This is a genomic window from Nitritalea sp. (assembly GCF_054166705.1).
The window spans coordinates 1-53,110 of the sequence record NZ_JBSZCV010000011.1; the positions used below are offsets into that span (position 1 = coordinate 1).

Annotated in this window: 42 protein-coding genes; 25 read left to right on the top strand and 17 right to left on the bottom strand. The window is 47.5% G+C overall.

Annotation, left to right across the window (positions count from 1 at the left end):
• The coding region (locus tag ACXIT9_RS08780; RefSeq protein WP_458055861.1) for a hypothetical protein at positions 1-2,268 on the top strand (2,268 nt) is incomplete at its 5' end.
• An 89-nt stretch (positions 2,269-2,357) separates the two neighbouring features.
• Here the strand turns inward: ACXIT9_RS08780 and ACXIT9_RS08785 are convergent.
• Positions 2,358-3,071, bottom strand: coding sequence for a hypothetical protein (locus tag ACXIT9_RS08785; RefSeq protein WP_458055862.1), 714 nt, complete (start codon positions 3,069-3,071; stop codon positions 2,358-2,360).
• Between the two features lie 220 nt (positions 3,072-3,291).
• Here ACXIT9_RS08785 and ACXIT9_RS08790 point away from each other — a divergent pair, with 220 nt between their 5' ends.
• Entirely contained in the window at positions 3,292-3,783 is a 492-nt protein-coding gene (locus ACXIT9_RS08790; RefSeq protein ID WP_458055863.1) for a hypothetical protein, read from the top strand.
• A 61-nt stretch (positions 3,784-3,844) separates the two neighbouring features.
• The gene (locus ACXIT9_RS08795) at positions 3,845-5,758 is read left to right on the top strand and encodes an OmpA family protein (RefSeq protein WP_458055899.1); all 1,914 of its coding nucleotides are present in this window, start codon (positions 3,845-3,847) and stop codon (positions 5,756-5,758) included.
• A 198-nt stretch (positions 5,759-5,956) separates the two neighbouring features.
• On the opposite strand, the gene mnmD is transcribed toward ACXIT9_RS08795, so the two are convergent.
• The 5 genes from mnmD to ACXIT9_RS08820 all read right to left on the bottom strand — a co-directional run bounded on the left by mnmD (position 5,957) and on the right by ACXIT9_RS08820 (position 11,047).
• Complete coding sequence (gene mnmD, locus ACXIT9_RS08800) at positions 5,957-6,679, bottom strand: tRNA (5-methylaminomethyl-2-thiouridine)(34)-methyltransferase MnmD (protein ID WP_458055864.1); 723 nt, start codon at positions 6,677-6,679, stop codon at positions 5,957-5,959.
• A 7-nt stretch (positions 6,680-6,686) separates the two neighbouring features.
• Positions 6,687-7,178 carry a 2-C-methyl-D-erythritol 2,4-cyclodiphosphate synthase gene (ispF, locus tag ACXIT9_RS08805; protein ID WP_458055865.1) on the bottom strand — a complete coding sequence of 164 codons (492 nt, stop codon included), beginning with the start codon at positions 7,176-7,178 and terminating at the stop codon, positions 6,687-6,689.
• Positions 7,179-7,184: 6 nt separating this feature from the next.
• Positions 7,185-8,426: a M16 family metallopeptidase gene (locus ACXIT9_RS08810; protein WP_458055866.1), complete on the bottom strand. Its 1,242-nt coding sequence runs from the start codon at positions 8,424-8,426 to the stop codon at positions 7,185-7,187.
• A 215-nt stretch (positions 8,427-8,641) separates the two neighbouring features.
• On the bottom strand, positions 8,642-8,851 hold the full coding sequence (locus ACXIT9_RS08815) for a heavy-metal-associated domain-containing protein (RefSeq protein ID WP_458055867.1): 210 nt from the start codon (positions 8,849-8,851) through the stop codon (positions 8,642-8,644).
• Between the two features lie 6 nt (positions 8,852-8,857).
• Positions 8,858-11,047 carry a heavy metal translocating P-type ATPase gene (locus tag ACXIT9_RS08820; RefSeq protein ID WP_458055868.1) on the bottom strand — a complete coding sequence of 730 codons (2,190 nt, stop codon included), beginning with the start codon at positions 11,045-11,047 and terminating at the stop codon, positions 8,858-8,860.
• A 171-nt stretch (positions 11,048-11,218) separates the two neighbouring features.
• On the opposite strand from ACXIT9_RS08820, the gene bshC reads away from it, so the two are divergent.
• The 11 genes from bshC to ACXIT9_RS08875 all read left to right on the top strand — a co-directional run bounded on the left by bshC (position 11,219) and on the right by ACXIT9_RS08875 (position 30,236).
• On the top strand, positions 11,219-12,799 hold the full coding sequence (gene bshC / locus ACXIT9_RS08825) for a bacillithiol biosynthesis cysteine-adding enzyme BshC (protein WP_458055869.1): 1,581 nt from the start codon (positions 11,219-11,221) through the stop codon (positions 12,797-12,799).
• Positions 12,789-13,379: a 5-formyltetrahydrofolate cyclo-ligase gene (locus ACXIT9_RS08830; protein WP_458055870.1), complete on the top strand. Its 591-nt coding sequence runs from the start codon at positions 12,789-12,791 to the stop codon at positions 13,377-13,379. Before bshC ends, ACXIT9_RS08830 begins: the two co-directional genes overlap by 11 nt.
• Before the next feature lie 51 nt (positions 13,380-13,430).
• Positions 13,431-13,910 carry a hypothetical protein gene (locus tag ACXIT9_RS08835; protein ID WP_458055871.1) on the top strand — a complete coding sequence of 160 codons (480 nt, stop codon included), beginning with the start codon at positions 13,431-13,433 and terminating at the stop codon, positions 13,908-13,910.
• 548 nt (positions 13,911-14,458) lie between these two features.
• Positions 14,459-17,692, top strand: a complete 3,234-nt coding sequence (locus ACXIT9_RS08840; RefSeq protein WP_458055872.1) for a SusC/RagA family TonB-linked outer membrane protein — start codon at positions 14,459-14,461, stop codon at positions 17,690-17,692.
• A gap of 16 nt (positions 17,693-17,708) precedes the next feature.
• The gene (locus ACXIT9_RS08845) at positions 17,709-19,355 is read left to right on the top strand and encodes a SusD/RagB family nutrient-binding outer membrane lipoprotein (RefSeq protein WP_458055873.1); all 1,647 of its coding nucleotides are present in this window, start codon (positions 17,709-17,711) and stop codon (positions 19,353-19,355) included.
• A gap of 18 nt (positions 19,356-19,373) precedes the next feature.
• Positions 19,374-20,321 (top strand): hypothetical protein, encoded by a 948-nt coding sequence (locus ACXIT9_RS08850; protein WP_458055874.1) that lies wholly within the window; start codon positions 19,374-19,376, stop codon positions 20,319-20,321.
• A gap of 437 nt (positions 20,322-20,758) precedes the next feature.
• Positions 20,759-23,563, top strand: a complete 2,805-nt coding sequence (locus ACXIT9_RS08855) for a 2-oxoglutarate dehydrogenase E1 component (protein WP_458055875.1) — start codon at positions 20,759-20,761, stop codon at positions 23,561-23,563.
• A gap of 113 nt (positions 23,564-23,676) precedes the next feature.
• Complete coding sequence (gene odhB / locus ACXIT9_RS08860) at positions 23,677-25,257, top strand: 2-oxoglutarate dehydrogenase complex dihydrolipoyllysine-residue succinyltransferase (protein ID WP_458055876.1); 1,581 nt, start codon at positions 23,677-23,679, stop codon at positions 25,255-25,257.
• Between the two features lie 141 nt (positions 25,258-25,398).
• On the top strand, positions 25,399-26,799 hold the full coding sequence (gene lpdA / locus ACXIT9_RS08865; RefSeq protein ID WP_458055877.1) for a dihydrolipoyl dehydrogenase: 1,401 nt from the start codon (positions 25,399-25,401) through the stop codon (positions 26,797-26,799).
• A 211-nt stretch (positions 26,800-27,010) separates the two neighbouring features.
• Positions 27,011-29,830, top strand: coding sequence for a carbamoyl-phosphate synthase large subunit (gene carB, locus ACXIT9_RS08870; RefSeq protein WP_458055878.1), 2,820 nt, complete (start codon positions 27,011-27,013; stop codon positions 29,828-29,830).
• Positions 29,831-29,876: 46 nt separating this feature from the next.
• The gene (locus tag ACXIT9_RS08875; protein WP_458055879.1) at positions 29,877-30,236 is read left to right on the top strand and encodes a DUF4834 family protein; all 360 of its coding nucleotides are present in this window, start codon (positions 29,877-29,879) and stop codon (positions 30,234-30,236) included.
• A gap of 184 nt (positions 30,237-30,420) precedes the next feature.
• Here ACXIT9_RS08875 and ACXIT9_RS08880 read toward each other — a convergent pair whose 3' ends face one another.
• Both ACXIT9_RS08880 and ACXIT9_RS08885 read right to left on the bottom strand, forming a co-directional pair.
• Complete coding sequence (locus ACXIT9_RS08880; protein ID WP_458055880.1) at positions 30,421-31,653, bottom strand: THUMP-like domain-containing protein; 1,233 nt, start codon at positions 31,651-31,653, stop codon at positions 30,421-30,423.
• Entirely contained in the window at positions 31,654-32,643 is a 990-nt protein-coding gene (locus ACXIT9_RS08885; RefSeq protein ID WP_458055881.1) for an aspartate-semialdehyde dehydrogenase, read from the bottom strand.
• 373 nt (positions 32,644-33,016) lie between these two features.
• Here ACXIT9_RS08885 and ACXIT9_RS08890 point away from each other — a divergent pair, with 373 nt between their 5' ends.
• The 4 genes from ACXIT9_RS08890 to scpB all read left to right on the top strand — a co-directional run bounded on the left by ACXIT9_RS08890 (position 33,017) and on the right by scpB (position 37,073).
• Positions 33,017-35,764, top strand: a complete 2,748-nt coding sequence (locus ACXIT9_RS08890) for a lamin tail domain-containing protein (RefSeq protein ID WP_458055882.1) — start codon at positions 33,017-33,019, stop codon at positions 35,762-35,764.
• A 64-nt stretch (positions 35,765-35,828) separates the two neighbouring features.
• Positions 35,829-35,981, top strand: a complete 153-nt coding sequence (locus tag ACXIT9_RS08895) for a hypothetical protein (RefSeq protein ID WP_169315092.1) — start codon at positions 35,829-35,831, stop codon at positions 35,979-35,981.
• A 135-nt stretch (positions 35,982-36,116) separates the two neighbouring features.
• Positions 36,117-36,500: a TraR/DksA family transcriptional regulator gene (locus ACXIT9_RS08900; protein WP_458055883.1), complete on the top strand. Its 384-nt coding sequence runs from the start codon at positions 36,117-36,119 to the stop codon at positions 36,498-36,500.
• A gap of 6 nt (positions 36,501-36,506) precedes the next feature.
• Positions 36,507-37,073 (top strand): SMC-Scp complex subunit ScpB, encoded by a 567-nt coding sequence (scpB, locus tag ACXIT9_RS08905; RefSeq protein WP_458055884.1) that lies wholly within the window; start codon positions 36,507-36,509, stop codon positions 37,071-37,073.
• Here the strand turns inward: scpB and ACXIT9_RS08910 are convergent.
• Positions 37,070-38,344 (bottom strand): hypothetical protein, encoded by a 1,275-nt coding sequence (locus tag ACXIT9_RS08910; protein WP_458055885.1) that lies wholly within the window; start codon positions 38,342-38,344, stop codon positions 37,070-37,072. The genes scpB and ACXIT9_RS08910 overlap by 4 nt on opposite strands.
• Positions 38,341-38,904, bottom strand: a complete 564-nt coding sequence (locus tag ACXIT9_RS08915) for an RNA polymerase sigma factor (protein ID WP_458055886.1) — start codon at positions 38,902-38,904, stop codon at positions 38,341-38,343. The genes ACXIT9_RS08910 and ACXIT9_RS08915 overlap by 4 nt, the downstream gene beginning before the upstream one ends.
• A gap of 135 nt (positions 38,905-39,039) precedes the next feature.
• Here ACXIT9_RS08915 and ACXIT9_RS08920 point away from each other — a divergent pair, with 135 nt between their 5' ends.
• Together ACXIT9_RS08920 and ACXIT9_RS08925 are read left to right on the top strand one after the other, a co-directional pair.
• Positions 39,040-39,660, top strand: coding sequence for a hypothetical protein (locus ACXIT9_RS08920; protein ID WP_458055887.1), 621 nt, complete (start codon positions 39,040-39,042; stop codon positions 39,658-39,660).
• A 57-nt stretch (positions 39,661-39,717) separates the two neighbouring features.
• Entirely contained in the window at positions 39,718-40,533 is an 816-nt protein-coding gene (locus ACXIT9_RS08925) for a hypothetical protein (protein ID WP_458055888.1), read from the top strand.
• 87 nt (positions 40,534-40,620) lie between these two features.
• Here ACXIT9_RS08925 and ACXIT9_RS08930 read toward each other — a convergent pair whose 3' ends face one another.
• The 5 genes from ACXIT9_RS08930 to ACXIT9_RS08950 form a co-directional block, all read right to left on the bottom strand.
• Positions 40,621-41,280, bottom strand: a complete 660-nt coding sequence (locus ACXIT9_RS08930; RefSeq protein WP_458055889.1) for an ImmA/IrrE family metallo-endopeptidase — start codon at positions 41,278-41,280, stop codon at positions 40,621-40,623.
• Positions 41,281-41,481: 201 nt separating this feature from the next.
• The gene (locus ACXIT9_RS08935; protein ID WP_009057164.1) at positions 41,482-41,679 is read right to left on the bottom strand and encodes a hypothetical protein; all 198 of its coding nucleotides are present in this window, start codon (positions 41,677-41,679) and stop codon (positions 41,482-41,484) included.
• 75 nt (positions 41,680-41,754) lie between these two features.
• On the bottom strand, positions 41,755-43,068 hold the full coding sequence (gene der, locus ACXIT9_RS08940; protein ID WP_458055890.1) for a ribosome biogenesis GTPase Der: 1,314 nt from the start codon (positions 43,066-43,068) through the stop codon (positions 41,755-41,757).
• Between the two features lie 12 nt (positions 43,069-43,080).
• On the bottom strand, positions 43,081-43,971 hold the full coding sequence (era, locus tag ACXIT9_RS08945) for a GTPase Era (protein ID WP_458055891.1): 891 nt from the start codon (positions 43,969-43,971) through the stop codon (positions 43,081-43,083).
• Positions 43,972-44,049: 78 nt separating this feature from the next.
• Positions 44,050-46,803, bottom strand: coding sequence for a TonB-dependent receptor plug domain-containing protein (locus ACXIT9_RS08950; RefSeq protein ID WP_458055892.1), 2,754 nt, complete (start codon positions 46,801-46,803; stop codon positions 44,050-44,052).
• A gap of 200 nt (positions 46,804-47,003) precedes the next feature.
• Here ACXIT9_RS08950 and ACXIT9_RS08955 point away from each other — a divergent pair, with 200 nt between their 5' ends.
• A complete protein-coding gene (locus tag ACXIT9_RS08955; RefSeq protein WP_458055893.1) occupies positions 47,004-47,723 on the top strand; it encodes a hypothetical protein in 720 nt (239 codons plus the stop codon).
• 130 nt (positions 47,724-47,853) lie between these two features.
• The gene (locus ACXIT9_RS08960; protein WP_458055894.1) at positions 47,854-50,082 is read left to right on the top strand and encodes a PAS domain-containing sensor histidine kinase; all 2,229 of its coding nucleotides are present in this window, start codon (positions 47,854-47,856) and stop codon (positions 50,080-50,082) included.
• Here the strand turns inward: ACXIT9_RS08960 and ACXIT9_RS08965 are convergent.
• A complete protein-coding gene (locus ACXIT9_RS08965; protein WP_458055900.1) occupies positions 50,061-50,324 on the bottom strand; it encodes a GIY-YIG nuclease family protein in 264 nt (87 codons plus the stop codon). The two genes, ACXIT9_RS08960 and ACXIT9_RS08965, sit on opposite strands and share 22 nt — an antisense overlap.
• Positions 50,325-50,642: 318 nt before the next feature.
• Here ACXIT9_RS08965 and ACXIT9_RS08970 point away from each other — a divergent pair, with 318 nt between their 5' ends.
• The 3 genes from ACXIT9_RS08970 to ACXIT9_RS08980 are packed head-to-tail and all read left to right on the top strand — an operon-like array spanning position 50,643 to position 52,483.
• The gene (locus ACXIT9_RS08970) at positions 50,643-50,891 is read left to right on the top strand and encodes a hypothetical protein (RefSeq protein ID WP_458055895.1); all 249 of its coding nucleotides are present in this window, start codon (positions 50,643-50,645) and stop codon (positions 50,889-50,891) included.
• Between the two features lie 22 nt (positions 50,892-50,913).
• Entirely contained in the window at positions 50,914-52,122 is a 1,209-nt protein-coding gene (locus tag ACXIT9_RS08975) for a 6-bladed beta-propeller (RefSeq protein WP_458055896.1), read from the top strand.
• A 16-nt stretch (positions 52,123-52,138) separates the two neighbouring features.
• A complete protein-coding gene (locus tag ACXIT9_RS08980; protein ID WP_458055897.1) occupies positions 52,139-52,483 on the top strand; it encodes a hypothetical protein in 345 nt (114 codons plus the stop codon).
• Between the two features lie 88 nt (positions 52,484-52,571).
• Here ACXIT9_RS08980 and ACXIT9_RS08985 read toward each other — a convergent pair whose 3' ends face one another.
• Positions 52,572-52,820: a GIY-YIG nuclease family protein gene (locus ACXIT9_RS08985; protein ID WP_458055898.1), complete on the bottom strand. Its 249-nt coding sequence runs from the start codon at positions 52,818-52,820 to the stop codon at positions 52,572-52,574.
• Between the last annotated feature and the right edge of the window lie 290 nt (positions 52,821-53,110).

A 53,110-nucleotide genomic window follows, 5' to 3' on the forward strand; every position in this document is an offset into this window, starting at 1 on the left:
CAAAATTTGGAGGATATTCTCAAGCGAATTCCTGGCTTTAAGGTGCAAGCAGGGGGGGAGTTGGAATACAATGGACGCATGATCCAAAAGGTGCTTATCAACGGACGGGAAACGTCGAATGCTGGAGCTGCCCTTATCACAAGAACGCTGAGTGCTGAACAAATAGCACAGGTAGAAATTCGAAAGCGGGAGCAATCCGATAAAATCAAGAATTCTCTATTGGATACGAGTGATTTTATGGTGCTCGATATTACACTAAAAGACGAATATACCAATAAAATTTTCGGTAAGCTTAGAGGGACACTTGGTGTACAAGACCAGCTGGAGCCTGGGTTTTTTAGTAATAATATGCTCGTAGGTGACCAAGTTTCTTTTCATGCCTTTCTGGAGCATGATCAATTCGGTAATGAGGAAATTTCGCTTATGAGTGTGAGGAATATAGGAAATGAAGCGCTAGCACAGCTGACGGTCCTCCCAGCCGATTTTCAAGACTTTAAATCAGGGAGTGGCTTTCAGCAGCAACTTTACGGATTCAAGGATTTTATTCGTAAAGAAAGGACTATTGGCGGAGTAACCTCTAAAATAGAGCTTTCTGATAAAAGTTCAGTTTTTATCGGCAGCTACAATGCAAGAGGCATAAATGAAAATGCGAGGGAACTTCAACAGGTTTTCTTTGACGAGCAGCCTACTTCTTCCTTACAACTGCGAAATCGCTCAGATTTCTTAACCAGCAAAAACAAAGTGGAATATCGGTATGATACGGAACGAATCAAATTTGTTTCAGATGTGAACGTTGTTTTTGAAGATGCAGTCAACCAAACAGCTGCTTTAGAGGCGATTACGGATCATGACTACAGTTTTAGCGCTGACACGCGTCAATCAGAATTTTATAGTACGAGTCGCTTGGAGTACTTTTTGGTACCTAAAAAATGGGCTTTATCTGCCAAAATGGGCGTTGCCTCCATTACGGGTGACCATTCGTTTCGATCCCAGCATAATGACCTGCTGCTTCGGCAAGCGCAGGGGTTTCAAACACCGACAGAACAAACAGATTTCGTGCAAGAAGTAGCACTGCGCGACAGGTTTTTTGTCGGCTCTCTCGGGCTTTACCGACGACTTAACTACGGGAATTTAACAGGAGGTATGGAGTTTAAGCGACAGGAGCTGCAGATGAGCAAACAGGCTTTCGATGGAGACCCGTCTAGTGGTGCCCAGCTACTTCCTAACTCCTTCTTTAACCTAGCACCTACTACCCTCAGTTATCAGGTTTTCCGCCCATACCTGCGCCACCAGTACCGCTTTAGTCGTTCGTTAAACTTTACAAATAAACTAGGGTATGCGTTTTATCAACTGCCCGATTCTTCCAATCTAGCTGGCGATAGCGGGGCATTTGAAGTATATACTATGCTAGATTTCACAGGCGACCTCCTTGATTTTAGCGTGAGTTACCAGCGAAGCTTTGAAATGTTTCCCTTGAAGAAAGTGATCGGGGGGCATGATCTTTTAGGGTTTCGTAGTGTGGGGATTCCTGCTCAGCGGGTGATGGAGCCCCAAATCCAAGAGGTCGCTGAGTTTGATGTATCCTTTCCAGTCCCGCTAATCGGTGCTCAGGCTATGTTGGCTGCTTTAGCTGGCAGAGCGTTTAATGGAAATTTCATTCGTCTAGATGCTACCCCGGTGGTACAAAAAGTTTACGATCAGCTAGCCTCTTCCTATTTCCTTACGGAGCTGCAGCTTGAACGCCCCCTGTTAAAGGACCGCATGCTGCTTACACATGTGAATAGTTTCTTCATCAACAGAGAGGAGAATGCCCTTTCTGTGGAGGACAACTTTTTCATCGATTTCAACTACTATGCCAGCGAGCTTAATGTTAAGTTTACGCCCGCCAAATCAAAAGTAGCTTTTGACTTCGACAATAAGTTTTCACGGCTGGATCTACGGTCGGAGCTCAGCCCGCAGACCACGGATCAAACCATGTTTTCTACCTTTGCCAACCTGAAATACGTGCCTTCTAAGGGCAGCTGGACCTTAGGGCCTTACCTGAGAAGAGTTTGGTTCCTTACAGGGGCTGAAGGTACTTTTACTGATATCGGCGGTCAGTTTTTTATCTCCACAACAGACAAAAAGTGGAGTTTTCGATTGATAGGATATAACCTACTTAACAATAGGGAATTTGTTAGACAGCAGGCCCTGCCCGTGTTTTTTGAAATAGAAAATGAACGGGTATTTAGCCGTTTCGTTAAGCTGGAAGTAGAATACCGATTTTAAAATATCGCTCTCGGGTCGTGGGTTAGGCTCGATGCAAAGCCATAAATGGGATAGAAGAAACGAAAATTGCTTCATTAGCATAAAAAAGGCTAGCGTTGCTTTTTAGTTGAAAAACGGTACAGCCCTTTGCCCTTGCTTTGCCGGTAGGCAGGAAAATCCTCCCAGGAAAAATGCTGTCGGACGCCAGGGCTCGCTGGACTGCGCACCACGGTTAGCGGAGCCGCACCCGAAAAGCGAAAACGGATCGGAGGCTGCTGGGCAAAAAGCAGTTCGGCGCGAATGGTCAGCTGTTCACTTTCTTCATTATAGCTTACTTCGACTTCCCCACCACTAGCCTCGATAAACTGCTCGAAATTTCCCGTCTCTTGGTCTAACACGAAACCGATCTCGGCAAATTCAAAGAAACGGTCGACCCCACTGCCTCCGACCTCGGAAATGGGGGTGAAGGTGTAGAGACCGTTTTCAAATCTTTCCGCACGCACTAGGAGCTCGATCAGCACGGCAGAAGCTCCGAAAGGTAAGGAAAAATCACCACCGATTTCGTCTTCGCCAGGAGCTGTAAGTGCTTGATCGCTCAGTACAAAGTCCATCGAATAAAAGTTGAAAAAAGGCCCATAATCAAAAGCGCGGGCATGCTGAATCCGAAAGTTGGTGCTATCGTTTAAAAAGACGATTTCTTCATCCCGCCCAGCGGCAGGACTTTCCTCATCCCGGTTACAGGAAGTGCCTAGGGCCAGCGCTAGCAGCAAGGCCGCTAGCACACATGTGCGCAGCCAAAAAGAAAATGAAGGAAGTAAGGCCATATCAAGCTATTTTCGGGCGATTCTGCGCCTGTCGCATATTCACTACACGATATAAACGATTTTTCCTCGCTTTTCGCTATCCTTTCTCGTATATTTCTCACGCTAAGGGAATAAAAAATATTTTTTCGCCCTTTCGGGAGCCAAAAGCGGCAGAAGAAAGTTATCCTTTTGGAAGGAAATAATCCTTCCCGTATATTCGTTTATTAAAGTCGTACATAACATGTTTATTCCATTTGATACCCTTTCTGATGAAGCCCGTATCTGGGTGTATGAAGCTTCGAGGCCTTTTGCTCCGGAGGAGCAAAGCGAAATCGAAGCACGCCTGCATGCTTTCTGCCAGAACTGGAATACCCATGGGACGCCCATGTCTACCAGCTTTCAGATCCGCTACGGGCAGGTGATTCTATTAGCTGCTGAAGAACAGGCTGGACAGGTGAGCGGCTGTTCCATCGATAGCTCGGTGGCGGTGCTGCGTGAAATCGAAGCGCGCTTCGGCCTGGACCTCCTAAACAAAGGAAAGGTCAGCTACGTTAAATCCGAGAAAGAAGTGGAGGTGCTGCCCTTAGCGGAAGTAAAAGAAGCAGTAGCTCAGGAGCGAATTCAGAGACATTCTTTTATCTTGAATCCGACAGTTACTCATAAAAGAGAGCTCGAGCAGTCTTGGTTGCAACCGGCAGCAGAGAGCTGGCTGAAGCGATATTTTCCTAATTAAACCTGTTAACAGCGTGTATTTAGAAGGGCATATGAAACCTTATACTGTGACTTTAGCGCGAATGGCGCTACTCCTACTCCTTATGGGTGGTTTTGCCTGTGGCTCGCTGCAGCAGAAGGCCGATAAATATTATGCTTCCGGGGAGTATCAGTATGCGATCGATGCGTACAGTAAGATCCTCGAAACTAATCCAGAAGATAAGGATGCGAACCTGAAAGTGGCGGAGGCCTACCGGCTGTCGAATCGAGTAGAAAAGGCAGTACCTTACTACGAAAAACTCATCGAGCAGGAAGAGACCTTCGAGAACTATTACCGCTATGCACAGGGCTTACAGGCGCTCGGACGTCGTGAGGAGGCCATCGAAGCCTTCGAAAAGGCGAAGTCCATGACCTTAAACGATAATAATATCAAGGCGGCCACGGAGCGCATCACCAACCTGAAAGCTGTAGCGGCGATCACCAATTACTGGGAATTCGTAGAAATTGAAAATTTTGAAGCGTTAAATACAGCGGGACCCGATTATGCCCCCTTGGTTAGTGAAGGACATTTTTACTTCACCAGCTCACGTCAGTCTTCCTCAATCTACCCTGCCGTAGGTCGGCCCTATACGAAATTATTTCGTGCTCGTGCCGAGGGGTTACGGGTGGATGTGAATAATATTCAGGCACTTCCGGAGTTCCGAAATGAGGAAGGCTTAGACCAAGCCAGTATTGCCATTAGTCCAGACGGGAATACGATTATCTATGCGCGTGCGAACAGCACTTCGTCGAAAGATCTGCCTGAAACGGCACTCTTCGCTTCGTATTTTAGAGGAGGGGGCTTTACGCAGCCTATTTGGATGCCCGTTAATGAGGACGAATTCTGGTGGAACAGTACGCCTGCTTTCAGCCCAGATGGAAATACGCTGTATTTTGCTTCGAATCGACCCGGTGGCTTCGGTGGCATCGACTTGTATAAAGCGACCCGCCTGGCGAATGGAGATTTTGGAAATGCGGTAAACTTAGGCCCAGAGATTAATACCAGTGGGAATGAGTTGTTTCCGCGCATAAGCCCCGATGGGAAAATTTACTTCTCCTCAGATGGCCATCCGGGCTTTGGGAAGCTAGACCTTTTTGTGGCGGAGCCAAAAGAAGAAGGAGGCTGGATGGTGAAGAACCTAGGGGACAACATGAACTCTTCCGCCGATGATTTTGCCCTTTTCTTTACGAAGTATCCGACGGAGGGTTTCTTTTCTTCGGATCGCGAAGGTGGAAAGGGCGATGATGATATTTACATCTTCCGAGATAACACCCCGACCCCTAAGGTGATTAATGTCCGCCTAAATGTGGCTACCAAGGAAAGACTTCCAGATGGTACCGAGCAGGTGTTACCAAACACGCGCGTGGTGCTATATGGCCCTGATAATAAAATGGAAGATGGGGACTTCAGCTCTGAGCGCGGCACGCTCCGCTTTACATTGACGCCGGGTGCAGACTTTACGCTGATGGCTTCTAAAGGTGGCTACTTCTCGAAAAGTGTGCCTTTCAGTACGGTAGGGAAAACGCCTGATCCAGAGACCCTCATCCAAGATGTGACGACAGTAACGCTGGATACGATGATTGTCCTAGAAAAATTAGAACTAGACCGAGCTATCGTTTTGGAAAATATTTACTATGACCTGGACCGAGCAGAAATTCGACCGGATGCTGCGGAAGAACTAGATAAATTAGTTCAGATACTGAAGGATAATCCTGCGATTCGCATCGAGCTGAGCTCACATACGGATGATCGTGCTTCTGATTCGTATAACGATGATCTCTCACAGCGACGGGCTGAATCAGCCGTGGCCTATATCGCCTCTCAAGGTATCGAGCGCGAGCGTCTCGTGGCGAAAGGTTATGGAAAACGCCAGTTGCTCATTCAAAATGCACGTACGGAGGAAGAGCATCAGGTCAACCGACGTACCGAGTTTAAGGTCATTGCGATCCAAGAGTAGGAGGGACCGTCAGGGGTCTATCCTGGATCCGAAATGGGCCTGAAGCCTTTTAATTTAAAATAAAATTCCCCGATAGCTCTTCTGCTTTCGGGGAGTTTTATGTAATGGACTGCCTGCTAGGATTTCATTTTTTTGAGTAAAAGGGGTCAGGACCCTACAGGTTAATTTTGATAGAGAGGCATCCCCTCGGCCTCAGGCCTAGCTAGACACGATCTGCTTCCAGGCGCGCGTCATCTCTTTTTTGCCCGGAGGGCCCTTCGGACTTTCTACCTGTAGATGTAAGGCAGACAAGCTTCGCTTAAAGGCTCCCTGGGCACAGTATGTCGTCAGCAGGGCGCCAAAGTTCATGCTGTCCACGACTTTCTCTAAGACGTCTAAGTCCCAAAGCTCTGGCTGCTTACTCGGCGCAAAGGCATCATAAAAGACTACATCTGCTGGGTAAAGCTGCACCTCTTGCAGGGTAGACTTTTCCTTTTTCATGTTAAAGAACTCGCTTACCACCACGCCTTCATTCCAGGGCGCCCGGTGGAGGGCCTCGAAGTAGGGTGCATAATGGCTGATGCTGGGGTCGATCTGTGCATAGTTCAAAGCCATAAAAACCGATTCCTCTAAGGGAAAGGGCTCGATCGTGTGGTACAAGATAGGGATTTTATGCTGCTCCGCCCAGACTAAGGTCAGCCAGGCGTTTAGCCCAGTACCAAATCCCAACTCAAAAATGCGGATGGGATAGGTCTGTGGATGGCGCATGGCCCATGTTTCGAGGCCATACAACATGTAGACGTGCACGGATTCCCGATAGGCCCCATGAAAAGAATGATAACTTTCCTTCAGCTCAGGCACATAAAGGGAGTGCGAACCGTCCTCGGTTTCGATAATTTTTACACGTTCCTGTGGGTTTTCCTCATGTTCCCGCTCTTCCATACCCGATTTAGTTGTTTTTATAAAGCAATACCGTGCAGTAGGCAGAGATGCCTTCCGATCTACCTACGAAGCCCAGGCGCTCCGTGGTCGTGGCCTTGATCGAAATTTGATCCTCCTCCACTGCCATCACCTCGGCTAAGCAGGCCTTCATCGCCGGAATATGTGGGTTCACCTTAAAGGCTTGCAAGCAGATGGTACTGTCTAAGTTGCCGAGCGCATAGCCCGCCCCTCGAATAAGCTCCATCACGCGTTTTAATAAAATTTTGCTGTCGATGCCCTTGTAGGCTGGGTCTTGATCTGAAAAGTGATAGCCGATATCGCGCATATTCGCCGCGCCTAAAAGTGCATCGCAAATGACATGGATCAGCACATCGGCATCCGAGTGACCTACCGCTCCTAGGGCATAATCTAACTTGATCCCACCGAGCCAAAACTCATATCCGGCCTGTAACTGATGCACATCGTAGCCAAAGCCTGTGCGAAACTGGGGTGCATTCATCTAGTATTAAGCGTTTTGTTTCTTATAATATATACTTACGGAACTGTCCTGGGCCAGAAGCTCCCGGCCATACTGCGCCACATCCTCTGCGGTTAGCTCCATTTTACGTGCGTACTCGTGCTGACTAAAGTCGGGATCACCCATAAAGGTATTCATCGCCAGTCGCATGGCTCTATTGATCAGCTGAATCTCTTCATAGGTCTGCATGGCTTCCGCCTGGTTTTTGATTTTTTGTAGGTATTCTGGAGCGATTGGCTGCGCCAAAAAGTCGGATAGACAGGCATCTAGCGCCTGCTCGCCTTCCTCCGCACTGACTCCGTCCTCCATCTTGCCGCTGAAAATCAAAAGCCCTGGGTCGATGCTCCCCGTGACATAGGCACTGATGGAGGCGAAATGCTTCCCCTTCTTGACCAGCTGCTGCTCTAAAAGGGAAGATTTGCCGAAGGCCAACATATCACTCAGCAAGTCCGCCTTTAAGTAGTCCGTGGACTTGCGCTCCGCGATTCGGTAGGCCTTATAGAGGGCATCGGTGGGGACATCTGCAAAAACGGTTTTGGTCTTTTTCCCAAACCAGCTGGCCTCGGGAAGGGGCACCTGCGGCATGAAAGGAGTCTCTGCCTTGCGGTCGAACCATTTTTCCGCCAGCCTACGCACCTCGTCCACGCTGACACCGCCGGCCACCACCAGAATGGCATTATCCGGCCGATAGTGCATGGCATAGAAGTGGGCCACATCCTCGCGTGTATAGCCTTCGATATCCGCTACCTGAGCGCCGATCGTCGGCCACTTATAAGCATGCTGCTGGTAGGCCTCGTCGCGAAGATGGTGCATGGCATCCCCATAGGGTTGGTTTAAGTAGCGCTGCTTGAACTCCTCGACCACAACTTTACGCTGGGTTTCGATACTTTTTTCGCCTAGGCGCAGAAAGTACATGCGGTCCGATTCCAACCAAAAAGCTGTTTCTAAATTGACTGCGGGCAGGGTGATGTAATAATTCGTCAGGTCTGGAGAGGTGAAGGCATTACAAGAGCCGCCTGCACGCTCCACTTCTGTATCGAAATAGGGGATATGTTGGCTGCCGCCAAACATCAGGTGCTCGAAATAATGCGCCAATCCGGTTTTTCCGAGGCGTTCGTTTCGTGAGCCTACCTTATAAAGCAGGTTGACCACGGCGATTTTGCTGCTGTGGTCTTCGTGGACGAGCACATCCAGCCCATTTTCTAAAGTAAAACGGTGGTAGTCGATCATGGGGGTAGTTTAAACAAAGCTACTAAATAATTTATAAATAGAGCCTGTATAGCAACAACAGCCGAGATAGAAAGTTTCGCACCTTGCTACTCGGCTGTTGGATTTAGCTGCTTTTTGACGCGTAAAGCCCGTCGGTAGCCGCCAGCCCCATAAGTGTAGTGCCACGCATAGCTGCAGACAGCCGCTCCAGCGGGCACTGGAAGCTGGCGTTAGGCTTAGCCCTGGTGGATCGACTCGGCTTGGTAGCCCACCTGCTTGAGCGCGTGCACGATGGTAGCTGCATCGGCTGTACCGGAGACGCTAAGGATACGATCGGGATGCTGCAAGTCTACCTCCCAGCGAACCGGAAGGCCATCTAAAGCGGGGCGAATGGCGGCCACGCAGGCACCACACTTGACATTGGTTTTGAATTTTAAGTTGTCCATATCTTTTTATTTTAAACGTAAACTATTCATTACTACAGAGACGGAGGAGAGGGCCATGGCAGCTCCTGCCAACATAGGGTTCAGCAGAAAGCCGAAGGCCGGGTATAAGATCCCCGCCGCGATGGGGATGCCGAGGCTGTTGTAAATGAAGGCCCAAAACAAGTTTTGACGAATGATGCGCACGCTTTTCTCCGTGAGGGCGAAGGTTTTTTCGATCAGGCTGAGATCTTGGCGCATGAATGTCACCTCGGCCACCTCCATGGCTATCGCTGTGCCCGAACCCATGGCGATGCTGAGGTCTGCATGGCTGAGGGCTTCACTGTCATTAATGCCATCTCCGATCATGGCCACCTGCGCACCTCCCTGCTGAAGGGCTTGGATGTAGGCGCCTTTTTCTTGGGGCACGCGCTCGGCTGCCACTTCCTGAATGCCAAGCTGGCGAGCGATAGCCTGAGCTGTTTTTTCTTGGTCTCCTGTGAGCAGGTGTAAGCGGTATCCTTTGCGCGATAAGCGCCCCAGGGCATCGGCAGCCCCCTCTTTTAAGGGGTCATGGAGAACCAGGAGGGCCAGCGGCTGCTGTTCGCAAGCCGCAAAAACCACAATATTCCCCTGCGCTGCTTCCTCATCTGCACGCGATATCCAGTCCTGCGGGAGTGGAATGGCGTGGCCTTCTAGCCACTGACGCTTGCCGATGAGATACTGCTTGTCCTCCACACGTCCGGAAATTCCCTTTCCCGTATGGCTGCGAAAATCCTGCACCTCTGCTGGAGGCTGTGCTACTGCCAGGCCTTCCACGATGGCACTACCCAGTGGGTGCTCACTTAGCTGTTCCAGGGCGAAAAGGGCCGCCTTGCTTTCCTCCGTCCAGCGGCCAGGGGCAGGGATCAGCGCTTTTAGGGCTGGCTTACCCAGCGTCAGGGTGCCTGTTTTGTCGAAGACAATGTGGCGAATGCGGCTTCCTTTTTCCAAGGTTTCTGCTTGCTTGATCAAGATGCCTTGTGCGGCTCCTTTGCCCATAGCCGCCATGATGGCCGTAGGGGTAGCCAAACCCAGCGCACAAGGACACGCGATCACCCAGACTGTAATCAGGGCCAGCATGCCGCGCAACCAAGCGTCTTCCACACCGCTGAAGCCCCAGACCAGCAGGGTCAGCAGCCCGATTACCAGCACCACAGGCACGAAAACGCTTGAAATGCGGTCCACCAGATGCTGGATGGGTGCTTTCGAGGCCTGTGCTTCGCGCACACGGGCGATAATTTGCGCCAACGTAGAGCCTGCATCCGTTTTCGTGGTGCGGATGAGCAGGTTGCCACTTTGGTTTAGCGTCCCCGCGAAGACCGTCTGCCCACTTGCTTTGGCCACAGGCAGGGGCTCTCCTGTGAGCATGCTTTCTTCTACATAGCTTTCTCCGGAGAGGATTTCGCCGTCTAGTGGGATTTTCTCGCCAGGTTTTACCCGAAAGGGAGTGCCGACGGCGACCGTTTCTACAGGTACCAGTTCCAAACTTCCATCGGGCCGCTGCACCTGAACCTCGCGGGGCTGCAGCTGCATAAGTTGGCGCAGGGCTTCACTGGTACCGGCTTTTGCGCGGAGCTCGAGGGTTTTTCCCAGCAGGATAAAAAAGAGGATGACGGCTGCCGCCTCAAAGTACACGTGCGCCTCTAGTCCCCTGGAGAGGAGAAGCGCAGGAAAAAAGGTGGTGAAGGTGCTGTACAGGTAGGCGATTCCAGTGCTCAGCGCCACGAGCGTGTCCATGTTGGCCTTGCCGATGCGGGCTAATTTCCAGGCATGGGTATAAAACTGCCTGCCGAAGACCAGTAAAATAGGCGTGGTCAGGGCCCACTGTAGCAAATTGCCGTAAGGCAAATCCATAAAAAACATGCCGAGCACAAAGACGGGAGCGGCCAGTAGCCCGGCAAAGCGTGTTTTCTGCTTGATGGCGGCATACTGGGCCTGCTGATCGCTGGCATTTTCCTCCGGGCTGGGCGTCTCTGCGAGCAGTTCATAGCCACTCTTACGGACGGTTTCCTGAAGGCGGGTGATGTCGGTGGTCGATTCGTCCCACTCCAGTAGGGCGCTATGATTGGCGAAGTTCACGCGCACCGCCTTAACGCCAGGAGCTTTTTCAAGCGTCTGTTCTACGGCCACGGCACAAGCGGCACAGCTGAGACCTGCTACGGGAAGTTCTTTTTTCATGGGATGCGTTTAAGAGTAACAAAGGTAATCTTTGGCAGGGCAGATGCTTTATACTATTTTTGAAGTGTTTTATATCCGGACAGCGCCTGTCCTGTAAAATCGCGCCTTATCAGAACTTTCCATCGAGGTGGCCAGTTCCTATTCATGTAGCTACACAGAATCGCATCGCTTATGCAAAAATCGACGGTAGACCCCGCCTGTACCGGGCAGTTTTCTCCCTTGTTTCTAGCCTACCTCAGTAGACAGTCCGAGCTGGAATCTTTTTACAGTGAATTTCCTGATATAGAGGGGTTTAAAAATCAAATTGCCCACAAGGAGGCTTTTCCACCAGCGTCCCGAGTGCTGCTCGCTGAGCGGATGCGGGCACGCTATGCCGAATACGGGCTCTTGGATCCCGAGCGTGAAGCGGTTCTGGAGCAGCTGAAGGACCCGAAGACCTTTACGGTGACTACGGGACATCAGCTAAACCTATTTACGGGTCCGCTTTACTTTATTTATAAGATCGTCAGCACCGTGCAGCTGGCACGACGGCTACAGGAGGCTTTTCCGGGCTATCGTTTTCTGCCTGTCTACTGGATGGCTTCTGAAGACCATGATTTCGAGGAAATAAATTTCTTTACCTTAGATGGAAAGGCCTACCGCTGGGAGACGGAGCAGTCAGGGCCTGTGGGGCGTTTTCATTTGGATGCCAGCTTCCAGAATTACCTGCAGCAGCTACCCTTTTTGCATGCCGATTTCCGAGACACCTATGCCGAGAGCAAAACCTTAGCAGAAGCGGTTTTTCGTTCCGTGCATCGTTTATTCGCGGAGGAAGGGCTATTCATTTTAGATGCAGATGATGCTGCCTTGAAGGCCAGTTTTCGGCCGGTGGTCGAGCAGGACCTGTTTTCGGATCAGTTATACACAGCTGCGCGCTCCCAAACGGAGGCACTGGAGGCACTGGGCTTCGGGGGGCAAATTTATCCGCGGCCGATCAATTCCTTTTACATGCGTGAGGGCTTGCGTGCTCGGCTGGAAGCTGTAGAGAATGGCAGATTCTTTCACGTTGTGGGTACTGAAATTCGCTTTTCGCGGGAAGCCTTAGCGGAGGAATTGGCAGCACATCCGGAGCGGTTTAGTCCGAATGTGGTCTTGCGTCCCCTCTATCAGGAGTGGATTTTGCCGAATATCGCCTACCTGGGCGGCCCTGCTGAGGTGGTGTACTGGCTGCAGCTCAAGGCCGTTTTCGAACAGGTGGCTTGTCCTTTCCCCATCGTGATGCCACGGAATTTCGCGCTCGTGCTGGATGTTCCGGCCGCACGGCAGTGGTCCGGCTTAGGGCAGCCTTGGGAGGCGCTTTTCAGGCCCTTTTCTCTTTGGAAAAAGGAGTTTGTTGCAGCGAACAGCCCTTATGATTTTACTTTGCGCGAAGCGCAAAAACAACTGGATGTGGCGCTGGACGGTGTGGAGCAGCTGGCAGAGGCCATCGATAAGACCTTAGAGCCGGCTACTGAAGCACTTCGTAAACGGATGCGCGGGCAGCTGGCACACATGGGGGATAAGTTGCGCAAGGCTGCCGAGCGGGATCTTTCCGTGCAGCTAAAACGGATGGAAGCGGTGCGTGCGCATGCTTTTCCTGGTGGTAGCCCACAGGAGCGGGTGCAGAATATTCAGGGGTTTTACCTTGAAAACGCCCATTTTATTCGGGACTTGTATGCGCATTTCGACCCGCTTGATTTTTCCTTTGTTATCCTAAGACCAGATGGCTTCTGAGTTTTCAAGTAAGCAGCAGCTGCGTGCGCGGTATCGGGAACTTCGGAGAGGCTTGTCGGCGGACTGGAGGGCGGTGGCGGACGTGCACCTTTGCGCGGCAGTTTTGGACTACGTCCAAAAGCTGGGTGTGCAGCATGTGCATGTATTTCTGCCTATCCAGCGGCTTCAGGAAGTGGACACATTTCCGCTTGTGGAAAAATTGCTATCCGCTGGTTTTCAAGTGTATACCTCACGAATGGTGGGGGAGGACGTGTTCACAGTTCCTCTGTTGGATTTGGCGTCTTTAGAGGAAGATGCATGGGGGATTCCAGTTCCTGCTGTGGGGGAGCCCGTTTCGGAGGAGGTTCTGGAGTTGGTGCTGGTGCCGCTTTTGGCGTATAATGCGCGTGGCTATCGCATAGGCTATGGCAAGGGGGTGTACGACAGGCTATTGAAGCGCTGTTCTTCAGGTGTTTACGCGATCGGCTTAAGTTATTTTTCCCAGCCGGAGTGTTTCGAAGCGGAAGGGCATGATGTGGCGCTTACGGCGCTTTGTGCGGTAAATACGGCGGGAGATCAAGTGGTTTGGCATCATTTTTAGGGTATTGCTTGTAGCTAATCCATACGTGTTTTACTCTTAACTATTTATAAAATGTATAAGCGATTTTTACTTGTGTTGGCTGTTCTCGGCCTTTTCGGGGTAGGGCAGGCCTCTGCTCAGGGATATTCTACTGCGGCGGGTTTACGACTCGGTGGCGGGAATGGATTGACGGTGAAGCATTTTGTCAGTCAGGATGCGGCGATTGAGGGTTTGTTGTATAGCCGTTGGGGGGGATTATTACTGACGGGTCTGTATGAGATCCATAACCCCATCGGAGGAGCTCCAGGCTTACGCTGGTTTTACGGAGGGGGAGCCCATTTAGGTACTTGGAATTCTCGCTCTCGTCCTCGCTGGGCGCGTGATGATCGGAGCTACACCATATTTGGTTTAGATTTGATTATCGGCTTGGATTACAAGTTTGATAATGCGCCGATCAACTTGAGTATAGATTGGAAGCCAGCCTTTGCGATCGCGGGCTATCAGGGTTGGCGAGGAGATGAGCTGGCGCTTTCTTTGCGTTTTACGTTTTAGGGGCTATCCAAATTAGATTTTATAAGCGGCGCTATACAGTGATCGCTTTTTTTATGGGGTCAAATGTTTTTGTGTGTGTTTTTGGGCAGGGTTTTGCAGGAAATTCTATTAAGTAGGGGTTTCGTTAGTAAATTAGTAGTGCTGGTTCGGTTTTGTTGATATTTAGGAAATGACACCTGTTTTTTCAGCGAGTGTTAAATTTTTTTAACATTTACATAAAATTTTTTAAAAGCCCTAAAATTTATGTTTTTATTCTGATTTTTAAGAGATTTTATAGTGCAAGAAGTGCTGTGCGCATGAAGTGAAAGGCTATTTCGGAATATTATTTGGTATTAATCTAATCGATTAGTTGGAGATATATGTCTATACCTTAATCTCAAAAGTTGTATTATATAAAAATAGTTTAGTCAGATATGAAGGGATGTACTTTAGTTGTTTAACTAATTGTAAAAAGTTAGCGAAAAGTAGTCCAATTGATAGAATCTTTGCTGATTTTGAAAAAAGGAGAAAATAAATTTCCTTTACATATCAACTAAACTAAATACCTTATGAGAAAAGCTTTACTCTTTGTAGTAGCGCTTTTCACGCTGGCATCGCTATGTCAACGTGTTTATGCGCAACAACGGGTAATTACCGGGCAGGTAATTTCTGACGAGGACGGACTGGGTTTGCCAGGAGCATCCGTTCTAGTGAAGGGTACGACAGTGGGTACGACCACTGATTTAGATGGGATGTACTCTCTATCTGTACCTGATGGTTCTAACACCTTAATTTTTTCCTTTATAGGCCTTAAGTCAGTCGAGGAAAACATAGGCAATAGATCTACGATTAATGTTACGCTTTCTACTGATGCGGCACAGCTTTCTGAAGTGGTGGTAACTGCAATCGGTATTCAGCGCGAGAAGAAGGCGCTGGGTTACGCGGTGACTACTGTGGGGGATGAGTTAATTCAGAATCGTCCGGAGGCGGATGTGTCGCGTGTTTTACAAGGCAAAGTAGCGGGTGTAAACATTACGGCTACAAACGGAATGTCTGGATCGGGCACGAATATCGTTATACGTGGTTACTCTTCTGCTACAGGTTCAAACCAGCCTTTATTCGTGGTGGATGGTGTTCCTTTTAATACGGGCACGAATGCACAGACGGAGTTTAATCGTGGAGGGGCGACTACTTCCTCACGTTTTTTAGATATCGATCCGAACAATATCGAAAATGTCAATGTCCTAAAGGGGCTTTCGGCGACGGTTCTTTATGGGGATCAAGGTAGAAATGGGGTGATTTTAATTACCACTAAGTCAGGAGCATCTAAGCGTAGACCTGCTGAGGTTACTGTAAATCAGTCTGTTTTCACAAACACTGCGGCTTCGCTTCCTACTTTTGGTCAAATTTACGGAAATGGTTTCCAGCAGCAACCTGGGTTTTTCTTTTCCAATTTTGGGCCGCGTATGGATATGGGGTTAACCATTAACCATCCTATCGGTGCTTCTGGCGTGGCGGCTATTCGTAATGCTTTTCCAGAGTTCAGAGACCCTTCGTTAGTTAGTCCTACTAATCCTCATGGCGCTATTCCTTATGATTTCCGTGCCTATGAGGATGTGAGTACAGCTTTTTTCAGAACGGGATTAGTATCGAATACTTCGATTCAGCTATCAGGCTCTTCAGACCGAACGGGCTTTAATGCGTCTTTCGGGTATACATCGGATGAGGGTTTTACTCCTGGTAACCAGTTAAATAAATTTAACTTTGGTTTGGGGGTAAATTCGGCGATTACGGATAAGCTAACGGTGAACTCTTCTTTTACGTTTAACCGTACAGATTTAGAATCCCCTCCTGTAAATGCGGCTTTTGGTTCAGGTCCTTCTGGTGGTGTTCCTTCTATTTTTGCCAACGTACTATACACTCCGCGTTCTGTGGATTTGGCGGGATTGCCTTTTGAGAACCCGGTTGATGGTAGTTCTGTGTTTTTTCGTTCGGGTAACGATATTGTGAATCCATTATGGGCGGCAAAAAATTTCCGGAATACGTCTGTAGTAAACCGATTCTTCAATTCGACTTCATTAAACTATGATATCTCGGATGATTTTTCTGTGACCTATCGATTAGGCTTGGATACGTATACAGAAGAGCAGGAGGCGATGTATAATCGCGGTGGTGGAACGGGTGTAGATTTAATTACCCGTCAAGGTTATTATCGTTCAGTGGCGATTACCAACACCATTTGGAACCAAGACTTAATTATCAATTGGAACAAGCGTATTTCAGATAAGGTAGGTTTATCGGCTTTGATCGGTGGGAATACGCGTTATGATAGCTATTCTCAATTTGGTTTAGCTTCCAATAATCAGTTGGCATTCGGACTGTTTAGACACTCTAATTTTGAGGTGAATGCGAACATCGATCCGTTAGGTGCTGGTGACCTTAATTTTACGCAGGAAGAGCGTAGAATGGGGGTTTATGCCGCTTTCACATTAGATTACAATGATTATTTGTTCTTGAACATCTCGGCACGTAACGATTGGACGTCTACGGTAGAGCCTGAGAACAGAAGGATTTTATATCCAGGTACCTCTGTATCTTTTATTCCTACAGATGCATTTGGCTGGAATTCAGCTACATTAAATTCGATGAAAGTACGTTTAGGCTATGGAACTTCAGCAGGTTTTCCTAGTCCTTACAGAACGCGTAACATTTTGAATCAGAATGCACGTGCTTTCGAGCGTGATGGTTCTATTTTCCAAACGCACACTGTAAACACTGTTTTAGGTAATCCTAATTTGCGGCCAGAGCTTCACGAAGAGGTAGAGTTCGGTGTGGAAGCAGAGATGTTTAATAACCGTATTCGTTTCGATCTGTCGCTTTATCAGAAGAATACGCGTGACTTAATCACGCAGACGCCAATCGATCCAGCTACAGGTTTTACTTCTACGGTGATTAACGTGGGTAGAATTCGAAATAGAGGGATTGAGTTTCAGGCTACCGCTACACCGGTTATTCGTCCTTCCGGATTTTCCTGGGAGTCTATTGTGAACTTCGGCTTATATCGGACGATCACGATGGACTTAGGAAGTGATTTGGATGAGGTATTGATAGCAGGCTTTACCGACTTGGGTAATTTCGCGATTCCAGGAAGACCTTTTAATATCATTAGAGGGACGGGTTTTGCTCGTGATGAGCAGACAGGCCAGCCGATAGTGTTACCGAATGGGGACTATCAGACGGCTGCTGAGCCTGTGGAGTTAGGTGATCCTAACCCTGCATGGACAGGTTCTTGGATTAACACTTTCCGCTATAAGGGTTTCAGCTTAAATGTCATGATGGAGTACCGTCACAAAGGAGCCATTTTCTCTAACACGGTGACGGCGACCTTAGCACGTGGTGTGACCAAGGACCCGGTTGTAGACAGAGAGTTAACCTTTATCCTACCGGGTGTTACTCAGGATGGCAGGCCGAATGATATTCAGGTGACTGCTTCGAACTATTTCTTCAACCAGTATCATACGGGTGCGGATGAGGCTAATATTTTTGATGGTAGTACCATCCGTTTACGTGAGATTTCATTAGGGTATGACATTCCTCCCTATTTGATCACGAAGACTCCATTTAAGCGTGCTTCGGTAGCGATTAGTGGAACTAATTTATGGTTTAGAGCACTCAACTTCCCTCCGAACATGAATTTTGATACGGATGTATTAGGTCTTGGTGTAGGGAACGGTTTAGGTTTTGACTTCGTGACCGGTCCTAGTTCCAGAAGATTTGGTGGTACTTTAACCTTAACCTTCTAACTGAAAACGTAGCATTATGAAAAGGAAATTATATAGTATATTCCTAGCGCTCAGTGTGTTTTTTGTGAGCTCTTGTGAATTGGATCTTTTGGATGATCCAAATGCCGTGACAAATGAGACGGCAAATCCAAGCTTTGTGCTAAACCGAATTCAAACTGATTACGCTGCTTTATTTAATACAGCAAGTACCTTCGGTATGCGTCTGACTCGAATTATGAGTCAGCCGAACAACTTGTATGAGCAAGCCTATGTTCCTGTGACCTTTAATGGGCTATGGACGAACTCCTATGCGAATATCTTAAATGATATTCAGTTTCTGGAAGATTTAAATGAGCGTAATCCTATTCCACAGCACTTGGGAATTGCACGTACGATTAAAGCGCTCGTTTTGATGCATTTAGTGGATCATTTCGATGAAGTTCCTTTCAGTGAGGCGCTGAATCCGGCTATCTTCAACCCTTTAGTGGATCCAGGAGAGCAGGTGTATGCAGCCTCCTTAACGGCGATTCAGCAGGCTAGAGAGGCTTTCGGGCAGAGTTCGGCCTTTGTTCCGACGGACTTTTTCTATGGCAATAGCCGTGCGAAGTGGTTGAAACTATTAAATACGCTAGAGGTTAGGTATCATTTGAATCGCAAATTAGTTGATCCTAATGGAGCACGTACGGAGATTAATCGCTTAATCGCCACAGGTGAGTTGCTTGCTGAGGGAGATGACTTTGTGTTCCGTTATGGTACTTCTCAGACGAATCCAGACTCTCGTCATCCTCGCTACAGCCAGTATGGTCAGGGGGGTGGAGATTATCAGTCTACTTGGTACATGTTTCATTTGACAGAAGCTAAAGGATTTACCGATCCAAGAGCACGCTTTTACATCTACAGACAAGTAAACGAAAATCCAACTGACCCGGATAAGTTGCGCTGTATTTCAGAGATCGCTCCTTCACACTATTTAGCTGGAGGCTGGCCGTTTTGTTTACCCAATATGATCGATGGTCGCGGCTATTGGGGTCGTGATCACCTGAACGCAGAAGGGATTCCACCTGATAATTTCGATCAAAGTGTCTATGGGCTTTATCCAGCAGGTGGGCGATTTGATGACGATTCTGCCTCACCGGTAGATAGTCCTACATTAGGAAATGGAGGGGCTGGAATTCAGCCGATCATGTTAGCTTCTTTCCTCGACTTTATGTTGGCAGAGGCAGCCCAAACGATCGGGACTACAGGAGATCCAAAAATGCTTTTAGAAAGTGCCATCCGTAAACATATGGCCTATGTTCGAGAGTTTGGTCTCTCTAGTGCTGAGGGAGGAGTAATTCAAGCCTTCCGTCCTGATGCCGTATGGACCTCGAATGTGGAAAATTATGTAACCTTTGTTTTAGCTGAATGGGATGCCGCTCCTTCGGGTCGTAAGATGAATTTGATCGCGAGAGAATATTGGTTGTCTCTCTATGGTAATGGAGTAGAGGCTTACAATCTCTACAGAAGAACGGGCCAGCCGGACAACATGCAGCCGGGCTTACTAGCGAATTTTGGGGACTTCCCTCGCTCTTTCTTTTATCCAAATAACTTCATCGTGACGAATAATCGTGCACAGCAGAAGGATAATCAGCGTCAGCGCGTATTCTGGGACACAAATCCTGAAGGTAACGACTGGGTTTATTAACATTAAACTGAAACGAATATGAAATTCATAAAAAATTCTGTCCGCTTGATGCTCCTCATGGTGCTTGCATTAGCGTCTTGTACGGACTTCGTAGAGCCGCGTATTCCCTATGCGGAATTTGATACAGGAACTTATTTAAGAACGATTTCTAGAATTAGCGATTCGTTTGACTTCTTTAATTTGGAAAACTCTCGTTTTGCGCTAACACTGGAAGCGGTAGATATCGAAGATGGAGGTACCGTGTCCACCGTGGAAATTAGAGTACGTCACAGAAGACTTATCCCAGGTGTAGGTTTGGAATTTACCCCAGCCTCCGGAGATAACTTAGTGATCACTTTAGATGCCTCTGATTTTACGCCAAATACAGAAAGCCGTTTCCTGAGAACGACCTTTTCTATAGATGCAGTCGATGCTATACAGGCAGCAGGCCTTACTGTAGCTGATGTAGAAGCGGGTGATACTTTTGAGTTCCGTTTAGTGCTCACGACTACCTCAGGACGGGTGTTTTCGGCAGATAATCGAAGTGCGGATGTGGCAGGCGGTTTCTTTTATGCGTCCCCCTTCTTGTATAATGTGTCCGTTATTTGTCCCTCTGATTTAGCTGGCGAATATGCTTATATCAATGAGGGCGCTAGAGGTCCTTTAGGTGCCTGTGAGGGTCCTCAGGAGGGAACGGTTACGCTATCTGCGCGTGCTGATGGTTTCTCTTATAGCGTTTCTGACGGTACCTTTGGCTACTGGGCTTGTATAGGCGATACCTGGGGAGATGGCGATGTGCGACTATCTGATGCATGTGGTGTGCTTTCCTTATCTGGAACGGATAAATACGGGGATAGCTATTCCATGGAGGTAATCGCTACGAGTACGGAAGAAATCACTTTCGTATGGGTAAATACCTACGGGGAAACAGGTACCGTAACTTTATTTGCGAATCCAGGGGTTCCTTTCCCGGACAACTTAAGATAGTAGATCTAATCAGTAAACTTTCTTCATACATAAAAAATAGGTGTCTGTTTCAGACACCTTTTTTTGTGTAGGAGACGTGGCTCTTGCCGATTTTTTCAGGTCTGTTAACCATTAAATCGATATGTTGACACCATACGCGACCGAATCACTCGAATTTTCCCCTATTTTTTTTAAAGATAAAATCTTTTTTTTGGTAAATTAATGTAGTTAGCTTTTGTTTTTTATTGAACGTGTAAAGCGATGTAGTGACCACTACCAAATTTCCTTTGGGGATAATTCTAAAAAGTATCTTTTATTTTTTTATCGATTCCTGCGATAGAGAAAGAGGGAATAAAGTAGACTATATTCCTGATAAGCAAACATATTTGCATATTCGTTTAAGCGGTTTTTCTATGATTTTAGACTCATGTATCTTTGGAGCAAGAAAAATAATAACCATGGATAAACATTCGTACATCGCTAATGCTCATGTAAACTACATAGATCAACTCTATGAAGCGTACAAATCCGACCCCACTTCAATAGACCCAAGCTGGAAAAGCTTTTTCGACGGCTTTGACTTTGCCATCGAACGTTATGGAGACGAAGAAGAGCGCCCTGCTGCTTCGGCCTCTAATGGCTCGACGGCAACTCCTCCTCCTGCAAATGGTGCCCTAGCCACTAAAGGGACCATTATGGATATGGAGCAGCTGCCAAAAGAAATTAAGGTGCGTGCACTTATTCACGCGTATCGCTCACGTGCTCACCTGCGCTCGAAGACCAATCCCGTTCGGGAGCGTAAAGATCGCCGTGCCCTGATCGACTTGGAGGATTTTGGCCTAGGCCAAAGTGACCTGAAAACTGTTTTTCAAGCGGGCAATGAGATCGGCATCGGAGAAAGTACGCTGGAAAAGATCGTAGACGCTCTAAAGACGATCTACGAAGGCCCCATGGGATTCGAGTACCTGTATATCCGAGACCCGGAAATGCTGGACTGGTTGAAAACCAAAATTGAGAAAGAAGCGCTCGCCTTCAACCCTACGGTGGAGGAAAAAAAGCGTATCCTGTCGAAGTTGAACCAAGCCGTCGTTTTCGAGAACTTTTTACATACGAAATACCTCGGTCAGAAGCGTTTTTCCTTAGAGGGGGGAGAGTCCACGATTCCGTTTTTAGATGCCCTTATCAATAAGGGTGCTGAATTAGGCGTGGAGGAAGTGATGATCGGGATGGCGCACCGCGGTCGTCTGAACGTGCTCTCTAATATCATGGGCAAGACCTATGAGCAAATTTTTTCGGAGTTCGAGGGTACGGCTAAGCCGGATCTTACGATGGGAGATGGCGATGTGAAGTATCATATGGGCTATTCCAGCGACATCATCACGCCGGAGGAGAAGAAAGTCAACTTAAAGCTAGCGCCGAACCCTTCTCACTTAGAGGCAGTAAACCCTGTGGTGGAGGGCTTTATTCGTGCGAAAATCGACTCTCAGCATAAGGGAGATAGCAAAAAAGCACTTCCTATCCTCATCCATGGCGATGCTGCGGTGGCGGGACAGGGTATCGTCTACGAGGTGACACAAATGGCGGATCTAAAAGGCTATAATACAGGGGGTACGGTACATTTTGTGATCAACAATCAGGTGGGCTTTACCACTGACTTCGATGATGCACGTTCGTCGATTTATTGTACCGATGTGGCGAAGATTATCGATGCGCCTGTTATCCACGTGAATGGGGATAATGCTGAGGCGGTGGTTTTTGCAGCGAAGCTGGCAGCCGAATTCCGTCAGAAATTCTCGCGCGATATCTTCATCGATATGGTTTGCTACCGTCGTCACGGACATAATGAGTCGGATGAGCCGAAATTTACGCAGCCTGGACTTTATAATATCATTTCGAAGCATCCGAACCCGCGTGAGATTTACGTAAAGCGCTTGACGGAGCGTGGAGATATCGATGCTAAGATCGCAAAGCAGATGGATAAGGAATTTCGTCAGCTGCTTCAGGATCGCTTAAACATGGTAAAAGAGAAGCCACTTCCGTATCAGTTTACCAAGTTCGAGCAGGAGTGGCAGTCTTTACGTTTTTCGAAGGCGGAGGATTTCGAGTCTTCACCGGAGACAGCTATTACGGAGGAGGCCATCGAAAAGGTGGCGGCTGCACTGACGGAGGTGCCGAAAGGATTTAAGCCAATCAAGCAAATCGATGCGCAGCTCAAGCAGCGAAAAGAGATGTTTTATAAGGCTAAGTCGCTCAACTGGGCGGCGGCGGAGCTGCTCGCGTATGGTTCGTTACTGTTAGAAGGTAAAACTGTGCGTATTACGGGGCAAGACTGCCAGCGCGGAACCTTCTCGCATCGCCATGCAGTGGTGCATGATGCTACCTCGAACAAGCCCTATAACTTCTTAAAGGAGCTAGCAGACAGCAAGGGGCAGTTTCATATTTACAACTCCCTGCTTTCGGAGTATGCGGTACTGGGTTTTGAATATGGCTATGCCATGGCGAATCCAAATTCCCTGAGTATCTGGGAGGCGCAGTTCGGAGATTTTGCGAACGGTGCCCAGACGATGATCGATCAGTTTATTTCTTCTGGTGAGTCGAAGTGGCAGAAGATGAATGGCATCGTCATGCTCCTGCCTCATGGTTACGAAGGACAAGGCCCCGAGCATTCGAATGCCCGTCCGGAGCGCTTCTTGCAGCTGTCGGCGGAAAACAATATGGTGGTGGCAAATATCACGGAGCCGGCTAACTTCTTCCACATGCTGCGTCGTCAGTTGACATGGGAATTTAGAAAGCCTTGTATCGTGATGTCTCCTAAATCCTTATTGCGTCATCCGAAGGTGATGTCTCCGATCGAAGACTTTACGAAGGGCAAGTTCCGCGAAATCATTTTAGATGATAAGGTGGAAGCCGCAGAGGTCAAGCGCGTAGTGCTATGTTCTGGAAAGATTTTCTATGACTTGGATGAGGCCCGTGAGAAGGAGAAGGTAAAAGATGTGGCCATCCTTCGTGTGGAGCAGCTGCACCCCTTCCCGAAGAAGCAAATTCAAGAGGCCCTGGCCAGCTATGGGGATGCTGAGGTGGTTTGGGTTCAGGAAGAGCCGGAAAACATGGGCTACTGGAACTATATTTTGAGGCTCACCTTCCGTGATATGCCGATGGAGGTCATCGCTCGGAAACCGAGTGCATCTCCTGCAACGGGTTACATGAAAGTCCATGTACAGGAGCAGGAGGCAATTGTCCATAAAGCACTTAAAATCAGCTAAGCGCTTTTTTGGCGCACTAATCTTTGGCCGGCAGGCCTAATCTAAAATTAAATCCGTAAATTCACCTTCCCCCCTTCTGTAGGTGGGGAGGGAATTCAAAACATACAGATACAATGAGCCTAGAAATTAAAGTTCCTACAGTAGGAGAATCGATCTCTGAAGTCACCATCGGGCAGTGGTTTAAGCAAGACGGCGACTACGTGGAGATGGACGAAGTAATATGTGAGTTGGAGTCGGATAAGGCGACATTCGAGCTGACTGCGGAAGCGGCTGGCGTGCTCCAAACAAAAGCAGCTGAGGGAGATACCTTGGAAATCGGTGCGGTTATTTGTGTCATCGACACGGAAGGGTCCGGCGATGGTGCTGCACCGATGGCGTCTAGTGAAAAAGGGTCAGAGGAGCCATCTTCCAGTGACTCTGGGGCTTCTTCTGAGGCGAAAGCCACTGGCGAGGTGAAGGAAATGGTGGTGCCGACGGTGGGGGAATCCATCACGGAGGTATCCCTGGCGACTTGGTTGAAGGAGGATGGCGACTATGTGGAGCTGGATGAGATCATCGCAGAGGTGGACTCGGATAAGGCGACCTTTGAGCTTCCTGCGGAGGCGAGCGGGATTTTGCGCCATGTGGCGCAAGAGGGGGATACGATCGAAATCGGTGGCTTGATCTGTAAGATAGAAGTGACTTCTGGTGGGGCTCCTGCGGAGACTGCTGGCAGCGCTTCTGATGCTCCTAAGGCGGATGCTGCGGCTTCTTCTGGTTCGGAAACGTATGCGACAGGTCATGCTTCTCCTGCGGCGGCGAAAATTTTACAGGAAAAGGGCATCGACCCTGCCCAGGTAAAAGGGACGGGCAAGGATGGTCGTATTACGAAGGAAGATGCGCTTCAAGCGAAGGTGGAGGCACCGAAACCGGCTGCTGCCGCTGCGCCGAAGCAGGAGGCAGCGAAGCCTGCCGCGGAGCAAACGGCCGCGCCAAAGGCTTCTGCAGGCCTCAGCCGTGACTCCAAGCGGGAAAAAATGTCTTCGCTACGCCGCACGGTTTCCCGTCGCTTAGTGGCGGTGAAAAATGAGACGGCCATGCTGACGACCTTTAATGAGGTGAACATGGGGCCGATCATGGACATCCGTAAAAAATACAAGGAGCAATTTAAAGAAAAGCATGGCGTGAACTTGGGCTTTATGTCTTTCTTCACGAAGGCGGTTTGTGTGGCGCTTCAGGAGTGGCCGGCGGTAAATGCGCAGATCGACGGAAATGAAATGATTTTCCATGACTTCTGCGATGTTTCGATCGCGGTATCGGCGCCAAAAGGGCTTGTGGTCCCGGTGATTCGAAATGCGGAGTCGATGAGCTTCGATGAGATCGAAAAAGAAGTGGTGCGTCTAGCTACGCGCGCGCGTGATAATAAATTGACGATCGAGGAGATGACCGGAGGGACTTTCACGATCACGAATGGCGGTATTTTCGGTTCGATGATGTCTACGCCGATCATTAATGCGCCGCAGTCTGCTATACTAGGTATGCATAATATCGTGGAGCGGGCAGTGGTGGAAAATGGCCAGGTGGTCGTTCGTCCGATGATGTATTTAGCGCTGTCCTATGATCACCGTATCATTGATGGCAGAGAGTCTGTCAGCTTCTTGGTGCGTGTGAAACAGCTGCTGGAAGATCCAACCAGACTCCTTTTTGGTGTCTAAAGAGGTGGGTTTGTGAGGAGGGGGCTGTCTCTGATGGAGGCACTCCCCTTTTTTTCGGTTCCCTAGCGACGGGGAGGGCTTAGGCGAAAAAGTCGCTTTTACTGCGCTGACGCGCTTATTTATCTTAAAACATATTCCAAAATGACATACGACGTTATCGTTATCGGATCAGGTCCGGGTGGCTATGTAGCCGCGATTCGGGCTGCTCAGCTGGGCATGAAAACCGCGTTAATCGAAAAATATAGCACCTTAGGGGGGACTTGCTTGAATGTGGGTTGTATTCCTTCTAAGGCACTTTTAGACTCTTCGGAGCATTATCATAATGCAGCCCATACGTTTAAGACGCATGGGATAGACCTAGAGAACTTAGGGGTTAACCTAGGCCAGATGATCGCGCGTAAAGACGATGTGGTCAAGCAGAATGTCGACGGCATTCAATTTTTGATGAAGAAAAACAAAATAGATGTTTTTCACGGCTTAGGGTCTTTCGTGGACAAGAATACGGTAAAAATCACGAAGGAGGATGGAGCCTCTGAAGAGATCACGGGGAAAAATATCATAATCGCTACAGGGTCCAAGCCGATGAGTTTACCATTTATCGAGCTGGACAAGAAGCGTGTTATTACTTCTACGGAGGCGCTGAAATTAAAGGAGATTCCCAAACATATGATCATTATCGGTGGTGGTGTCATCGGGATGGAGCTGGGTTCTGTGTATGGCCGTCTCGGAGCTAAGGTCTCTGTAGTGGAGTACCTGGACGCGATCATTCCATCTATGGACCGCACGATGGGGAAGGAACTGCAGAAGTCGCTGAAAAAGCTAGGCTTCGATTTCTACCTGAAGCATAAGGTGGTAGGGGTAGAAAACCAAGGCGATGAAGTAGAGGTGAAGGCAGAAAATGCGAAAGGCGAGACGATCAGCTTGAAAGGTGATTATGTGCTCGTTTCTATCGGTCGCCGCCCGTACACGGATGGCCTGAATGCTGAGGCAGCAGGCGTCAAGCTTACCGATAGAGGACAAGTGGAGGTGGATGAGCACTTACGGACGAATGTGCCGAATATTTTCGCCATCGGAGATGTGGTGAAAGGAGCCATGCTAGCCCACAAAGCCGAAGAAGAAGGGGCTTTCGTCGCTGAAGTAATCGCTGGGCAGAAGCCTCATATCAACTATCTCCTAATTCCAGGGGTGGTATATACATGGCCGGAGGTAGCGTCTGTGGGCTACACGGAAGAGCAGCTGAAGGAGCAGAAGCGAAAATACAAAACCGGTAAGTTCCCCTTTATGGCTTCAGGCCGTGCACGTGCCTCCATGGATACAGATGGTGTCGTGAAGGTGCTGGCCGATGCGGAGACAGATGAGATTTTAGGTGTTCACATGATCGGGCCACGTACAGCCGATATGATCGCTGAGGCGGTGGTGGCGATGGAATTCCGTGCCTCCGCAGAGGATATTTCCCGCATGTCGCACGCCCACCCGACCTACACAGAAGCCTTTAAGGAGGCCTGTCTGGCCGCAACAGATAACCGAGCACTGCATATTTAATTCTACGGATGAAGTGTTAAGTCAAAAAAAAACCGCGATCGCTTTAGGGTGATAGCGGTTTTTTTTATGGGTCGCAGGTGTAGGCCTTATTTTAAGGTTTTCAAAAAAAGCCTTGGATTCTTGCCTCTTGGTGGCTGACTTAAAAAATAATTTATTAATATTGCACCAATTTAGCCATAAGTAATTAACCTCTTTTAAATCCCACTCTAAAATGCCTAAGGATACTAGTATCAAGCACGTCCTCCTAATCGGATCAGGTCCCATCATCATCGGTCAAGCTTGCGAGTTTGACTATGCCGGTTCTCAGGCGTCTCGATCACTTAGGGAAGAGGGTATTAAGGTAACCTTAATCAACTCTAACCCAGCCACCATTATGACGGATCCGGTGACGGCAGACAATGTATATCTGTTGCCACTCGAAAAGAAGTCGATTGTAAAAATTCTTCAAGAACATCCGGACATCGACTGTGTGCTTCCCACTATGGGAGGGCAGTCGGCCCTGAACCTTGCGATCGACTGCGATAATGCGGGCATTTGGAAGAAGTTCGGAGTGCGTATGATCGGCGTGGACATCGATGCCATCGAGACTGCTGAAAACAGAGAGAAGTTTAAAGCGCTGATGGAAAAGTTAGGCGTGGGCGTTTGTCTAGGGCGTACAGCCACCTCTTTTCTACAAGGGAATGAAATCGCGCAGGAAATCGGTTTCCCTCTAGTGATCCGTCCCTCTTATACCCTTGGAGGTAGTGGCGGGGGCTTTGTAGAAAAGCCGGAAGACTTCGAAAAGGCGCTGATGACGGGGTTAAAGGCCTCACCTACGCATGAGGTTCTAGTGGAGCAAAGCATTTTAGGTTGGAAAGAGTACGAGCTGGAAGTATTACGTGATTCTAAGGGGAATATGGTGGTGATTTGTTCGATTGAGAACTTTGACCCCTGTGGGGTCCACACCGGAGACTCTATCACGGTCGCCCCGGCCATGACACTTCCGGACACGGTGTATCAAGAGCTCCGAAACCTGGCCATCAAAATGATGAATGGTATCGGCAACTTCGCAGGGGGCTGTAATGTGCAGTTTGCCGTGAGCCCAGACAATAAAGACATCATCGGCATCGAAATTAACCCGCGTACCTCTCGCTCTTCGGCATTGGCCTCCAAGGCGACAGGGTATCCCATCGCGAAGGTAGCGGCGAAACTCGCGATTGGTTATAACTTGGATGAGTTGAAAAACTCTATTACTGGTAACACGTCGGCCTTTTTCGAGCCCGCGATCGATTATGTGATCGTGAAGATTCCGCGCTGGAACTTCGATAAGTTCAGAGGCTCAGATCGCAAGCTTGGTCTTTCCATGAAGGCGGTAGGCGAGGTAATGGGTATCGGAAGAAATTTTCAGGAGGCACTACAAAAGGCCTGTCAGTCCCTAGAAATCAAGCGAAATGGATTAGGGGCCGATGGCAAAGAGTTGCAAGATCAAGAGAAGATTTTATATAGCCTGGCAAATCCAAGCTGGGACAGACTTTTCCATGTGTATGATGCTTTTAAGCTGGGGATTTCCTTCCGCACGATTTATGACTTGACCAAGATCGACAAGTGGTTCCTCAAGCAAATTGAGGATTTAATCGAGCTTGAGCATCGTATCGACGCGCACACATTGGAAAGTATTCCGAGAGAATTAATGTTTGAGGCGAAGCGTAAGGGTTATGCAGATCGACAGCTAGCGCATCTACTGGGCTGCTTAGAAAGCGAAGTGTTTAAAAAACGCTATGAGGAAATGGACATCAAGCGGGTGTATAAGCTGGTGGACACCTGTGCGGCGGAATTTGAGGCGCAGACGCCGTACTATTACTCCACCTTCGGAGAGGAAAACGAAGCGATTCCTTCTGATAAAAAGAAAGTTGTCGTATTAGGGTCGGGGCCAAATCGCGTCGGCCAGGGGATTGAATTCGATTATTCCTGTGTGCATGGGGTGCTGGCGGCCAAGGAATGTGGCTATGAGACGATCATGATCAACTGTAACCCAGAGACGGTGTCTACGGACTTCGACGTGTCGGATCGTCTCTTCTTCGAGCCTGTATTTTGGGAGCATATTTATGAAATCATTTTGCAGGAAAAGCCGGTAGGGGTGATCGTGCAGCTCGGAGGCCAGACCGCCCTGAAGCTGGCAGAAAAACTAGACAAATACGGCATCCCGATTATTGGGACGAGCTATGAGGCACTGGATTTAGCAGAAGATAGAGGTCGTTTCTCTACTTTGTTAAAAGAAAATGAGGTGCCTTATCCAGAGTTCGGGACTATTCATAATACAAATGAAGCGCTGGAGCTGTGCAGAACATTAGGTTTCCCGCTTTTAGTGCGGCCTTCCTACGTGCTAGGTGGGCAGGGGATGAAAATCGTTATCAACGAGAAGGAGCTTGAAGAGCACGTAGTGCGCGTGCTGCGCGATATTCCGAAAAATGAAATCTTGTTAGACCACTTCTTGGAGGGAGCGATAGAAGCTGAGGCAGATGCGATTTGCGATGGCGAGGATGTCTACATCATCGGAATCATGCAGCATATCGAGCCGGCGGGTATTCACTCGGGCGATTCCTATGCTGTTTTACCTCCCTACAACTTGGGAGACTACGTGATGCGGCAGATCGAGACCTATACGAAAAAGATCGCATTGGCCCTGAAGACTAAAGGGTTGATAAACATTCAGTTCGCCATCAAAAATGATATGGTCTATGTAATCGAGGCGAACCCGCGTGCTTCCCGCACCGTTCCTTTTATCTGTAAGGCGTACCAAGAGCCCTATGTAAATTATGCCACGAAGGTGATGCTCGGGGAGAAAAAGGTGAAAGACTTTACGTTCAACCCTGTGAAAAAGGGCTACGCGATTAAGGAACCCGTTTTCTCTTTCCATAAATTCCCGAATGTGAATAAGGAATTAGGGCCTGAGATGAAATCTACTGGTGAAGCCATTTACTTCATCGAGGATCTAATGGACGACTATTTCTTAAAGATTTACGCGGAAAGAAACCTTTATTTGAGCAGATAAGTTATTGAAGGAGAGATAGTCGGAGGGATCCGGATATTGAGTTTTAATGAAGAAGGGCCGGGCGACCGGCCTTTTGATTTCTATCCCATGGGGCGGACAGCTATGCCGTAGGAGTTTAATAAAGACAATAATATTTATGGGTTTTATTTTAAAGTTTTTAATCATTACCATTGCCTTATCTTGGATTTTCTCCAAGCTGCTGCAGTATTTTCTGCGCAGCAAGTTGAAGCAGTTCATCGACAGGGCAAATGGCATCTATCAGGAAGAGCAGCGGAGACAGCCCACAGGTAGCCGCCCGGCATCCGGAGGAATACAGGTGGACCATATTCCGCCTAAGTTTAAGGATAAGCGAAATCGAAAAGATGATTCTGGCGATTATATCGATTATGAAGAGGTAAAAGAGTAGAAAAAATCGGAGGGAGTGGACACACTCCTTTTTTTGTGGGATAGAATATCCCATTTTTCTTCAGGCTTACTTATTCGTAGGAAGGCAGCTGTCCTTTTTTTACTTTATAGTTACGAGGGGTTTTTCAATTTATGCCCCCAGCCTGCTCATTATTGGGAAGCACTTAGGTGTTGTTTTTTCACCCTTATTTTTTTGGGTGAAGACGTGCATGCCAGACACGGTCTCCGCTGAGGGTTTTGGCCGCGATGAGGTAGTCCTCACTCCCATCCTTTAGCTTGAATTTTTCTTTCCATCCGGCAGCCGTTAGAGGGTGGTTTTTTGCGATGACATTCACTTTTCCCGAAGGGAAGATTTTTTTCAACTCTTTTTTAGGTTGGTGGATTTCGCTCTGAAGGGCGAAGATACGGCAAGGGATTTCGGATAAAGTGGGCAGGTCGCTGACTTCAGCAGAAAAGAGGTGGGTATTTCCATGGAGTTTTTTAAGTCCGGTTTGACGGCTGAAAGCCGCAAAGGCCCCTAACTTCATCACTCCCGCTCCTGGCAGCACCAGGTAAGAGCCGATGGTTTCGGTAAGGGGCGCTTCCTGCTTCCAATCTTGCTCGGTGCACAGGAATCGCAGCAGGCCCTCCTGCTGAAGTTCTACGGTCTCGAATGTCACCCTAGCCTCAGAGGCAGTCGCTTGTGGGCGGTCAGAAAAGTAGGCCAAGAGCTCTTTTACCTCATTTTTAACGCTGATAATGCAGATCTTCTGCAGCTCCGGCAGCTGCCGTAGGAGTTGCTGGATATCCAACATGGGAGAAAGTTTTAGCAGCAGCTGCCTGGATTTTTGGCGTAAAAGAGGCCAGTGTGTGGCGACATCAGGGCTACAGTCTTCGAGGCGGAATACTTTTTCTGCCTGGCTTCCTCTTCTCGCTGGGTCGATAAACAGCAGGTCGAAATGCTTATCAGGGAACTGGTTCAGCGCCTTCAGGCTATCCCCTGCATGAAAGTGTAGCTTTTTTTCAGGGCGGAGATGTTTGAAATTATGTTGGGCTAGTTGAAGCAGCTCGGAATTTTGTTCGAAGTAATGCCCCTCTTGGAATTGGGCCGTTAAGGCCCAAAAGTCCACGCCTAAGCCTCCTGTCAGGTCGCCCATGCGTAAGCCGTCGGAGACGAGACTGCACTTATAGGCTGCGGTTTCCTCCGAGGAGGCTTGCTCTAAAGAGAGATTAGGGGGAAAGAGTAAATCGGGGTGCGCACACCAGGAGGGAAGTTTGTTCTTCGCTTTTTGGCGCGCCTGAATCTGTTGTACGGCAAAAGTCAGGTCGAAGGGCACCTTTCCGTGGTAGCGCAATAAAATTCGTGCAGGCGCATCGCCCTGATGTTCCTGCACGAATTTTCGAATGGCGGCCTGAATCTCTTCGTCGGGAAACTGCATTTACACCAAGCTGTGTTCGACAAGGTAGCTGGCGATTTGTACCGCATTAGTGGCGGCACCTTTTCGCAAGTTATCAGCTACTACCCAGAGGTTCAGTGTGTTCGGCTGCGACTCATCGCGACGCACACGTCCCACGAAGACAGCATCTTTTTTATGTGCGGTTAGAGGCATCGGGTAGGTGTTGGTCGCTGGATCATCCTCCAGGATCACGCCAGGGGTTTTGGCCAGCAGGCCGCGCACCTCTTCCAAGTCGAAATCCTCGTAGAACTCCACGTTAACGGCCTCAGAATGCCCTCCGATAGTCGGAATGCGTACCGTGGTGGCAGTCACCGCTATGCGCTCGTCGCCAAAAATCTTTTTAGTTTCCAGAATCATCTTCATCTCCTCCTTCGTGTAGCCATTCGCTTGGAAGACATCGATATGCGGGAGGACGTTCAAGTCGATTTTATAAGGATAAACCATTTGCGCCTCGCGTCCTTCGCGCTCGGCCATCATTTGGTCTACGGCATCTTTTCCAGTTCCCGTGACGGACTGGTAGGTAGAAACGACGATACGCTTGATGCGGTAGCGTGCATGGAGGAGGTTGAGAGCCACGACCATTTGGATCGTGGAGCAGTTAGGATTCGCGATGATGCGATCGTCTATGCGCAAGTCTTTGGCATTAATTTCCGGAACGACTAACTTTTTGGTAGGATCCATGCGCCATGCCGAAGAATTATCGATAACGATAGTTCCGACAGCGGCAAACTGTGGTGCCCATTCCAGTGAGGTGCTGCCCCCTGCGGAGAAGATGGCGATGTCCGGTTTTTCAGAAACAGCCTGTTTTAATCCGATTACCTGATACGGTTTTCCCTTATAGGTAATTTCCTTTCCCACAGATCGTTCACTGGCTACCAGGAGTAGCTCATCAAAGGCGAAGTTATGCTCAGCGAGCACTTCGAGGATTTCGGAACCTACCAGACCGGTGGCTCCTACGACGGCTAATTTCATGTTTAGGATTGAATTAAATGAGCGCCAAGGCGAATTTAATATTTAGCCCAGCTTCCGGGCTAAATTTTTCACAAAGGTAGTGCTTTTGAGAATGAAAGCAGAAGAGCCTTATGTATATTTTAGCATTTCAAGTCTTTTTCTTCCGATTTTGTTATGTTTTAGTTGGATTTACGTGATTTTCATAATGGCAGGTGGGGAAAGTGCAGGTAGCTGTAAGCGAAAAGAAAAAGAGCGGTATTTTAACCTGTTTCTATAGGTCTAGGTGCTTCTTAAAGAGGAAGTTCACCGCATGAAAAGGGGTTCGAAATGAAAAAAAGCACTTGTAGGCGCTTTTCTTCCGCGTCTGCTTTCCGGCTGTTCGTATCTTTCCGGCATGAGAAAGCGTATCATTTTTTTAGTAGGAGCTCTCGGGCTGCTTTATTTTTCGCTAGAAGCGCAGCAGGTGCAGCATTTTCGAGAGCCTTTTCAGGTGCAGTCGCATCCTGAACCGTTTTTAGAAGGGTGGACGGCGAATGAAATACGAGAGCGCACCCGGGTTTTTCAAGCTGCAGAGCAGGGGACAGCGGGAGCCGCTTTAGCGATTCAGCCGATAGGGACCTTTGATGGTGAAATTTGGGGGCATTTTCAGGCGCCGCAGAGCGGCAAAGGGACCTTTGTGCTCATCGCACGCTCGGGTCGCAATGGGAGTGGCACCCGGGGAGTAGCAGTAAGTGTCGGCGTGGTGGGGCAAGCGGGAGAAGTGCCTGCGGAGCCTTTGCCGCTTGCGGCGGAAACCGCTTTTCCGAATGCAGATACTCCCTACACACGTTATGCTTTTTCCTTTCAGTGGACAGCGGGGCAGTCTCTTTATTTTTATTTAAAGGCGGGTCAGGGGGCTGGTTCGGGGACTACTGCACGATTTTACCTGGACGAGGTACGCCTCGAGGAGGGTTTAGAGGCAGATGCTCCCGTTTTGCCACAGGAACCCGAAGCACCTGAGGAGCCTATTTCCGAGCCAGGGGAGCCAGAGCAAGACCCTGAAGTGCCTGTGGAACCGGTAGAACCGGAGGAGCCCGAGGAAGCCTCTCCGGCTGATCCCGAGGAAGTCCCTGAAGAACCGGAAGCCTCTGAGCCCGAAGAAGACCCGGGGACTTTGGAGCCTGAGGATGGATCTGTTCCTGAACTGCCCGAAGTGCCTGATGCTATTCCGCTCACACTCCGAGCGTTACAGGTGGTAGGGACAGAAACTCTTCTGCTTCAATTTTCAGCAGCCTTAGATCCTGTTTTTGGGTTGAACAGTGTCCAGTACGCCATTAATGGCCAAGAGCCGACGCTCGCCACTGCCTTCGAGAGTTATCCGGATGTGGTACTTTTACACTTTTCCCGTGCCCAAATAGACCTGTGGCGTGTGCATGGAAGGGTACAGGTGGCTCTAGCGCCGCTACCCCTGCAGGACAATAGGACGGGGATTTTGCCGGTCCAAGAGCGCCTTCTGGAGGTGCCTGAATTGGGAGCATCTGCCATTCGGATTCAGGAGCTCATGCCAAATCCACGGGAACATCACCCACTGCCTGTATCGGAGTATGTAGAACTTTATAACACGACGCCTGCCTGGGTATACCTGGAAGATATCGTGCTGGCAAGCAGCCGTCGGGAAACCTCCGCTTCAGGGCTCTTAGTAGCTCCGGAAAGTCATTTCTTGCTGGTTCCGCGTGCCCGATTGGCCGATTTTGAAGCCTTCGGTCCACGTCTTGGGCTGACCAACTGGCCCTCCTTCTTAGTCGGGGGGGATGCTGTGCGCTTGTATGCGGAGGGAGTTCTACTGGATGAACTGCTGTATCCAGGGACCATTTGGCGCGATGCGGACGCGGTAGGGTCTGGTCGAAGCATCGAGCTGGTCGACCTTTCCTATCCCTGCGCCTCTTTTGAAAACATCCGCTTAAGCGAAGATGCTCGGGGAGGGACGCCGGGGGAACCAAATAGTGTCGCAGAGCTCGGCGCCATGGCTGCGCTCCCCTTCCAGCTGGAGCATTGGGAGCTCATCGAGGGTCAGGAGGTCTTGCTGCGCTTTAATCAGTGGCCAGATTTTAGCGTAGGAGGTCCCCAGCTGGCAAGGAATACCGAAAGCCTTGCCTGGGAAAGAGGAGAGGAACCCTTTACGCTTCGGGTACTACTTCCAGAACCTGTAGTTCCGGGTAGTCCCGAGCGCTTGCTATTAGCGTCTCTGGTGAGCTGTTCGGGCACTCCTTTGGCGGAGTCCATTCACAGCCTCGAGTTAATTTTACCAGAGGAGATAACTGTTGGAGATATTTTGATAAGCGAGCTGATGTTTGATCCAGAGGGGGGCTGTCCACCTTTTATCGAGCTAAAAAATGTATCTAAAAAGTTTTTAGATGTGGCAGGATTGGGACTGGCGACTGCTTCCAGTACCGGGGATCGCGGGAGTGTGCGGCTCATGTCCGAGCAATTTTTTTTACTCCCTCCTGGCGAGCTGTTGGTTTTCACAGCGGATGCTGCGGCTTTATGCGCATGTCATGCAGCTGCTCGAGAGGAGGCGATCGTGGAGGTGTCACTGCCTGTTTTTTCGCGGAGCGAAGGGAGGGTGTATATTGTAGATGCAGAAGGGGATGATCTGGAGAGCTTTGCCTATTCGGAGGCGATGCATCATCCGATGCTACAGTTTTCTCGGGGAGTCTCTTTGGAGCGGACGACCTTTGCGGCGGGAGCCGCAAAGCAGGGGGTCTGGCACAGTGCCGCTTCTCATGTGGGCTATGCTACGCCTACGCTTCCGAATTCGGCCCAGTTAACGGAGGCAGCTGCGGCTGAGGGTTGGATCCAAGTCAGCCCTGATTTAATCGCGCCCGATGCACCGGGTGTGCCTACTTTTTTCACCATTCGCTATCAGACAGATGCGCCAGGTTATACGGCAGAAGTGCGGGTGCGAAGTGTGGATGGTAGGGTCATGGAGACCCTCTGTTCCGGTTGTTTGTTAGGAGAAAGTGGTTTTTGGGTTTGGGGAGGAACCCATTCTGAAGGAAAAAGCATACGTGCGGGCTATTATATTTTGGAAGCAGTCTTTCGACATTCTTCTGGAAAATCGCTTCAAGTGAAAAAAACTTTGCCCGTAGGTCGTAATCTATAACAAAATCATTCGTTTTTACGTATATTTAGAACATGTTAATTAATCGCCCGAAAATAAAAAACCTATGAAAAATGATCTCTTAACCTTCGCCCTAAAAGATTATTTCCTGAAAAAAGGAAAAAACTTACATGTCATTCAGCGGTACCTGCGTCTGAAGTACAGGTTGATTGTGGATGAGAAAATCCTTCAAAAGCGGCTGCAGCAGCTTTCCATGTAAAGATAATAGAATCACCTTCGGGTGGTTTTTTTATTTCAGTCTAATTCATTTTGAAATCGGAAAAAGGCCCGTAATTTAGGGCTCGAAACAGAAACAGCACGATTACGTTACACAAGTTACAAAAAAGGTGGCCTTATGAATCAGGAAGAAAAGACGTCCTACTCGCAGGAAGAGCTAAAGGAATTTGAGCAATTAATCAACGAAAAACTGGCCGTGGCCAAGCAGGAGCTGGCGATGTTAAAGGATACATTAGGCAAGCGGAATGATAGTGGGACAGATTATACTGCTTCGACTTCAAAAGTCTTGGAGGATGGAGCGGATACACTGGAGCGCGAAAGCATTAATCAGCTTGCTGCGCGTCAGCAGAAATTCATCATCAACTTAGAGAAGGCATTGATGCGGATTAAAAACGGTACCTACGGCATTTGTGTCGACACGGGGAAGTTGATCGCCAAAGAGCGACTGCGTGCAGTTCCACATACGATGCATTCCATCGAGGCGAAGTTGGCCAAGCGTTAGGGAGGCATGCTGGAGAGACATGTGGAAGCTTTGGTTTTCAGTGCTACAGCGCCGATAAAAGTGCGTGACATTCAGGCCTGTTTAGCAGATATGTTTGGAACGGCGGTGGAGGAAGTGCACATCGAGGAGGCGCTGGAAAACTTACGCCAGCGCTATTCTGATGAACAGTATGCTTTCGGGCTGGAACAGCTTGCGGGCGGCTATCAATTTTTAACCAAGCCCGCATTTCATCCTGCATTATCTGTTCTTTTGAAGCAGCAAACCAAGCGCAGGCTTTCTGTGGCGCAGATGGAAACGTTAGCGATTATCGCTTATAAGCAGCCTGTTACCAAGTCGGAAATTGAGCATATTCGCGGGGTCAACTGCGACTATGCTGTGGGAAAACTTTTAGAAAAGGAGCTTATCGCGATCCGTGGCAAGTCGGAGGCGATCGGTAGGCCCTTGTTATACGGGACCAGCGAAAAGTTTATGGAATATTTTTCGATTAACGACTTGCGAGATCTACCTCAGCCGAAAGATTTTTCAGCTGAGGAGAATGAGATCGGGCTCGAATTAAAGGAGCGGGAGGACTAAAAAGCCACCTGAACGCCCACGGCCACATCGATCCCTCTAACCCGTAGATCCAGCAGCCCGGTGCCTGTGAGGGGCTGCCAGTAGCTACTTCTTAAATAGATGCTCAGTTTTTCGCTCAATAACGCCTGCGTGCCGACACTTACTTTTAGGTGGGAGACGGAAAAGTCTCGCACAGGCAAGCGTACTTCGCTATCTGGTAATCCCAGTCGGTCTTCGAATTCATAGCGAATGCGTTGATTACGAATATAACTGCCGATTAGGCCAAAGCCGGTTTCAAAGCTAAAGGCATCAACGGGCGCAGAGCGCCAGCGAAGTTCTAGCGGGAAAAAGAGCTGGTTTTGTTCTGTATAGATTTCATCGATATCGGTTAAGGGACGTGTGCTGGAAGGAAGTTGTGCTAACTGCCTGGTGTTTAATAGATCGAAATCATCATCATCGATTTCCCCTTTGTAGCGGCCGTGGTAAAAGCCTGTGAAAAGACTCCAACCACTAGCCCATTCTAGTCCGATATGAACCTGCTGTAGACCCACGACGGGATATTCGACGAAAGGGTGTATGGGAAGCTGAGCACCCAAGCCCATCTCTAGAATTACCAGAGGCCGCGTTTTAGTAGCCGGAGGATCATCCTGCATCGTTTTGGCCTCGGCCCCTAAAGTATCTTTTTCTTGTTCAAACACCGCTTTCCAGTCCCTACCCGCTTCATGCGCATTCGGTGTGGTGAGAGGGAGGAAGCTTTCACCTCGGCTTTCACGAGCAGCAGAAGGATTCTGGATGTTTTTTGCCGCTAGGCCACCTTTTTCCTTTTCAATATCGATACTTGCTGCCAGATTTGGTGCTGTACCATCGGGTGCATCCTTTTCCATAGGTACTAAGGAAAACGCTTCCGATGGAGCTGTGGGAAACGCTTCAGATAGAGTTGTGTGCCTATTTTCTTTTGTGAGTAGCTGTTGTATTTCTTCCTGCACGACAATGGTCTTTTTCATGTAAATCGTGTCCACGAGATACAGGGTATCCAGTCGTGTAATGCTTACGACAGGTGCGGTAGCGATACCACCGCCAGGTTCAGAACATCGGCTTAGCTGAAAATGGGCAAAAAGAAGCATCGCCAATAAAGAACTGTACAGGTAAGGCATGTACCAGCTCCGGTACCAAGGTAAAAGCTTTTCCTTCAGCTGTGGCTGGAAGTTCAGCCAGGCTTCATGCGTAAAGGGCTCTTCGTGCGAGCTGAGCTTCTCACCTATTTTTTTATAGAAATTATTGGACTCGCTCATGGTTTTACCTCCTTCCTTCGTCGGTTTTGAATGGCTTGCTGTAACTTTTGTTTGGCTTTCGCCAAATTAGACTTGGAAGTGCCCTCCGTGATTCCAAGTTTTTCGGCAATTTCTTTATGGGTGTATCCTTCTACGGCGTAAAGTGAAAATACCATCCGGTATGCGGGGCTCAGTTGGCCTATCATGTCGAGTAACTCGTCCGTACTTAATTGATCCAGGATGCTCTCTTCGAAGGGTTCATTCCAGTGGTCTGGAATTTCTGGATGCTTGAGGGCATATCGTTTTTGTCTTCTGTAGTGATCGATTGCCGTGTGTACCATGATTTTTTTTACCCAAGCCAGAAAATGTAGTCCGTCGTCATACTGGTCTAAGTGGGTAAAAACTTTTAAGAAGCCCTCATTTAAAATGCTATGCGCCTCGTCTCGGCTGGGAGCATATCGACGGCAGACCCCCATGGCTGCGGGATAGGCAATGGCGAAAAGTTCCCGCTGGGCTCTTTCGTCTTTACGCTTACACTGTGCGATGAGTACTGGAAGTCGGGTGTCGTCTGATGCAGTCATAGTTACAAGGCCATTACGCTTCAAGCTCAGCGAAGGGTTGCCTCGAAAATAAATATTTTTTTCAGGCAACCTATGTGGCCATGTGCGGCGTGATACCCCAAAACTAATCCATCTCACACAATTTAAATGACATTTATGAAAAAAGTTAGTTCACTTCTGCTGTTATTTTTCCTGCACACACTTGTTTTCGCTCAGGAAGCTCCTAAGACACTCTTCTCAGGAAAGCCCGATGGACAAAGCCTTGGGTTTATGGTCGCACCGGGATTACAGTTGACCCAATTAGCAAATGAAGGTTCTCTGTTTTTCACTATTCAGGGTGGCCTCGTCCTTCAGGACAAGTTCACGATAGGAGCTTTTTATGGACAGCTATTAAATGACCCACGCCCCCTGCCGGCTCTTCAGGACCTATCTTCACGCGCTCATTTGGATTCTTGGCAAGCAGGAGGCTACTTCTCTTACACTTGGCAGGCGAATCGTTTGGTTCACGTTAATTTCCCACTTTATCTGGGTGTGATGGAAGTAGAGATAGACGATGCAGGTAGAGGGTTTGATTTCCCGGAAAGCACTACCTTGTTTTTTGAGCCAGGGGCTCAGCTCGAACTGAACCTGCACCGCTTCGCCCGCCTATATGCCGGTGTGGGCTATCGTATTATGGGCAGCACTATCGAGCAGGCTCCGGGTGTGCCAGCGGCCGGTAATGCCCTAACCTTTTCTATAGGTTTAAAAATGGGCCTCTTTCGATTCTCCGATCTGTAAATCTATTTCTTCTTTTATTTAATAAATCTATTTCTTCTTTTATTTAATGATTAGCAAATGAAAAACCTTATCGCTACTATGGCTATTCTACTGGCACTTTTCTCTTGTGCTACAGATGAGCAGCCGGTTTTCGTACCTACGGATAGCCCTTTTCCAGTTTCGGGGAATGCTGCTAACCAAAACAATGAGGCCGCAGGTACAGCTTGGCGCCTTGCCCTATTTGTGGAAGACGGCAAGGAGTTAACGCCCAACTTCAAAGGGGTGTCCTTTTTCTTTCAGGAAGGGGGAGGTCTCTTGGCTCGAGGAGCCTCCGGAGAAATCAGGGGGAGCTGGCAGCTTATAAGACGCTCTTCTGATGATAAGCTGGACATTCGATTCACAGGAAACATGCTTTTCTCTGAGCTAAATGAAGACTGGCGCATCGTAGAACAAAGCAAGCAGCGCATCGTGCTGGAGGATCGTGATGAAGGCCAGGTGGACCGTCTCGTTTTTCTTCCTGTAGGAAGTCAGGAGCAAGTGACATCTCCAGTGACTAATGCAACAGCTGGTAACGTATTCGATTTCTTGCGTGTGGACACTATCCGTGTTGAAGAAATGCGCGAAGGGAACACCGATCGCACTACGCTTTTTCAGGGAGGTACTCTACGGTTCTCAGACATGGGGCACGTGCAGTTTTTGGCCTCCGGCCAAAATGCGCTCAATGGGCAGTGGAAAGTGGAGTTTTCAAATGCGCGTATCGTATTAGAAATGGAGTTCCCGAATCAAAATCCTGTCAGACTCCTAGATGAAGACTGGGTGTTAAGCGAGTTAAGTGGGCAGCGCGCACGTTTTGTCGAGGAAGACGGATCCGACCGCTTGGTGCTGGCGCGCTAAAGGATATTCGCTGTACAATCGTCTTTAGGAAGCGAAAGGGAGTGCTTTCCTTTCGCTTTCCTCTTTTTTAGTCCGTATAGAAAACGGCTAGGGCTTTTCCTTTATCTGTACACCTACCTGGAGGCGGATGAGGTAATTTTTTTTCGTACTCAGTTCTTCACAAAGAGCGAAGGCGCGTCTATTTTTCACTTTGCGGTAGTTTTTTTGGCGAAAAATAAAGGTCCCACCTACAGGAACGTCCGCTAATGCGGGTAGCCCCATCACTTCTGCGGGTCCTATTTCTGGTGATTTTCTGAGACCTAACTCGATTTCCTCCCTTAGGAAAAAGTTGTACAGAGGACTATTGTGGGGGAGAGTCGCCCCTATTTTTGGGAGGTACTTGTAGAGTTTTTCTTTAAAATCATCCGAAAACGCAGGAAAGTCGGGTCGTGTTAAAGGCCAAAGTAATTCACTGAAGTAGTAGCGCCATTCCGACCCATGAGAAGCTACTGGCTCACCCTGTCTCCAAAAGTCTCTGTTGATCCGATGATGAGCAAGCTCATGTAAAAAGGTGAATACAAATCGCGAAGGGCCTAGATTCGCATTTAGGGTAATTTCCAGTGTTTTCGGCTTGTAGGTTCCTAATAAGCGTTTGCGAGGCTGTACGATAAAGATGCTACAGGGTGTCTTTCGGAATTCTGCCGAACAGTAGGCCACTGCGCCCGCAGGCATGTATTGCTCGAAAAGGGTTTCTATTTTAGGCGGCATGGGGAAGTTTACAATTGATTTTTTGGGCTAGGCTTATTTTTGCTACGCTTAAAAGTGAGTAGGAGGTGCCTTTATTTTTTTGGTTTTCGGGCATTCGCAAGTAAGCATTAAAGCCCTTAAAAATAAGCGCTTCTTGCCACATCACAAAAAGAAAAGGCCCACCTTTTGCAAGATGAGCCTTTCAGTAAAAGCGAAATGAACTTATGCCTCTACAGCATCTTCGATAGCCTCTTCAGCTTCTTCCATCATCTCTTCCGCTTCTTCGATTACCTCTTCAGCAGCTTCTTCCATGTCCTCGATGATCACTTCGATCTCTGTTTCTTCAGAAGCTTCTTTTTCGCCACAAGCTGCAGTGAATAGCATGCCTGTTACTGCTAGCAATCCTAATAATTTTTTCATTGTTTGGTTTCTTAAATTGATGCGCAAAGGTACGAAGCTTTATGTAATTTGCAAATATCCGATAAAAACTTTATGTTATTTCTTCTTATACGTGATTTTGATCGGTACTCCATCAAATTCAAAATGCTCCCGCAATCGATTTTCCAAGTAACGCGTATAGGGGTCGCGTAGGTACTGGGGCAAATTACAAAAGAAAGCAAACACAGGATTTTTTGTTGGCAGCTGTGTTACATATTTGATGCGGATATACTTTCCTTTCCACGCTGGCGGTGGATAGCGTTCGATTTCCGCTAGCATGGCATCGTTCAACTTAGAGGTAGGGATACGGCGCGTCTTATTTTCGTATACCTTAACGGCCAGCTCGATTGCTTGAAAGATCCTTTGCTTTTCTACGACGGAGGTAAAAATCATCGGGATCCATCGATTTTCACCGAGCTTTTCCATCATTTCTTTTTTAAAAGTGTCCATGGTTTTATGGTCTTTTTCGATCAAATCCCATTTATTCACCATGATCATGATGCCCTTATTATTTTTTATGCCAAGATTGATCAGGTTCACATCCTGTGCTTCCAGTCCTCGCTCGGCATCGATGATAACGATGAGCACATCGGAGTTTTCCAGCGTGCGAATCGAACGCATGACGGAGTAGAACTCGATATCTTCTTTTACTTTCGCTTTTTTTCGAATGCCCGCCGTGTCTGTGATGATAAAGTCATTACCGTACAACTTGTACCGCGTATGGATAGCGTCCCGCGTGGTTCCGGCTTCGTTTGTCACGATAGAGCGTTCTTTTCCTAAAAGGGCATTTAGAAAGGAGGATTTCCCTACGTTCGGGCGTCCTAAGATTGCGATTTTCGGAATGCCTTCATCCGGATCTTCCGGCATATCGTCTTGTAAATGCTGGATGACTTCATCCAGCAAGTCACCTGTACCCGCGCCACTGACTGCGGCGATGGGAAAGACGTCATTTTCTCCCAGTCCGAGACCATAAAACTCAGCAGAACCTAAGATTCTGTCGGATGTATCTGCCTTATTCGCCACTACGTATATCGGTTTTTTCGTCCCGCGCAGTTCATTTGCGAACTCTTTATCCAGGTCCGTTAAGCCATCATGACAGTCCACCACAAAAAGGATCACCGTCGCTTCTTCGATAGCCAGTTTTACTTGTTTACGAATTTCACTTTCATAAACATCATCGGAGCCGGTAACATATCCTCCTGTGTCGATGACAGAAAAAAACTTGCCGCCCCAGGTGGCATGCCCGTAATGACGGTCACGCGTCACCCCACTCATATTATCTTCTATCGCTTTTCTTTCTTCCACCAGTCGGTTGAAGAAAGTCGACTTTCCTACATTCGGTCGGCCGACTATTGCTACTATATTCGCCATTGTATATCGCTGTTACTGGTCGTAACCAAATCGCTTTAATTTATTTTTATTTTTTCTCCAGTCTTCTTCCACCTTCACATGGGTGTCCAAGAAAACTTTTTTGCCAAAAAAGGCTTCCAGGGCTTCTCTAGCCTGAATACCGATGCGTTTGATGGCTTTTCCTCCATCACCGATGAGGATTCCTTTTTGAGACTTTCTCTCCACATAAATGACGGCACGAATCTTTAAGATGTCGGGTTCGTCATAGAAATCCTCTATGTTTACTTCTGTGCTGTAGGGGATCTCTTTTTTGTAGTTGATAAAGATTTTTTCCCGAATAATTTCCGAGGCAAAAAAGCGCTCTGTTTTATCGGTCAGCTCTTCTTTATCATAAAAGGGAGGGTGCTCGGGCAGGATGTCTAAAATCTCCTGCATGATGCGCTCGATGTTAAAGAGCTCCTGTGCGGAGATAGGAATGACGGTGTGGACTTTTAAGCGACTTGTCCAGTAGGCGGTGACGTCTTCTAGCTGATTTTCTTTCGATAGATCGATTTTGTTAATCACCAATAGAACCGGAACTCCGGATTGGTTAATTCTTTCCAGTACGTCTTCTATTTCGCTGTCGGTTTCGAATAGATCGGTTACGAAAAGAATCACATCTGCGTCCTCTAAAGACATGGACACAAAACCCATCATGCTTTTATGCAGTTCGTATTTGGGTTTTAGCATCCCTGGGGTGTCCGAAAAAACTACTTGGTAGTTTTCTTCATTCACTATGCCCATGATGCGGTGTCGCGTAGTTTGGGCTTTAGAGGAGATGATCGAAAGTCGTTCACCTATCAGCACATTCATAAGCGTGGACTTGCCGACATTCGGTTTCCCGATGATATTAACAAATCCTGCTTTGTGTGGGATGGGATTCATGACCATATTTTTTTTCGCAAAGTTAGCTAAAAAAAAATTAAAAGCGGGCATGCAGCCTTTTTGCTGCCGCCCGCCCGTTTAGTTCTCCCCTACAGGCAGGAGTCCTTGTGGACCGAGCACCCACTCTTGATACAGGGCCTGCCCGGCAGCATCCAGGCCTTGTAGCACCACGCGGTATGTTTTGGCGACATCGCTGTTAAAAAAAGGAAGTGTCGCCCGTCCATCTCCATCTAAGCGCAGATCGGGATTCCAGTAGAGCGTTCCTCTGTAGTCTGGTTTGGCCAGCGGCCCCCGCTCATAAGGCGGCTGATAGAAAGTGGCCGCGCGCGCATAGCCAGGAAACTGGAGTAAAAACATCCCTTCACCTAGTGCGGAGGGGTCTCCTAATCCGCGCTTGGTATAGATGGCGATCACTCCACCACCTCCGGAAGCGCCGAAAATAGACAAGCTGGCCCCATCCTTAAAGATATCGATCGCCGACACATCACGTGGGGGGATCATTCCTGCTGTCATGTAATCCACGGGCATATTATCGAGTAAGACGATAGGCGCCTCATCCCCAAAGCTGGCTGAGCCTCGAATGACGATGCTAGGCTGCCCACCGATATTATAGGTGACACGTACACCCGGTACGCGGCCTTGAATGAGCTGCCAAATATCAAGAAAGGCCTCTGAACCCGGAATATCTGCCGTGCGCAAGGTGACATCTCCCTGCCCATACATGCGGTCGATGCCCTCTTCCACAGCATCGTATTTATCGGCTTCCACCACAAACTCCTCCATTTCCATCAAGCTAGACTCGTCGAAAGCCAGCGCACTTTCTTTGCGTTTACGCGCCTGTGCTAATGCCTCCAGAAGCGCTTCCGAAAGGGTGAAATCACCCCGGAAAGGGGTGAACTCTTCCCAGTAGGCATACGTATTCGGAGATTCCTCTAAATTTAGGTCTACTAAGGTCCCCAGCCGTCCATCTTTCACCGAAATCGTTACCTGCGTGGTGTCGTAAAACTCGAGCGCATCGAAAAGAAAGTTTCCGTTCGGTCCATAATCTCCAGCCAGAAAAGCCTCTTCTTCCCCATCCACGAATACCGAAATGCTACCGCCCCGCAGTTTTCCGCGAATACCTTTACCGGGGCTGACCTGCCCGATCAAGTTGATGCCTTCTTCTATGAAGGTGCTGTTTTGGTACTTCTCCTGCATCAGGTGCTCCCAGTCGAAGCGCCTCCAGCCGTGCGTAAGCATGATTTCTTCCATGTCTTCATGTGCGTACTGGCGTAGTAATTCGGTTGCAGGAAGGTGAAAATCATCGAGGTCGGCACTTAGATAGAGGTAGGAGGCCAGGCTTTGATGCGCAGCATCCCCGCTCTCTAAGGCATCCGTGATGGCTACAGAAAAGCGGGCGTCCTGAAAGTCAGCCGTAGAGGGGAGTGCTAGTAAAAAGGTGTTTTTGGCGCGGGGCGCAAAGTCCAAGCGGTCCGGCTGGAGCTGCAGCTCCGGAGTAGTGCGATTATGTATGTACACCAGACGCTCAGCAAGGGGGGTCCCCTCCTCTGTCAACAGTGTGACCTGGTTGATGCCATAGGGCAAGCCTTCCGTCCGTACCCGGCTATTAAGCCCTCCGTCCTGGAAGCTGACGCGCTCCAAGTGACCTATGGCGCCACGATTATGGACGAGGAGATATAGCGCTTGTGCCTCTAGGCTGGGGCTGCTATTGTGTGCAGAAATATTGAGTAGTTGATTGTTAAAGTTGGTAACGCTAAGGCTGATGCCTGCTGTGCGCAAGGGGGGTAAAGTGGCGGCAGGAGGGGGGCCATCGAGGCCAGAAAAGCGTATGCCTGCACCTGTTAGGTCCTCCGGTGCCAGGGCTGGAAAGGTGATGCTGCCCAGTCCAAGGGCATTGGTTTCGAAAGCGTAAGAGGCTTCTGCCAGTACCACTTCTCCCTTTAGGGCTTTGCCGGAGCCATCGGGAAGCATGGCTTGTATCCCCATCTTGGCGGGCATCCCGGCGATCCAGTTTCCGCCTTCGGGGAAAAATCTGACGCGAACTAGGGCGTCGGGCAGGGGAAGCTTGAAGCTGCGCTGTATGGAGAACTCCTCATTTTCATCTAAAAATAAACGGAGCTCAGGGGCTTCGCGCAGCTGTTGCTCGCTGAGCGCAAAGCGGAAGGTGCCTTCGCCAGCGCTGGTGGTTCCCGTAAGGCCCTGAGTAGCGGGCTCACCCCTTCCGACTACCTCGAAGCGTAGGGATTCGCTGGCTAAAGGGGCGTTTCTTTCGTTTCGAGCTTTAAAATCTACTGTGTACTGAAAGTTCGTTCCTGCCGCCTCCCAGGTGATGGTCGGCTCAACCTGAAAACTTAAATTATAAGGTTCCAGGATTTGAATTCGCTGCTGAAAGTCTGGGTATTTCTCGAAACCTTTCATCCACTGGGTGTAGGCACGGATATGGTAGTGCCCTTCCGATTGGAAACGCTGGGTACGAAATTCTCCTTTTCCTGCTCCCTGATCGATTTTTACTTTTTTCTGCTCGAGAAGCTGGCCTTCATTAGATAAAAAGTCTACATAGAGGACTTTACTTAAGGGAGAGGGAACGTTTAAAGCGCCGGCTGTCACATAGGCGGCGAACCAAATGGTGTCACCGGGAACGTAGTGCGTTTTATCGAGGTGGAGGTAAACCTTTTCCTCGGGGAGTAGACTGCTGTAGTTTTCGAGTGGTCCTAAAAAAGTAGGGGGCTCGATTTGTTGTGCTTGACTTTCTTGCCCACCTGTAAAAAATCCTATACAAAAAAATAATATCCACACGAGGCAGCGGCCTAGGCCTTTGATGATTACTTGCATGATAAATTTTGGTGCTGGTTAAGGGAGGAAAGTTACTGGGAAATCTGGAGAGTTTTCCCCTGGGGGAAGTTTTTTAACTATTTTTTATGATTTATGGGTGAAAATTATTTATAAATGGTCGATTTTTGTTCATTTATTTTGGGTGTTAACGGATTTACCCGTAATTTTAAACAACAATTACTATGCTTAATGTTGAAATTATGAAAAATCAATGGAGAAATAGTCTGTCGTCGGGGTTCTTGTTAGGGCTTGGCGCATGGCTGTTATTCGGATCCCAAGACCTATCAGCCCAGCAAATGGGGACCGGGATTCAGGCAGATGAAAATTTACGCTTGGCGGCTGATGGTGCTGTGATGCGTGTGGTGGCTAAGCCAAAAGAGGACACCAAGGGCTCACCTTTCTTTTTTGAGGAAGAGTTACAGGGTACGCCTTACAGTAAAGGAGAGCCGGGCACACGTCGTTATTTTAACTTCCATGGCCAGGAGAAGCGGATGGTCATGCGTGCGCCAAACGGTAATTTAACCTTTTTAGAGGTGATGGGTGCTGATTCTGTTGTTTTTGTAGATGAAAAAATCACCTTCGTGAATGCTGCGGCCTTAGATAAAAGTTTCGAAGACCTGCCACTGGAAAAAGTTACTGTGAAAGGTGGGAAGAAGCTGTATCTACTGCACGACTCAGTTTTTACTCCAGCAGATTACGAGGGTGGCTATAATGCAGATAGGCCATATGATGAGTATTATTTTCGTTTACAAGCTTATGAAATGGTAAACGGTAAGCTTGAAAAGGTGAAGTTTAACCGTAAGTGGGTGAAAACGAATGTAAAAGATTTTAAAGGAGTAGAGCCTTTAATACTGGCACAGGGGCTGCGTTATAACGAGCACGAAGACCAAATGAAGATCTTAGACCTGATTCGCGATTGAGTCTGAGTGGTCCCTGCATACGGCAGAAATGCAGTGCAGGGACCTAATTGTTTTTTATTTCGTGTAAATTCCTTGCTGAATCAAGCATGGTTACACATTTTTTTAAGTAGATTGCTGTATAAATTGAGCCATGCACTATCTACAAATTGAGTTGGAAAGACTGCTTCAGTCAGACCTGAAGCTCTTTAATTTTATTCAGGACTTCGCCTTGGATGGCCTTTGGTTTTGGGATTTAGAAAAACCAGAGGAAGAATGGATGAATGACCGCTTTTGGGAGGTGTTGGGCTATGATCCACGCCTCATGCCGGCGAAGTCAGACTCTTGGAAAACACTGATTTTCCCGCAGGATTTTGAGGCCGTTCAAAAAAATTTGGCTGCCCATCTGGCTGATTCTTCTTTTCCTTTCGATCAACTAGTACGGTACCGTCATTCGAATGGAAGTACCGTGTGGGTGCGCTGTGTAGGCAAGGCGATTTTAGATGCTGCTGGAAAGCCTGTGCGTCTGATAGGTGTACACCAAGATAAGACTGCACTGATGCGAGAAAAGGAGCAGTTTTATGCAGCTTTTCACCAGACAGCCGCAGGCATGGCTTTTTTAGACCAAAAGGGTCTTGTTCAAAGCAATAATAGCACCATGGCAGCCTACCTAGAGAAGGAAATGGAGGGTTTGGTGGGTAAAAAATTAGCAGCAAACATAGTCTCCGTAGAAAAGGAAAATGCTTTTGAAAAAGGATTGGATGAGCTGCTACGAGGTGTTCTTTCCGATTTTTCTGTTACGGCTTTTTTTCGCGGAACAAGTGATAGGCCCAAGCTATTACAGCTGAAAATTAGCCGTTTAAGAATTGTTGACTCAGTTACGTTTTTTGTTTTAGCACTTGATGTTACCGAAAAAGAGCGTTCACTCGTTGAGTTAAAGCGAGCAAATAAATTACTCAACGAAGCCCAGCGCATCGGGAAAATGGGCGCCTGGGAGCTCGATACGCGGACAAAAAAGCTTATTTGGTCGGACGAGGTTTATCAAATTCATGAAATAGAGAAGGGAATTGATTTACAGCTAATCGATGGGCTCTCTTTTTATCATCCTGAAAACCGTGCACGTATCGAAAAAGGAGTGCAAGATGCTATTTTTCTTCAGCGGCCCTATGATATGATTAACCGGTTCATTACTGCTAAGGGGAGACATTTATGGGTTCGCTCCACCTGTTATCCGGTAGTAGAAGGGGGTGTTACGGTTAAGCTTTTCGGCATGTTTTCAGATGTTACTGAACAAGAACTGGACAAGCGACAAATCGCGAAAGAACAGCAATTTTCTCGTCAGGTGCTCGATCACATGCAAGATGGTTTCGTGTCCTTTACCGCGGCTGGAGCTATTAAACGTGTAAACCCGGCCTTTTATACGCTCAGCGCCCACGGAATTGAGGGGGCTTTAGAAGATCTTTTTATTCCGGATTTGTTCGACATGTCGGGAGATGTCACAAAAAAAGACTGCCTGGAGCTGCTTTTGAAGCCCTTTGTGGGAGAATGCCAGCTTATTTCGAAGCATGGAGAACGGATTCCCGTTCTCGTTAGCTCAGGATTTTTAGCTGCTATAGAAGATGAAGCGCCTTATTTTATTACGATAAAGGATATCCGCGATTTAAAAGCCCTCCAAGCCGAACAGCAACGACTCCTCTCGAAAACGAATGATCAAAATACACGGCTGCGGAATTTTGCTTACATCGTCACGCATAACTTACGTTCGCATCTGTCAGGGATCACGGGAATGCTTCAGCTTATCGACAAGGAGCAGCCTGAGTTGATGAAAAACCCTTATTTAGGCCTTTTGACACAAGCCTCACAACAGTTACATGGTACGATCGATGAGTTAGCCGAAGTGGTTCGGTTTCAGTTAGGGGAAGAGCAGCGCGAAATAGTACCTATTTCCGAGACGCTACAGACTGTTCTGCATACACTCGCGGCTGTCGCGCACAAAGAAGATGTGCAGCTGGATAATCAGGTTGCTCCAGGTTTTAAAGTCTATGGGGTGCCTGCATATGTAAGTAGTGTGCTGCTTAACTTGATAAGTAATGCGATCAAATATAAAAACCCTGCTGTTCCATCTTGGGTGCGCATCAGTGCCGAGGTAGCAGAAGAAATGCTGGTCCTCACCGTGGAGGACAATGGGCTCGGAATGGATTTAGCACAAATGGGTGATAAGCTATTTGGATTGTATAATACTTTTCATAGGCACCATGAGGCGCGTGGTATCGGGCTTTATATCACAAAAGGACAGATCGAAGTCATGGGAGGCCGTATCGAGGTAGCCAGCACACTGGGTGAGGGGACTACCTTTACGGTCTATTTGCCTGCGGCAAAGTAAATGTTTGTCGAATTCGCTTTGAATTTGCTTTTTGTTTTACAGGTTTCAGTATGAAATACAGTCCAAGGCCTATACTTTATTGTCCATCCTTTTTTTCCAAGGTGATTATGAGAAAGTAACCTTTGCTCTTGGTTAGAAGTGAAGCCAACGTAAACTTTATCGAATTTTTGGCTGTACAGTACGTATGAGGTAAACGTTAGGTGAAGAAAATATAGTTTTACGAAAAAATTTTTGTATTTTATGCCTCAAGTAGCTCTTGCTATTAGGTCCTCGGACTTTTGTAATCGGATATTTTAACTGGAGCCATTTCGGTAAATGAGAATACATTCTCTGTAACCGTACCTGCCACATTATCGAAACCCTTAACTTAAATCCAGGGATATAAATTTTTTGTATTGATTATCAAGAGGTTAGTATTTATTTTGAATATTTTAAGGCTAAATGCTTGCGGGGGGGAGAATAACTATATTTATAAATAATACAATAGAGCGCTCTAATATTTGGATCAAACAATTCAATCGTTGGTATGGTTAAATGTTTAATATTTAAATTAATCTATTATGTATGTCAAATTAAAATTATTCCTCATTCTTTTTGGGTTTTTCTACGTTATTAATATTGCGGATGCGAGATGGTTTGCTTCAATGCAGGCTGTAAAGGTATATGAAGGTTTCGCCAGCGTAGAATCGTCCATTTCGGTAAGTGGTGATTCTATTGGTTTGGGAGGAGGATCATTTGAAGCAACATTTGTAGGAATTTCTATTGCATGTGGAGCAGCATTGTCATCTTGTGATGAAAGCAAATTGTAATATATAGAAGTTAAAACAAATAATGATTAAAACTGCAACAATTTTCCTAAGAGCATTTTTAATGCTTTTTGGCCTTATTAGTCTTTCCTGTAACAAAACTTCTAGCAATGAACATATAAAGTATGCTGAAAGTGATTTTAAGGTAATTTCTGTACTACCGGAGAGCAAAGTCAATATAAGTGATTTTGGGAAAAATCTAGAATATGTGGTTTTAGAAACTAAACCAGGTTACATAATCGCATCATTAGATAAGGTGAAGGTACAAGATGATAGGATTTTTATTTTGAGTAAAACTCAGAAGACGATATTTATTTTTAGTTTAGCTGGTGATGCTATTGGAAAAATATCAGATTTTGGAGATGGTCCAGGTAAATACCCCGGGATATCCGATTTTGACGTGCAAAACGACTGTATTTGGTTGTTGACAAGTCCTTCAAAGTCGGTATTTAAATATGATTTCTCAGGGAATTTACTTGAGATAAAATCAACCAACGGAAATTATATGCGAGAGTTGATTTCATTGGATAGTACTTATGTCGCTCATTTAGTAGATGCATTTGATTATCAAAATAAATTCAATATTGTAGAGTGGGACAGCGAATTTTCAAATCGTATCAATCAATTTCTTTATATAGATAAAGATAGAAGGAATAATCCGCAAATAGTAGAGAATTATATTGCAAAAAGTGATTCCAGTATTTTCATTGTTGAAAATTTTTCAAATCTAATATACGTCTTTAAAAATAAGGAGTTGTTAATTAATTTTGAAATAACAATAAATGGTCGAGGTGTGCCTTTAGATTATATGAAAAAGTTTAAATCCAACACAAATAAGGCAGTAAAAGCGTCTATTGACGAGGATTTATTTACTGGGTTTAGGAAAATAATTTCTTCAAACTCATTTCTATTTTTAGAATTGATGAAAGGAGATGAAATTATTCGAAGTTTTATTTCATTAAAATCGGGAGAATCAATTTCCTTTAAAACATTTGGTTTCGACTTTGACTTCGGTTTAGCGGGAGAAGTAATCGGTGCAAAAAATGATAAATTTATTATGTTGGTTCCAGAAAATATTATGAATGATTTAAAGCAATTGGATATTGATGGAAAGATAAATGAGGAAAATCTAAAAAATAATCAATTAAGGAAAGTAATAAAATCATATGAAAAAGAAGGTAATCCAGTGCTTGTGTTTTTTGATGTTGACGTTAATAGTGGGTTGTGGAAATAAAAATTCGGTTGAAAAATTGAGTGATATTGATATTCCTCAATTGATCAATCTTAAAATGGAAATAAATGGAAATAGAATAGTATTTAATAATTTGGATCCTGGCTATTATTATTTGGTATCTACAACATGCGAATTTTGTTTAGATAGTGAATTGTCAAAAATTGAAGAGTATAATAAAAATAATGAAAAGAAAATTCATTTAATTATAAGTGACGAAACTACAATTAATAGAATAACGCAGTTTATGGATGTGACGAAAGTGTACAGATCTTCCCATGATTTATCCGATTTCTCTTTTATGATAGATAAAAGGAATTCTAAAGAATTCGCATTAATAGGGTTTGATGATATAATTAAATAGTGTTTAAACTACTGGGTATCCGTTTGCTGGCGATCATGAAGCTGCACGTCTGAAGCTGCCATGTACATCATTATGGCAAGCTGTAGGGTTATAGGTTGTGTAGCAAAGCTCTTAAAAACTGTCTGCCATTTCCAGTTTTTAATTCCTTTTCTCTTTTTAAGGCTTCACTTTTTGTTTTAAAGGTTTCAGTATGAAATACAGACCAAGGCCTATACTTTATCGTCCATCCTTTTTTCCCGAGGTGATTATGAGAAAGTAACCTTTGCTCTAGGTTAGAAGTGAAGCCAACGTAAATTTTATCGAATTTTTGGCTGTACAATGCGTATACGGTAAACATAATGTGGGAGAAAATAATAAATTTAAAAATAAGTTATTGGTTTGCCATTATCAAAAAAAAACTCGAACCTGTGTCCGCCTAGGCGGATAAGAGCCCGTTTGTCGCAACATAGAAAAGATGCCGGAATTGAATCAATATTTTACCCGAAAAGTTTTTTTGGGCTTTGGCGAAAGACCTTAGATGAAGGAAGATTTTACTTGGTTATACCCCTATACGGATAACCAACTAACTAAGTTAAACCTGCATTTTTCGACATGAAGAAGAAGTGAAAAAACAGACCCATTTCCCGC

Excerpts from the sequence above, each read along its gene's own strand:
- ACXIT9_RS08910 (WP_458055885.1), bottom strand. The coding sequence starts at position 38,344 with ATGAGCGAGTCCAATAATTTCTATAAAAAAATAGGTGAGAAGCTCAGC.
- lpdA (WP_458055877.1), top strand. The coding sequence starts at position 25,399 with ATGACATACGACGTTATCGTTATCGGATCAGGTCCGGGTGGCTATGTA.
- ACXIT9_RS08795 (WP_458055899.1), top strand. The coding sequence starts at position 3,845 with ATGGCGCTACTCCTACTCCTTATGGGTGGTTTTGCCTGTGGCTCGCTG.
- der (WP_458055890.1), bottom strand. The coding sequence starts at position 43,068 with ATGGCGAATATAGTAGCAATAGTCGGCCGACCGAATGTAGGAAAGTCG.
- ACXIT9_RS08855 (WP_458055875.1), top strand. The coding sequence starts at position 20,759 with ATGGATAAACATTCGTACATCGCTAATGCTCATGTAAACTACATAGAT.
- ACXIT9_RS08790 (WP_458055863.1), top strand. The coding sequence starts at position 3,292 with ATGTTTATTCCATTTGATACCCTTTCTGATGAAGCCCGTATCTGGGTG.
- ACXIT9_RS08935 (WP_009057164.1), bottom strand. The coding sequence starts at position 41,679 with ATGAAAAAATTATTAGGATTGCTAGCAGTAACAGGCATGCTATTCACT.
- ACXIT9_RS08830 (WP_458055870.1), top strand. The coding sequence starts at position 12,789 with ATGGCTTCTGAGTTTTCAAGTAAGCAGCAGCTGCGTGCGCGGTATCGG.
- ACXIT9_RS08975 (WP_458055896.1), top strand. The coding sequence starts at position 50,914 with ATGATTAAAACTGCAACAATTTTCCTAAGAGCATTTTTAATGCTTTTT.
- bshC (WP_458055869.1), top strand. The coding sequence starts at position 11,219 with ATGCAAAAATCGACGGTAGACCCCGCCTGTACCGGGCAGTTTTCTCCC.
- ACXIT9_RS08815 (WP_458055867.1), bottom strand. The coding sequence starts at position 8,851 with ATGGACAACTTAAAATTCAAAACCAATGTCAAGTGTGGTGCCTGCGTG.
- ACXIT9_RS08835 (WP_458055871.1), top strand. The coding sequence starts at position 13,431 with ATGTATAAGCGATTTTTACTTGTGTTGGCTGTTCTCGGCCTTTTCGGG.
- ACXIT9_RS08930 (WP_458055889.1), bottom strand. The coding sequence starts at position 41,280 with ATGCCGCCTAAAATAGAAACCCTTTTCGAGCAATACATGCCTGCGGGC.
- ACXIT9_RS08950 (WP_458055892.1), bottom strand. The coding sequence starts at position 46,803 with ATGCAAGTAATCATCAAAGGCCTAGGCCGCTGCCTCGTGTGGATATTA.
- ACXIT9_RS08920 (WP_458055887.1), top strand. The coding sequence starts at position 39,040 with ATGAAAAAAGTTAGTTCACTTCTGCTGTTATTTTTCCTGCACACACTT.
- ACXIT9_RS08955 (WP_458055893.1), top strand. The coding sequence starts at position 47,004 with ATGAAAAATCAATGGAGAAATAGTCTGTCGTCGGGGTTCTTGTTAGGG.
- scpB (WP_458055884.1), top strand. The coding sequence starts at position 36,507 with ATGCTGGAGAGACATGTGGAAGCTTTGGTTTTCAGTGCTACAGCGCCG.
- ACXIT9_RS08785 (WP_458055862.1), bottom strand. The coding sequence starts at position 3,071 with ATGGCCTTACTTCCTTCATTTTCTTTTTGGCTGCGCACATGTGTGCTA.
- ACXIT9_RS08810 (WP_458055866.1), bottom strand. The coding sequence starts at position 8,426 with ATGATCGACTACCACCGTTTTACTTTAGAAAATGGGCTGGATGTGCTC.
- ACXIT9_RS08895 (WP_169315092.1), top strand. The coding sequence starts at position 35,829 with ATGAAAAATGATCTCTTAACCTTCGCCCTAAAAGATTATTTCCTGAAA.
- ACXIT9_RS08985 (WP_458055898.1), bottom strand. The coding sequence starts at position 52,820 with ATGTTTACCGTATACGCATTGTACAGCCAAAAATTCGATAAAATTTAC.
- carB (WP_458055878.1), top strand. The coding sequence starts at position 27,011 with ATGCCTAAGGATACTAGTATCAAGCACGTCCTCCTAATCGGATCAGGT.
- era (WP_458055891.1), bottom strand. The coding sequence starts at position 43,971 with ATGAATCCCATCCCACACAAAGCAGGATTTGTTAATATCATCGGGAAA.
- odhB (WP_458055876.1), top strand. The coding sequence starts at position 23,677 with ATGAGCCTAGAAATTAAAGTTCCTACAGTAGGAGAATCGATCTCTGAA.
- ACXIT9_RS08890 (WP_458055882.1), top strand. The coding sequence starts at position 33,017 with ATGAGAAAGCGTATCATTTTTTTAGTAGGAGCTCTCGGGCTGCTTTAT.
- ACXIT9_RS08875 (WP_458055879.1), top strand. The coding sequence starts at position 29,877 with ATGAAGAAGGGCCGGGCGACCGGCCTTTTGATTTCTATCCCATGGGGC.
- ACXIT9_RS08900 (WP_458055883.1), top strand. The coding sequence starts at position 36,117 with ATGAATCAGGAAGAAAAGACGTCCTACTCGCAGGAAGAGCTAAAGGAA.
- ACXIT9_RS08915 (WP_458055886.1), bottom strand. The coding sequence starts at position 38,904 with ATGACTGCATCAGACGACACCCGACTTCCAGTACTCATCGCACAGTGT.
- ACXIT9_RS08885 (WP_458055881.1), bottom strand. The coding sequence starts at position 32,643 with ATGAAATTAGCCGTCGTAGGAGCCACCGGTCTGGTAGGTTCCGAAATC.
- ACXIT9_RS08845 (WP_458055873.1), top strand. The coding sequence starts at position 17,709 with ATGAAAAGGAAATTATATAGTATATTCCTAGCGCTCAGTGTGTTTTTT.
- ACXIT9_RS08880 (WP_458055880.1), bottom strand. The coding sequence starts at position 31,653 with ATGCAGTTTCCCGACGAAGAGATTCAGGCCGCCATTCGAAAATTCGTG.
- ACXIT9_RS08850 (WP_458055874.1), top strand. The coding sequence starts at position 19,374 with ATGAAATTCATAAAAAATTCTGTCCGCTTGATGCTCCTCATGGTGCTT.
- ACXIT9_RS08925 (WP_458055888.1), top strand. The coding sequence starts at position 39,718 with ATGAAAAACCTTATCGCTACTATGGCTATTCTACTGGCACTTTTCTCT.
- ispF (WP_458055865.1), bottom strand. The coding sequence starts at position 7,178 with ATGAATGCACCCCAGTTTCGCACAGGCTTTGGCTACGATGTGCATCAG.
- ACXIT9_RS08970 (WP_458055895.1), top strand. The coding sequence starts at position 50,643 with ATGTATGTCAAATTAAAATTATTCCTCATTCTTTTTGGGTTTTTCTAC.
- ACXIT9_RS08960 (WP_458055894.1), top strand. The coding sequence starts at position 47,854 with ATGCACTATCTACAAATTGAGTTGGAAAGACTGCTTCAGTCAGACCTG.
- ACXIT9_RS08820 (WP_458055868.1), bottom strand. The coding sequence starts at position 11,047 with ATGAAAAAAGAACTTCCCGTAGCAGGTCTCAGCTGTGCCGCTTGTGCC.
- mnmD (WP_458055864.1), bottom strand. The coding sequence starts at position 6,679 with ATGGAAGAGCGGGAACATGAGGAAAACCCACAGGAACGTGTAAAAATT.
- ACXIT9_RS08840 (WP_458055872.1), top strand. The coding sequence starts at position 14,459 with ATGAGAAAAGCTTTACTCTTTGTAGTAGCGCTTTTCACGCTGGCATCG.